The 57,036-nt window shown below is 71.7% G+C and carries 55 protein-coding genes (1 of these 55 only partly in view); 25 read left to right on the top strand and 30 right to left on the bottom strand.

The features are described from left to right. Positions 1-602: the 5' portion of an ABC transporter substrate-binding protein gene (locus QSK36_RS39625; RefSeq protein ID WP_285785951.1), read on the bottom strand. The gene continues 424 nt to the left of window position 1, outside the view; the window shows 602 of its 1,026 coding nt (coding positions 1-602); its start codon is at positions 600-602; the stop codon falls past the left edge of the window. A 98-nt stretch (positions 603-700) separates the two neighbouring features. On the opposite strand from QSK36_RS39625, the gene QSK36_RS39620 reads away from it, so the two are divergent. From QSK36_RS39620 to QSK36_RS39595, 6 genes are read left to right on the top strand one after another with little or no spacing between them, the layout of a single operon-like run. Continuing rightward, positions 701-1,777, top strand: coding sequence for a FecCD family ABC transporter permease (locus QSK36_RS39620; protein ID WP_285785950.1), 1,077 nt, complete (start codon positions 701-703; stop codon positions 1,775-1,777). After that, positions 1,774-2,814 (top strand): FecCD family ABC transporter permease, encoded by a 1,041-nt coding sequence (locus QSK36_RS39615; RefSeq protein ID WP_285785949.1) that lies wholly within the window; start codon positions 1,774-1,776, stop codon positions 2,812-2,814. The genes QSK36_RS39620 and QSK36_RS39615 overlap by 4 nt, the downstream gene beginning before the upstream one ends. A gap of 50 nt (positions 2,815-2,864) precedes the next feature. Next, complete coding sequence (locus QSK36_RS39610) at positions 2,865-3,680, top strand: ABC transporter ATP-binding protein (protein ID WP_285785963.1); 816 nt, start codon at positions 2,865-2,867, stop codon at positions 3,678-3,680. 25 nt (positions 3,681-3,705) lie between these two features. Continuing rightward, positions 3,706-5,997 (top strand): penicillin acylase family protein, encoded by a 2,292-nt coding sequence (locus QSK36_RS39605; RefSeq protein WP_285785948.1) that lies wholly within the window; start codon positions 3,706-3,708, stop codon positions 5,995-5,997. Beyond that, the gene (locus tag QSK36_RS39600; RefSeq protein ID WP_183538141.1) at positions 5,994-6,575 is read left to right on the top strand and encodes a GNAT family N-acetyltransferase; all 582 of its coding nucleotides are present in this window, start codon (positions 5,994-5,996) and stop codon (positions 6,573-6,575) included. The genes QSK36_RS39605 and QSK36_RS39600 overlap by 4 nt, the downstream gene beginning before the upstream one ends. A 15-nt stretch (positions 6,576-6,590) precedes the next feature. Then, entirely contained in the window at positions 6,591-7,298 is a 708-nt protein-coding gene (locus QSK36_RS39595) for a (2Fe-2S)-binding protein (RefSeq protein WP_183538143.1), read from the top strand. Positions 7,299-7,335: 37 nt separating this feature from the next. On the opposite strand, the gene QSK36_RS39590 is transcribed toward QSK36_RS39595, so the two are convergent. The 11 genes from QSK36_RS39590 to QSK36_RS39540 form a co-directional block, all read right to left on the bottom strand. Then, entirely contained in the window at positions 7,336-8,010 is a 675-nt protein-coding gene (locus tag QSK36_RS39590; RefSeq protein WP_225898233.1) for an RNA-guided endonuclease InsQ/TnpB family protein, read from the bottom strand. A 245-nt stretch (positions 8,011-8,255) separates the two neighbouring features. Then, entirely contained in the window at positions 8,256-9,176 is a 921-nt protein-coding gene (locus QSK36_RS39585) for an RNA polymerase sigma-70 factor (RefSeq protein WP_285785947.1), read from the bottom strand. Then, on the bottom strand, positions 9,176-10,384 hold the full coding sequence (locus QSK36_RS39580; RefSeq protein WP_285785946.1) for an NAD(P)/FAD-dependent oxidoreductase: 1,209 nt from the start codon (positions 10,382-10,384) through the stop codon (positions 9,176-9,178). The genes QSK36_RS39585 and QSK36_RS39580 overlap by 1 nt, the downstream gene beginning before the upstream one ends. A gap of 115 nt (positions 10,385-10,499) precedes the next feature. Beyond that, on the bottom strand, positions 10,500-11,021 hold the full coding sequence (locus QSK36_RS39575) for a P-loop nucleotide/nucleoside kinase family protein (protein ID WP_183538149.1): 522 nt from the start codon (positions 11,019-11,021) through the stop codon (positions 10,500-10,502). Next, the gene (locus tag QSK36_RS39570) at positions 11,018-11,218 is read right to left on the bottom strand and encodes a hypothetical protein (RefSeq protein ID WP_183538150.1); all 201 of its coding nucleotides are present in this window, start codon (positions 11,216-11,218) and stop codon (positions 11,018-11,020) included. Before QSK36_RS39570 ends, QSK36_RS39575 begins: the two co-directional genes overlap by 4 nt. A gap of 103 nt (positions 11,219-11,321) precedes the next feature. Beyond that, positions 11,322-11,990, bottom strand: a complete 669-nt coding sequence (locus QSK36_RS39565; RefSeq protein ID WP_139575401.1) for a response regulator — start codon at positions 11,988-11,990, stop codon at positions 11,322-11,324. Then, positions 11,987-14,605, bottom strand: a complete 2,619-nt coding sequence (locus tag QSK36_RS39560) for a DUF4118 domain-containing protein (protein WP_285785945.1) — start codon at positions 14,603-14,605, stop codon at positions 11,987-11,989. Before QSK36_RS39560 ends, QSK36_RS39565 begins: the two co-directional genes overlap by 4 nt. A 6-nt stretch (positions 14,606-14,611) precedes the next feature. Then, positions 14,612-15,475: a potassium-transporting ATPase subunit C gene (locus QSK36_RS39555; protein WP_183538669.1), complete on the bottom strand. Its 864-nt coding sequence runs from the start codon at positions 15,473-15,475 to the stop codon at positions 14,612-14,614. A 14-nt stretch (positions 15,476-15,489) separates the two neighbouring features. After that, positions 15,490-17,625: a potassium-transporting ATPase subunit KdpB gene (kdpB, locus tag QSK36_RS39550; RefSeq protein WP_285785943.1), complete on the bottom strand. Its 2,136-nt coding sequence runs from the start codon at positions 17,623-17,625 to the stop codon at positions 15,490-15,492. Positions 17,626-17,627: 2 nt separating this feature from the next. Beyond that, the gene (kdpA, locus tag QSK36_RS39545) at positions 17,628-19,289 is read right to left on the bottom strand and encodes a potassium-transporting ATPase subunit KdpA (protein ID WP_285785942.1); all 1,662 of its coding nucleotides are present in this window, start codon (positions 19,287-19,289) and stop codon (positions 17,628-17,630) included. Continuing rightward, complete coding sequence (locus tag QSK36_RS39540) at positions 19,289-19,378, bottom strand: potassium-transporting ATPase subunit F (RefSeq protein ID WP_183538155.1); 90 nt, start codon at positions 19,376-19,378, stop codon at positions 19,289-19,291. The genes kdpA and QSK36_RS39540 overlap by 1 nt, the downstream gene beginning before the upstream one ends. A gap of 323 nt (positions 19,379-19,701) precedes the next feature. Here QSK36_RS39540 and QSK36_RS39535 point away from each other — a divergent pair, with 323 nt between their 5' ends. Beyond that, positions 19,702-20,148: a DUF3147 family protein gene (locus tag QSK36_RS39535; protein ID WP_285785941.1), complete on the top strand. Its 447-nt coding sequence runs from the start codon at positions 19,702-19,704 to the stop codon at positions 20,146-20,148. Beyond that, complete coding sequence (locus QSK36_RS39530) at positions 20,145-20,588, top strand: DUF3147 family protein (RefSeq protein WP_139575406.1); 444 nt, start codon at positions 20,145-20,147, stop codon at positions 20,586-20,588. Before QSK36_RS39535 ends, QSK36_RS39530 begins: the two co-directional genes overlap by 4 nt. 36 nt (positions 20,589-20,624) lie before the next feature. Here QSK36_RS39530 and QSK36_RS39525 read toward each other — a convergent pair whose 3' ends face one another. Continuing rightward, positions 20,625-21,230 carry a dihydrofolate reductase family protein gene (locus QSK36_RS39525; protein ID WP_183538159.1) on the bottom strand — a complete coding sequence of 202 codons (606 nt, stop codon included), beginning with the start codon at positions 21,228-21,230 and terminating at the stop codon, positions 20,625-20,627. A gap of 310 nt (positions 21,231-21,540) precedes the next feature. Between QSK36_RS39525 and QSK36_RS39520 the strand changes: the two genes are divergently transcribed. After that, positions 21,541-22,674, top strand: a complete 1,134-nt coding sequence (locus QSK36_RS39520; RefSeq protein ID WP_285785940.1) for an RICIN domain-containing protein — start codon at positions 21,541-21,543, stop codon at positions 22,672-22,674. A gap of 52 nt (positions 22,675-22,726) precedes the next feature. Here QSK36_RS39520 and QSK36_RS39515 read toward each other — a convergent pair whose 3' ends face one another. Next, positions 22,727-23,371, bottom strand: coding sequence for an isochorismatase family protein (locus QSK36_RS39515; protein ID WP_285785939.1), 645 nt, complete (start codon positions 23,369-23,371; stop codon positions 22,727-22,729). Between the two features lie 94 nt (positions 23,372-23,465). Between QSK36_RS39515 and QSK36_RS39510 the strand changes: the two genes are divergently transcribed. The 6 genes from QSK36_RS39510 (at position 23,466) to QSK36_RS39485 (ending at position 28,884) form a co-directional block, all read left to right on the top strand. Beyond that, positions 23,466-24,098 (top strand): TetR/AcrR family transcriptional regulator, encoded by a 633-nt coding sequence (locus QSK36_RS39510; protein WP_285785938.1) that lies wholly within the window; start codon positions 23,466-23,468, stop codon positions 24,096-24,098. A gap of 147 nt (positions 24,099-24,245) precedes the next feature. Further along, on the top strand, positions 24,246-25,520 hold the full coding sequence (locus QSK36_RS39505; RefSeq protein ID WP_285785937.1) for a cytochrome ubiquinol oxidase subunit I: 1,275 nt from the start codon (positions 24,246-24,248) through the stop codon (positions 25,518-25,520). A gap of 13 nt (positions 25,521-25,533) precedes the next feature. Beyond that, positions 25,534-26,547, top strand: a complete 1,014-nt coding sequence (gene cydB / locus QSK36_RS39500; RefSeq protein ID WP_285785936.1) for a cytochrome d ubiquinol oxidase subunit II — start codon at positions 25,534-25,536, stop codon at positions 26,545-26,547. A gap of 103 nt (positions 26,548-26,650) precedes the next feature. Next, on the top strand, positions 26,651-27,520 hold the full coding sequence (locus QSK36_RS39495) for an MEDS and STAS domain-containing protein (protein WP_161628018.1): 870 nt from the start codon (positions 26,651-26,653) through the stop codon (positions 27,518-27,520). After that, positions 27,510-28,313 (top strand): STAS domain-containing protein, encoded by an 804-nt coding sequence (locus tag QSK36_RS39490; RefSeq protein WP_285785935.1) that lies wholly within the window; start codon positions 27,510-27,512, stop codon positions 28,311-28,313. Before QSK36_RS39495 ends, QSK36_RS39490 begins: the two co-directional genes overlap by 11 nt. Before the next feature lie 28 nt (positions 28,314-28,341). Continuing rightward, positions 28,342-28,884, top strand: a complete 543-nt coding sequence (locus tag QSK36_RS39485; protein ID WP_285785934.1) for a hypothetical protein — start codon at positions 28,342-28,344, stop codon at positions 28,882-28,884. A gap of 12 nt (positions 28,885-28,896) precedes the next feature. Here the strand turns inward: QSK36_RS39485 and QSK36_RS39480 are convergent, their stop codons facing one another. The 3 genes from QSK36_RS39480 to QSK36_RS39470 form a co-directional block, all read right to left on the bottom strand. Next, positions 28,897-29,943 carry a glucose 1-dehydrogenase gene (locus tag QSK36_RS39480; RefSeq protein WP_285785933.1) on the bottom strand — a complete coding sequence of 349 codons (1,047 nt, stop codon included), beginning with the start codon at positions 29,941-29,943 and terminating at the stop codon, positions 28,897-28,899. Further along, positions 29,943-31,760 carry a glycoside hydrolase family 15 protein gene (locus tag QSK36_RS39475; RefSeq protein ID WP_285785932.1) on the bottom strand — a complete coding sequence of 606 codons (1,818 nt, stop codon included), beginning with the start codon at positions 31,758-31,760 and terminating at the stop codon, positions 29,943-29,945. The genes QSK36_RS39480 and QSK36_RS39475 overlap by 1 nt, the downstream gene beginning before the upstream one ends. Before the next feature lie 217 nt (positions 31,761-31,977). Next, a complete protein-coding gene (locus tag QSK36_RS39470; RefSeq protein WP_285785931.1) occupies positions 31,978-32,373 on the bottom strand; it encodes a winged helix-turn-helix transcriptional regulator in 396 nt (131 codons plus the stop codon). 50 nt (positions 32,374-32,423) lie between these two features. Here QSK36_RS39470 and QSK36_RS39465 point away from each other — a divergent pair, with 50 nt between their 5' ends. Continuing rightward, a complete protein-coding gene (locus QSK36_RS39465; RefSeq protein WP_285785930.1) occupies positions 32,424-33,320 on the top strand; it encodes an NAD(P)-dependent oxidoreductase in 897 nt (298 codons plus the stop codon). A 20-nt stretch (positions 33,321-33,340) separates the two neighbouring features. Here QSK36_RS39465 and QSK36_RS39460 read toward each other — a convergent pair whose 3' ends face one another. After that, on the bottom strand, positions 33,341-34,021 hold the full coding sequence (locus QSK36_RS39460; protein WP_285785929.1) for a TetR/AcrR family transcriptional regulator: 681 nt from the start codon (positions 34,019-34,021) through the stop codon (positions 33,341-33,343). 54 nt (positions 34,022-34,075) lie between these two features. On the opposite strand from QSK36_RS39460, the gene QSK36_RS39455 reads away from it, so the two are divergent. After that, the gene (locus tag QSK36_RS39455) at positions 34,076-34,324 is read left to right on the top strand and encodes a hypothetical protein (RefSeq protein ID WP_285785928.1); all 249 of its coding nucleotides are present in this window, start codon (positions 34,076-34,078) and stop codon (positions 34,322-34,324) included. Between the two features lie 199 nt (positions 34,325-34,523). On the opposite strand, the gene argG is transcribed toward QSK36_RS39455, so the two are convergent. The 5 genes from argG to QSK36_RS39430 form a co-directional block, all read right to left on the bottom strand. Beyond that, on the bottom strand, positions 34,524-35,972 hold the full coding sequence (argG, locus tag QSK36_RS39450) for an argininosuccinate synthase (protein ID WP_183538185.1): 1,449 nt from the start codon (positions 35,970-35,972) through the stop codon (positions 34,524-34,526). Between the two features lie 90 nt (positions 35,973-36,062). After that, positions 36,063-37,148 (bottom strand): ROK family protein, encoded by a 1,086-nt coding sequence (locus tag QSK36_RS39445; protein WP_285785927.1) that lies wholly within the window; start codon positions 37,146-37,148, stop codon positions 36,063-36,065. Positions 37,149-37,466: 318 nt separating this feature from the next. After that, positions 37,467-38,120 (bottom strand): phosphatase PAP2 family protein, encoded by a 654-nt coding sequence (locus tag QSK36_RS39440; RefSeq protein ID WP_285785926.1) that lies wholly within the window; start codon positions 38,118-38,120, stop codon positions 37,467-37,469. 13 nt (positions 38,121-38,133) lie between these two features. Then, positions 38,134-39,189 (bottom strand): M56 family metallopeptidase, encoded by a 1,056-nt coding sequence (locus QSK36_RS39435; protein ID WP_285785925.1) that lies wholly within the window; start codon positions 39,187-39,189, stop codon positions 38,134-38,136. 1 nt (position 39,190) lies between these two features. After that, on the bottom strand, positions 39,191-39,565 hold the full coding sequence (locus QSK36_RS39430; protein ID WP_285785924.1) for a BlaI/MecI/CopY family transcriptional regulator: 375 nt from the start codon (positions 39,563-39,565) through the stop codon (positions 39,191-39,193). A 102-nt stretch (positions 39,566-39,667) separates the two neighbouring features. On the opposite strand from QSK36_RS39430, the gene QSK36_RS39425 reads away from it, so the two are divergent. Then, positions 39,668-40,120, top strand: a complete 453-nt coding sequence (locus QSK36_RS39425; RefSeq protein ID WP_285785923.1) for a hypothetical protein — start codon at positions 39,668-39,670, stop codon at positions 40,118-40,120. After that, a complete protein-coding gene (locus tag QSK36_RS39420; protein WP_285785922.1) occupies positions 40,117-41,304 on the top strand; it encodes a glycosyltransferase family 4 protein in 1,188 nt (395 codons plus the stop codon). The genes QSK36_RS39425 and QSK36_RS39420 overlap by 4 nt, the downstream gene beginning before the upstream one ends. Positions 41,305-41,312: 8 nt before the next feature. On the opposite strand, the gene QSK36_RS39415 is transcribed toward QSK36_RS39420, so the two are convergent. The 7 genes from QSK36_RS39415 to QSK36_RS39385 form a co-directional block, all read right to left on the bottom strand. Then, positions 41,313-41,609, bottom strand: a complete 297-nt coding sequence (locus tag QSK36_RS39415; RefSeq protein ID WP_285785921.1) for a FeoC-like transcriptional regulator — start codon at positions 41,607-41,609, stop codon at positions 41,313-41,315. After that, on the bottom strand, positions 41,606-43,858 hold the full coding sequence (feoB, locus tag QSK36_RS39410; protein ID WP_285785920.1) for a ferrous iron transport protein B: 2,253 nt from the start codon (positions 43,856-43,858) through the stop codon (positions 41,606-41,608). The genes QSK36_RS39415 and feoB overlap by 4 nt, the downstream gene beginning before the upstream one ends. Continuing rightward, entirely contained in the window at positions 43,851-44,078 is a 228-nt protein-coding gene (locus QSK36_RS39405) for a FeoA family protein (protein WP_182901830.1), read from the bottom strand. Before QSK36_RS39405 ends, feoB begins: the two co-directional genes overlap by 8 nt. Before the next feature lie 222 nt (positions 44,079-44,300). After that, positions 44,301-44,930, bottom strand: a complete 630-nt coding sequence (locus QSK36_RS39400; RefSeq protein WP_285785919.1) for a TetR/AcrR family transcriptional regulator — start codon at positions 44,928-44,930, stop codon at positions 44,301-44,303. 51 nt (positions 44,931-44,981) lie between these two features. Then, entirely contained in the window at positions 44,982-46,187 is a 1,206-nt protein-coding gene (locus QSK36_RS39395) for a cytochrome P450 (protein WP_285785918.1), read from the bottom strand. A gap of 153 nt (positions 46,188-46,340) precedes the next feature. Continuing rightward, a complete protein-coding gene (locus QSK36_RS39390) occupies positions 46,341-46,643 on the bottom strand; it encodes an STAS domain-containing protein (RefSeq protein WP_183538206.1) in 303 nt (100 codons plus the stop codon). Further along, positions 46,643-50,830 (bottom strand): SpoIIE family protein phosphatase, encoded by a 4,188-nt coding sequence (locus QSK36_RS39385; protein WP_285785917.1) that lies wholly within the window; start codon positions 50,828-50,830, stop codon positions 46,643-46,645. Before QSK36_RS39385 ends, QSK36_RS39390 begins: the two co-directional genes overlap by 1 nt. A gap of 423 nt (positions 50,831-51,253) precedes the next feature. On the opposite strand from QSK36_RS39385, the gene QSK36_RS39380 reads away from it, so the two are divergent. From QSK36_RS39380 to QSK36_RS39355, 6 genes are all read left to right on the top strand, one after another. Further along, positions 51,254-52,231 (top strand): L-threonylcarbamoyladenylate synthase, encoded by a 978-nt coding sequence (locus QSK36_RS39380; protein WP_285785916.1) that lies wholly within the window; start codon positions 51,254-51,256, stop codon positions 52,229-52,231. Between the two features lie 100 nt (positions 52,232-52,331). Further along, positions 52,332-52,961, top strand: coding sequence for an HD domain-containing protein (locus QSK36_RS39375; RefSeq protein WP_182901822.1), 630 nt, complete (start codon positions 52,332-52,334; stop codon positions 52,959-52,961). A gap of 264 nt (positions 52,962-53,225) precedes the next feature. After that, positions 53,226-54,140: an alpha/beta fold hydrolase gene (locus QSK36_RS39370; RefSeq protein ID WP_285785915.1), complete on the top strand. Its 915-nt coding sequence runs from the start codon at positions 53,226-53,228 to the stop codon at positions 54,138-54,140. Positions 54,141-54,307: 167 nt separating this feature from the next. Further along, positions 54,308-54,940 (top strand): LysE family translocator, encoded by a 633-nt coding sequence (locus QSK36_RS39365; protein WP_285785914.1) that lies wholly within the window; start codon positions 54,308-54,310, stop codon positions 54,938-54,940. 424 nt (positions 54,941-55,364) lie between these two features. Then, a complete protein-coding gene (locus tag QSK36_RS39360) occupies positions 55,365-56,294 on the top strand; it encodes a GlxA family transcriptional regulator (RefSeq protein ID WP_502883441.1) in 930 nt (309 codons plus the stop codon). Positions 56,295-56,455: 161 nt separating this feature from the next. After that, positions 56,456-56,818, top strand: coding sequence for a nuclear transport factor 2 family protein (locus QSK36_RS39355; protein ID WP_285785912.1), 363 nt, complete (start codon positions 56,456-56,458; stop codon positions 56,816-56,818). Positions 56,819-57,036: the final 218 nt, after the last annotated feature.

Genomic DNA, 57,036 nt, shown 5'->3' with positions numbered 1-57,036 from the left:
TCGAACCTGGCCTTGGCCTCGGCGACCTTCGGGGCCTTGAGGTCCGCGCCCAGCGACTCGGCGAGGGCGGCATAACGCTCGATCGGCTCGGTCATCGGGACACGGGCCGTGCTGACGGCAACGGTGGGAGCGAGCTTGACGATCTTGTCCTTGCTCTCGTCCGGGACGTACCACAGGGCCCCGGGGTCGTACATGTGCGTCACGAGAAGCTCGGGACGCAGCGCGGCGTACTTCTCGATGTTGAACTCGCCCCAGACGTTGCCGAGGATCGTGACCTTGTTCACGTCCAGGTCGCCGGCCTGCGGCTCGGGCGAGCCGTCGGCGCGCTTCGTCTCGCCGAAGACGCCGACGACCTTCTGCTGGAGGCCGTAGTCGGCGAGCACCGCCGCCGTCCCGGTGAACGCCACGACCCGCGAGGGGACGGCCCCGGCCGTGACCGTCTCCTTCCTGTCGTCGGCGAAGGACCACGATTTCGCGCTCTGACCTGCGGTGGAGGGCGCCGGATCGCTCGACCCGCAGGCGGCCAGCGCCAGGGTGAGTACGGCGGCTCCGCCCGCCGCGAAAAGGCCGCGACGGGACATGGGGGAGTTCAGGTTTCGCACGGTTCGTCTTTCTCTCACGGGACAGGTTCTGCCGACACCGGCCTTGGGGTTGATCGCTAGTTAGGTTACCCTTACCTAAGTTCTTGTCCAGAGGGGCGGTGGAAATCGCCCCCCGCCCCCCACCGGAGCCGGTCGTGGTCGTCATGGAGTCCTCGCAGATCAGCGGGCCTGCGGGGCCGCCGCGAAAACGCGCGGAAAACGGCCGGCGCGCCGCGGCGCTGCTGGGCTCGGCGATCGCCCTGGCCGCCCTCCTCGTGCTCAGCCTCGGGCTCGGCGCCCGGCAGCTCTCCCCGGCCGAGGTCTGGCACGGGCTCGTCGACGCCGACTCGGCCGCTTACACGGTCGTCCACCAGATGCGGCTGCCGCGCACCCTCCTCGGGCTGCTCGCCGGAGTCGCGCTGGGGGTCGCCGGCGGCGTCATGCAGGCGCTGACCCGCAACCCGCTGGCCGATCCCGGCCTGCTGGGGATCAACGCGGGCGCCTCGGCGGCGGTGGCCACGGCCGCCGGGCTTTTCGGGGTGGCGACGTTCCAGGGCTACGTCTGGTTCGCCCTGGCCGGCGCGGCGGCCGTGTCCGTGCTGGTGTACGCGGTGGGCGGCGGGCGCGCGGCCACCCCGGCCCGGCTGGCGCTCGCGGGAGCCGCCGTCAACGCCGCGCTCTACTCGTACGTGAACGGGACGATGCTGCTCGACGCGGCCTCGCTGGAGACCATGCGCTTCTGGACGGTCGGCTCGCTGGCGAGCGCGCAGGGCGAGACCGCGGCCAAGATGGCGCCGTTCGTCGCGGCGGGCCTGCTGCTGGCTCTGGCCCTGGCCAGGCCGCTCAACGCACTCGCTCTCGGCGACGACTCGGCGCGCACGCTCGGCGCGCATCCCGCCCGGGTCCGCGCGGGCGCCATCGTGGCGGTGACGCTGCTGTGCGGGGCGGCGACGGCGGCCTGCGGGCCCATCGTCTTCGTCGGTCTCATGGTGCCGCATCTCGTCCGGGCGCTGACCGGCCCCGACCAGCGCTGGATGCTCCCCTGCTGCGCGCTGCTCGCGCCCGTGCTGCTGCTCGGCGCCGACGTGCTCGGGCGGCTGGTGGCCCGGCCCGGCGAGTTGCAGGCGGGCATCGTCACGGCGGTGCTGGGCGGCCCGCTGTTCCTGTACTTCGTGCGAAGGAAGGTCCGCGCATGAGTGCCGTCAGGCCCATGCCCGTCCGAAGGATCGCCGGCGGTATGCCCCTGCGGTTCAGGGCCGTCGCCGTCGGAGCCGGCTGCCTGCTGCTCGCACTCGTCTTCGGCGTGCTCGCGGTCGGCGGCGGCGACTACCCGATGAGCCCCTCCGACGTCGTCCGCACCGTCCTGGGTGGCGGCAGCCCGGCCGAGGACTTCATCGTGCACGAGCTCCGGCTGCCCCGCGTGGTCACCGCGCTGCTCGTGGGCGCCGCCCTCGCGCTGGCCGGCGCGGTCTTCCAGTCGCTCGTACGCAACCCGCTGGGCAGCCCCGACCTGCTCGGGTTCACCCAGGGCTCGGCGGCCGGGGCGCTCCTCGTGGTCGTCACGGGAGGCGGCAGTGCGGCGCTCGCGGGCGGCGCGGTGCTCGGCGGGGTCGTCACCGGAGCGGTCATCTACGCGCTGGCCTGGCGCGGCGGCCTGCAGGGCCACCGCCTCGTGCTGGTGGGCATCGGCGCCACCGCGATCCTCACCGGCGTCAACGGCTACCTGCTGACCCGGGGACGGCTGATGGAGGCGGCGCGGGCCATGCTGTGGCTCACCGGCAGCCTGGACGGGCGCGGCTGGGAGGACGTCCTCCCGCTGCTCGTCGTGATGGCGGTGCTGGCGCCGGTGGTGCTGCTCGGCTGCGCGCGCCCGCTGGCGATCACTGAGATGGGCGACGACCTGGCGCGCGGCCTCGGCGTACGGGTCCAGGGCCTGCGGCTGGTCCTGCTGACGGCGGCCGTGCTGCTCACCTCCCTCGCGGCGGCGGCCGCCGGGCCCGTGTCGTTCGTCGCGCTCACCGCCCCGCACCTGGCCAGGCGGATGACCGGGGCGCCCGGGCCGAACCTGCTCGCCGCCACGTGCACGGGCGCGGCGCTGCTGACGGGCGCCGACCTGGCCGCGCAGCGGCTGTTCGCGGGCCACCAACTGCCCGTCGGGGTGGTGACGGGGGTGCTCGGCGGCGGCTACCTCGTCTGGCTGCTCGCCGCCCAGCGGAAGGCGGGACGGATTTGACCCAGACGATCGAGCACGGAACCAGCGGGCAGGGGAACGGAGTGGCGGGCATGCACGACGACGGGCCGCGCCTGAGCGGCAGCGCGCTGACTCTCTCCTACGACAAGAGGATCGTCGCCGAGGGCCTCGACGTCGCCATCCCCGACCGGTCCTTCACCGTGATCATCGGGCCCAACGCCTGTGGCAAGTCCACGTTGCTGCGGGCGCTGGCGCGCACGCTCCGGCCGGCCGCCGGGACCGTGCTGCTCGACGGGCGGGACATCACCTCCCTGCCCGCCAGGAAGGTCGCCAGGACCCTCGGCCTGCTGCCCCAGACGTCCGTCGCGCCGGACGGCATCACGGTCGCCGAACTGGTCGGCCGCGGGCGCTATCCCCACCAGCGGCTGCTGCGCCAGTGGTCGGCCGACGACGAGCGGGTGGTGCGCGAGTCGATGGAGGCCACCGGGGTCGCCGACCTGGCCGGGCGCCTGGTCGACGAGCTGTCCGGGGGGCAGCGCCAGCGCGTGTGGATCGCGATGGCGCTGGCGCAGGAGACGCCGCTGCTGCTCCTGGACGAGCCGACGACCTACCTGGACATCGCGCACCAGATCGAGGTCCTCGACCTGTGCGCCCGGCTGCACGAGGAGCGCGGACGCACGCTCGTGGCGGTGCTCCACGACCTGAACCACGCCGCCCGTTACGCCACCCATCTGATCGCGATGCGCGACGGCCGGGTCGTGGCCGCCGGGACGCCCGGAGAGGTCATGACCGCCGACCTGGTGGAGGAGGTCTTCCGGCTGCCCTGCCGGGTGATCGACGACCCCGAGACCGGCACTCCGCTGGTCGTTCCCGCCGCCCGCCGCCGTACCGAATCGGCTACGCGGTGATGAGAATGCCGCCGGGGGCGGCGTCGTGAACAGGGTGTATCGGGACGCCTGGGGCATCCCCCACCTGCGCGCGGGCGATCCGTACGAACTGGCCTTCGCCCAGGGGCGTGTCACGGCCCTCGACCGGGCCTGGCAGATCGAGGTCGAGCGGCGCCGGGCGACCGGCACGTCGGCGGCGATCCTCGGGCCGGACGCCGTCCCATGGGACCGCTTCGCTCGGAAGGCCCGGCTCGCGGACACCGCCGAGCGCTGCCTGCACGCCCTGGACGACGACACGGCACGCTGGTTGAGCGCCTACGTGGACGGGGTCAACGCCGGGCTCCCCGAAGGGGCGCGCCGGGCTCCGGAGTTCGGCGCGACGGAAGCGGCACGCCCCGAGGCGGTACGCACTGAAGCGACACGGCACGACGTGGCAGGGCTCGGCGCGGCAGGGCTCGGCGCGGCAGGGCCCGCGGCCGGGCTCGGCGCGGCGGGGATCGCGCCGGGCCGGTGGGAGCCGTGGACGCCGATGGCGATCTGGCTGTCCCACCACATCCTCTTCGCGCACTTCCCGGCCAAGCTGTGGCGCGAGGCGGTGGCCGAGCGGCTGGGTCCCGAGGCGGTCGCGCTGTTCGCGGCCGACGGGCCGGGCACCGGCGGGAGCAACGGCTGGCTGGTCCCCGCGGATCGCACCGCCACCGGCGCGGCCCTGATCGCGGGCGATCCCCACCGGTTCATCGAGGACCCCGGCTTCTATCAGCAGATCCGCCTGGCCTGTCCCGAGTTCGACGTGGTGGGACTGGCCGTGCCGGGCGTTCCCGGCATCGCCCACTTCGGGCACGCGGGCTCGGTCGCCTGGGCGATCACCAACGCCATGGCCGACTACCAGGACCTCTACCGCGAGCGGCTCCGGTGCGCGGACGGCCGCGTCGAGGCGCTGGGACCGGACGGCTGGCGTCCCTGCACCGCCCACGTCGAGGTCGTCGAGGTGGCGGGGGAGGCCACGGTCGAGGTCGAGGTGGTCGAGACCGAGCGCGGCCCGGTCGTCATGGCGGACGCCCGCGTCCTGGGGGAGATCGGCCACGGACGCGTGTGGGACGCGGTGAGCCTGCGATACCCGCCTCGGGTGCGCCGTGACCTGGGGTTCGCGGCGCTGCCGGCGCTGCTGCGGGCGAAGACCGCGGCCGACGTGGACCGGGCGCTCGACCGCTGGGCCGAGCCCGTCAACGTCGTGCTCGCCGCGGACACCGACGGCGGGCTGCTGCACCGGGTCGCCGGGACGGTGCCCGTCCGCCACCCGGACAACGCGTTGCGGGTCGTGCCCGCCTGGGAGCCCGGCCACGAGTGGGGCGACCGGCACGCGCCGATGCCACGCCGCGAGATCCGCGGCATCACGGTCATGGCCAACGAGCGGGGAATCGCCGCGCCGCTCGGCGTCGAGTTCGCTCCGCCATACCGCGCCGACCGGATCAGGCGCCTGCTCGACGGGTCGCCGCGATGGTCGGCCGGGGACATGGCGGCCGTCCACACCGACACCTTGCTGCCCAGCGCCGGCCCTCTCCTCGACCTGCTGGCCGGGACGGACGGGCTCGGCCCCGAGGCCGTACGCCTGCGGGACCGGCTGGCGGCCTGGGACCGGCGCATGGACGCCGGCAGCACCGACCCGGCGGCGTACGCGGCGGTCCGGGCCGAGGTGGTGCGTCGCCTGGCGGCCCATCCCGCCCTGGCATCCCTCGCCGGACTGGACGCGGGGGTTCCCGAGGTCTTCCGGCCGTGGCTCGCGCCGGCTCCCCGTGTCGCGTACGCCCTGGAGAGCCTGCTGACGACCGGCCTGCTGCCCGGGCTCGACCGGGCAGCCCTCACGGAACTGGCCCGGGCGGCGCTGGAGGATGTGGCGGCGCGCGGCGAAACGACCGGCGTCTCGTGGGGCGACCTGCACCGGCTCGCCCCCTGGCGGGCACTGCCGTCCCCTGCGATCTCAACCCCTGTGGACACCGCAGGCTCTGTGGACAACGCAGGCTCTGTGGACAACGCAGGCTCTGGGGACGGCGCGGCGCCGGCGGAGGCGGGCCTGCCGGGCGACCACGACTGTGTGCTGTCCACGTCGAGCGTGCCGGGCGTCACCCATCACTGCGCCCGGGGCCCGGCGGCGCGCTACGTGTGGGACCTCGCCCGGCGCGACGGGAGCCTGTGGATCGTCCCGTTCGGCGCGAGCGGCGTGCCCGGCGACCCCCATTGGCGTGACCAGCACCCACTGTGGCTGCGCGGCGAGCTCGTACCGGTGATCACGGACTGGAACCGACTGACGATGGACCCCGCGGACCGAGGAGCGACATGACCCCTGACGCACGGACCACGGCCCCCGCACGGCGCGAGGCCCTATGGGAGCAGGTGGTCGAGGGATTCGGCGCCTTCCGCGTCGTGCCGGTGGACCCGCCGGCCGACGCCGGCCTGATCCACTCCTGGGTCACCGAGGAGCGTGCCCGGTTCTGGGGCATGCTCGACGCGAGCCGGATGCGGGTTCTGGAGATCTACGACTACCTGGACGGCCTCGCCACCCACCACGCCTATCTCGTCCACCGCGACGACCGGCCGGTGGCGCTCTTCCAGACGTACGAGCCCGAGGCCGACCCGGTCGGGGAGTGCTATGACGTCCAGCCGGGCGACTTCGGCGTCCACCTGCTCCTCGGACCGGCGACGGGGGAGGGCGAGCGCGGCTTCACCTCTGCCCTGCTGTCCGTGCTCCTCGCGTACGTGTTCTCCGACCCGCGCCACACCCGGATCGTGGCCGAGCCGGACGCCCGCAACGACAAGGTGATCGACCGGATGCTGCGGACCGGCTTCACCCTCGGGCCCGAGATCGACCTGCCGGACAAGCGGGCCCGGCTGCTCTTCCTCACCAGAGACCACCGCTGACACAAGGAGTGCGGAGTGCTGCTCGACGCCCTTTCCGACCATCTGGAAGGCCTCGCGGCGGAGCGGGGCGGCGTGCTGGGGGTCCTGCCCAGGCTGGTCGCCGACGACTCCCCCGGCTGGATCCCCGCCGCCGCCCTCGTGCGGGAGCCGTACGAGGGTCTGCTCGCGCTGGTGGACGAGACGGCCGGACGCTGGGGCGCGCCGCGTCACGTGGCGGCGGCGCTGCTGTGGAAGACCTACGGCTACTGGCACACGATGCCGATGGCCCTGGGCTGGGGTCTCGGCCGCCGGGTGCCGCTGATGCGCCTGGAGGACACGCTGGTCAGGCCGTCCGCGGCCGGGGTGACGGTGGCGGCGTCGCGGGTGACGGTGGCCGTGCTCCCCGGCGACCCGCTGGCCGAGGCCGAGGGCACCGTCGTCGTCCCCGACCTCGCGGCGGCCATCGGGGAGGCGCTCCTGGAGAGCCAGTATCCGTTCGTCAGGGCACTCAGCACGCTGACCAAGGTGGGCGAGCGCACCCTGTGGGGCTCGACCGCGGAGGCGTTCGCCCACCCGCTGCTCACACTCGGGTCGTACGCCGAGGCGGCCCGGCTGCTGGACGAGATCGGGCCGCCGGTGGCCGGGCTGCTCGTGCCCGACGGTGACGGATACCGCCGCCGCACGTGCTGCCTGTGGGTCACGCTGCCGGACGCCGACCCCTGCTCCACCTGCTGCGTACGCTGAGCCGCCATGAGATCTTGACAGTCTCACCGCCGCTGTGTCAGCGTTCCGAGTGCGTGGCCCAGCCGTTGGTTTCACGGACCAGGGTGAGCGCGGCCTTGTGCGCGCCGTCCAGGCGCTGACGGCGGACCTTCGCGTGCAGCGCCGCCACCCTCACCACCGCCTTACCGCGCCGCTTGGACCCCCTCTTCTTGCGGGCGAGGGCCCGCTGGGCCGTCGCCAGACGTCCGGCGGACACGGCCAGGTGGCGCGGGTTGTCCACAGGATCCCCGTCGCTGGTGGTGACAAACGAGACGACGCCCATGTCGACACCGACCGCCGCACCGGTCGAGGCAAGCGGCCGCGCGGGCACCTCATCGCACGACAGGATCACATACCAGCGGGCGCCTTCCCGCTTCACACTGATCGTCTTCACCCGGCCCTGCACCGGGCGATGCTGGTGCACCCGAACGTGCCCGATGCCCTGAAGGCGGACGAACGTCGCCGTGGGATGCTCGGGCTGACAGTCCCACCGGCAGCCGTCCCCGTCCTTCGGCCACTCCACCGTGTCGAACCAGCCGCGCCCCTTAAACCTGGGGAACCCCGGCACGCGCACCTCGCGGACCCGCTTGAAGAACGCGGCGAACGCCTTGTCCAACCGCCGCAGCGTGGCCTGCTGAGAGGAAAACGACCACCGGCCCTGACCCTCGGCGTCACCGGCGCGGATGTCCTTCAACTCTGCGGACTGGTCACCGTAGCGAACGCTTACACCAGCCTTGCGGTAGGCCGTCCGCCCTGGAACGACGCCGCCCTGGTCAGCACCGATCCCTCGACGCTGACCGGGCCCCGGCGAGCCGACGGCTCCATCCCGCCCTCGGACTTCCTGCGGCCCCGCAACGGCGCCGACGTGGGCGCCCGCCTCTAGCTCCGAAAGGAACGGGCGCGGCGGCCGTCACCGCCGCGCCCGCCGGGGACCGGTGCTCATCGCGTCCCGAGGCTGCGGGTGGTGCCATCGGCGACCGCCTGGAGTTTGTCCGGGTTGGCGACGTTGTGGATGGTAGTGATCCGGCCGTCGGTGTCGAAATCGAAGGTGACAGTGGCGATCACGCGCCGCCCCGTCCCGCTGAAGACGATGCCGGGACCACCGTTGATCTCGACGAGCTCGGCGTTCATGTCGGCGGGCTCGACGCCCTGGTAGCTGACGGTGCCGATGGCCGCGAACCAGGCGGCTACGGTCGCCGCGCCCACGACCGGGCGCAGGGCCTGGCGGACCTTTCCGCCGCCGTCGGTCCACAAGGTGACGTCCGGGGACAGCAGCTCCATCAGGGCGTTCACGTCACCGCCGGTCGCGGCACTGAAGAACCGCTCGGTGACCTCACGCTGCCGCGACCGGTCCGTGCGGAAGCGCGGACGCCGGGCGCGCACATGCTCGCGAGCGCGGTGCGCGGCCTGCCGCACGGCTGCTTCGGAACGCTCGACCGCCTCCGCGATCTCGGCGTGGCTGAAGCCGAAGACATCCTTGAGCACGAACACCGCGCGCTCGAGCGGGCTCAGCGTCTCCAGCACCACGAGCATCGCCATCGACACCGACTCGGCGTCCGCGACGGCCTCGGCGGTGTCTGCGCTGGTCAGAATGGGCTCAGGAAGCCACGGCCCCACATAGGCCTCACGCTTGCGCTGGGTGGAGCGCAGCCGTTCCAGCGCCACGTTCGACACGATCCGCGTCAGGTACGCCTTCGGATCGGCCACCTGCGAGCGGTCGGCCGCCGACCAGTTGATCCAGGCGTCCTGGACCGCGTCCTCGGCATCGGCCGCGGTGCCGAGGATGCGGTAGGCCACCGAGAACAGCAGGTTCCGATGCCGCACGAACACCTGCTGGTCGAGGTCGGGAGGCTGAATCATCACGCCTCCCGCACCCGCGTGAAGCGGCCCCCGCGGGGCCAGAACGCGCCCGAGGCGGGCATCTTCTTCATGCGGCCCCATGTGGGCCAGGGCGAAGCGGTCACCGTCTCCTTGTATCGGACCGCGATGCGGCCGGTCAGGTGCAGTCGCCGGGGGCTGTCGTCGGGGTGGGTGAACTGCACGACCGCATCGTTCCTGCCCAGGCTGACCGGCGTGTGGTAGTAGCCGAAGCGGAACGGCTTGGGCCGCTTGCCCTGCAACTCCCGGACGATCGAGACCGCGGCGTGCACACCGGTCGGCATGCCGCCCTGGCAGGTGCCGTGCATGACGCCGTAGCCCTGGCGGATCGCGGCCGCGTCGCCCACGGCGTACACCTCGGGGTGGGACACCGACCGCAGCGTGGCGTCGGTCACGACGCGGCCGCGTTCGTCGACGGTGAGCCCGGCGGCGGCCGCCAGCGGCGACACCCGCGTTCCACTCGTCCACAGGACCGCGTCGGCCGCCACACTCTCCCCGCCGGCCAGCTCGACCGCGCCGGGCAGCACCTTCACCACCTCGACCCCGCTGCGGACCCGCACGCCCAGGCGCTCGAGCGCGGACCGCAGATACGCCCTGGCCTTGGGGTTCATGGCCGCGCCGGGTTCACCGCGGCCCAGCAGCACGACGGTCAGCTCCGGGTGCCGCTCGGCGATCTCCGCGGCCGACTCGACGCCGGTCAGCCCACTGCCGACGACCGCCACCGTGCCGCTGCCGAGCCGCGACAGCCGGTCGGCCAGCACCTCGGCGTCCTGGGCGCTGTTCAGGGTGTACGCGTGGTCCTCGACGCCCGGAACCGCCGCCGTGTCGGCCATGCCACCCAACGCGTACACCAGCGTGTCGTAGGGGAGGACGCGTTCGTCGTCGATCCGCACGGTCTTCGCGTCCGCGTCCACCGCCGTCACCCACCCGCGCTCGAAGTGCGCGCCCGTGCCCTCGAGCAGTTCGGGGATGCTCAGCTCGGCGAGCCGCTGCCCGGTCGCCGTCATGTGCAGCCGCAGCCGCTCGGTGAACCGCTCCTGCGCGTTCACCAGGGTCACCCGCACCTTCTCGCTCCGCTTGTCGACCCTTGACGCTAGCTGGATCGCCGCGGACAGGCCCGCGTACCCCGCTCCAAGGATCACCACTCGGTGGGTGGTGGTCGCCACGCCGGCTTCGTGCTGTGCGCCCATCGTTCCGCCTCCTCGCTTCACCGTTGACGACCAGCAGATGGAAGCGGGCCACCCGGACGTGACATGCGCCCGATGTGATCCACGCCACAGCGTCGTCGTCAGGGGAAGAGGCGGGTCAGGCCGGATCGGGTGTGACGGTGGCGGCGATGTGTGCCGCGACCTCTGCCGGGGGGATGCGCGTCGTGTCGACGACCTGTGCCTCGCGGCTGAGCCAGGGGAGAGCCTCCTGGTATGCCGTCAGGTGGTTCAGCCTCCATTGCGAGGGCGGCTGCGTGTCCCCCTCGATCCTGCGGATGAGCGTGCCCCGGTCGGCGTGGAGCACGAAGTGGTGCAGCGGGATGCCCGTCGTCTCCAGGCCCGCGCGGATCTCCTGCCAGTAGTCCTCGACCAGGACGGTCTGGGCCAGGACGAGGGCGCCGCCGAGCTGGCCGGCCAGTCGTGTGACGGTCTCCACGACGAGCGTCCGCCAGAGCGCCCAGTCCTGGAAGTCCCCGACCTTCGGCAGGCCCGTGGCATGCGTGAGCATGACGCCCACCTGCTCGGGGTCGAAGAAGTGCGCCCCCGGGATCAGTCGCACGAGTTCCGCCGCCGTGGTGGTCTTCCCCACGCCGAACGTCCCGTTCAGCCAGATGATCACAGGGATTCGTCTCGCCGCCGTACGGCGGCGGCCCGGGAGGCGAGCAGCGCGGACAGGGCCTCGCAGTCGTCCGGGGTGAGCGGCGCGAAGGGGAGCAGGTAGAGCATGCCTCCCGGGCCGTCGACGAGCTCGACCGGCAGGGGACGTGTGGGCACGTCTGTCGGCGCGGTGATGGCCGGCGCGGTGATGGTGGTCATGATGAAGGCGATTCTTCCGCACCCGACCGACAGTTTCGCGCCCGCGATGCCCGGCCTCAGGCGCCGCCGACTGCGTACCGGAGTGGTCGAAGAGCTCTGTGCCTCAGGGGGTGAAACGGTAGCCCATGCCCGGCTCGGTGATCAGGTGCACGGGGTGGGCGGGCTCCTTCTCCAGCTTGCGCCGGAGCTGGGCCATGTACTGCCGCAGGTAGTGCGTCTCCTTGACGTACTGCGCGCCCCACACCTCGCTCAGCAGCTGCCGCTGGCTGATCAGCTTGCCGGGATTGCGGACGAGGAGTTCGAGGATGTGCCACTCGGTCGGGGTCAGCCGTACGTCGCCGGAGACGGTCTTGTCGGCGAGGTCGATCACGTGCTCCCCGATCCGTACGCGGGCGGGCTCGCTCTCCCGGGGGCCGGTGCGCCGGGTCACCGCACGCACGCGGGCCAGCAGCTCGTCCACCCCGAAGGGCTTGGTCACGTAGTCGTCCGCCCCGGCGTCCAGTGCGTCGATCTTGTCCTGGTTGCCGGTGCGCCCCGACAGCACGATGATCGGAACGCTGCTCCAGCCGCGTACGCCGTGGATGACCTCGACTCCGTCCATGTCGGGCAGCCCGAGGTCCAGCACGATCAGGTCGGGACGCCGGTCCGCGGCCTCGCGCAACGCGGAGCCGCCGTCCGCCGCGACGGCGACCTCGTATCCGCGCGCGGCCAGGTTGATCCGCAGCGCGCGCAGGATCTGCGGCTCGTCGTCGACGACGAGGATCCTGCTCACGGCGCCGCACCGCCCATATCCAGAGAACCATCGAGATCCGGAGAACCGCCGAGCTCCACCGGGCTTTCGATCAGGTCGTGGGTGTGCACGGCGACGGGCAGGGCCAGGATCATGGTGAGCCCTCCCCCGGGCGTCTCGTCGGGCGACAACTCTCCTCCCATCGCCTCGGTCAGTCCGCGCGCCAGGGCCAGGCCCAGCCCTACCCCGCTGTGGTTGTCCCGGTCCCCCAGCCGCTGGAAGGGCAGGAAGATCCGGTCGTAGGCGTCGCGCGGCACACCGGGCCCACGGTCGATTATCCGGATCTCGGCCCGGTCGCCGTACCTGCTGGCGGTGACGAGCACGCTCTCCCCGGCGGGGGTGTATCGGACGGCGTTGGCGACGACGTTGGCGAGCACCCGCTCCAGCAGCGCCGGATCGGCGACGACCTCGGGCAGGTCGGGCGGGATATCGATCTTCACCTCGGCGGCGAGCGGCCCGAGGTCGTCGACCGCCCGGGGCACGATCTCCTCGACGGCGACCGGCTGAGCGGCCACGCCGAGCACCCCCGCCTGCAGGCGGCTCATGTCGAGCAGGTTCGCCACCAGACGGTCGAGCCTGGCCAGCGACTCGTCCGCGGTCTCCAGCAGCTCGGCGCGGTCCTCCGCGGACCACTCGACGTCGGTGGCGCGCAGGCTCTCCACGGCGGCCTTCGCGGCGGCCAGCGGGGTGCGGAGGTCGTGGCTGACCGCCGCGAGCAGCGCGGTGCGCATCCTGTCGGCCTCCGCGAGCGGCCTGGCCTGCTCGGCCTCCTCCTCCAGCCGTTCCTGCCGCAGGGCGACGGCCATCTGCGCGGCGAACGCCTCGATCACGCGCCGCTCGGAGGCGTCGAGCAGCCGCCCGCGCGCGGCGAGCACGAGGTCGCCGTCGATGTCCACGTCGGTGCCGGCGGCGTCCGGGCAGGTGCACGGCTCTCCCCCCGAGGTGGCGACGATCCGCCAGGAGGCGGGGTCGGACCGGTCGTCCGGTCCCTGCCCCGCCTCGGGCCGCCGTTCCAGCAGGGTGACCGAGACCAGGCCGAACGTCTCCCGCGTACGCGCGAGCAGGGAGTGCACGGCGGCCTCGCCGCGCAGCACGTGCCCGGCCAGCGCGGACAGGATCTCCGCGTCCGCCCCGGCGCGGGCCGCCTCCCTCGTACGGCGGGCGGCCACGTCCACGATCATGCTGACCGCCGCCGCGACGAACACGAAGACGACCAGGGCGAAGAGGTTCTCCGGGTTGGCGATCGTCAGGGTGTGCAGGGGAGGGGTGAAGAAGAAGTTGAGCAGCAGCGACCCGGCGACCGCCGCCGTGATCGCCGGCCACATGCCGCCGATCAGCGCCACGCCCACGACGGTGGTCAGGAACAGCAGGATGAAGCTCGGCAGCGCCAGCGTGCCCCGGAAGGGGAGCAGGACGGCGGTGAGCAGCGGCAGGCCGGTGAGCGCGACGGCCCACCCCGCGAGCCTGCGCCGCCGGGTGAGCGCCGCCCGCGACCGCTGCGGGCGCTCCCGCCCCTTCTTGACCTGCTCGTGCGTGATCATGTGAACGTCGATCGAGCCGGACCTGGCGGTCGTCTCTACGCCCACCCCTCTGCTGAAGATCTGGGCGACCCGGCCGCGCCGGGAGGCGCCGAGCACGAGCTGGGTGGCGTTGACGCCCCGGGCGAACTCCAGCAGCGCCCGCGGCACGTCGTCGCCCACCACCTGGTGGTAGGTGCCGCCCATGCTCTCCACGAGGGCGCGCTGTCGTGCCAGCAGCGCCGGGTCGCCTCCGGCGAGCCCGTCCGCCCGGGTGACGTGGACGGCGAGCAGGTCGGCGCCCTTGGTGCGGGCGGCGATGCGGGCCGCCCGCCGGACGAGGGTGTCGCCCTCCGGTCCCCCGGTCAGCGCGACGACGACCCGCTCGCGCGCCTCCCACGTGTCGGCGATTCCGTGCTCGGCGCGGTAGCGGTCGAGCTCCTCGTCCACCTCGTCGGCGAGCCACAGCAGGGCCAGCTCGCGCAGCGCGGTGAGGTTGCCGACGCGGAAGTAGTTGGCCAGGGCGGCGTCCACCTTCTCCGGCATGTACACGTTGCCGTGCGCGAGCCGCCGCCGCAGCGCCTCAGGGGTCATGTCGACCAGCTCGACCTGGTCGGCCCGCCGTACGACCTCGTCGGGCACGGTTTCGCGCTGCGGGATGCCGGTGATGTGCTGGACGACGTCGTTGACCGATTCCAGGTGCTGGATGTTCACCGTGGAGATCACGTCGATACCGGCGTCGAGGAGCTCGTCGATGTCCTGCCAGCGCTTGGCGTTGCGCGAGCCCGGCACGTTGGTGTGCGCCAGCTCGTCGACCAGGGCGACCCGCGGGCGCCGGGCGACGACCGCTTCGACGTCCAGCTCGTTGAAGGCCGCCCCCCGGTACGTCAGGGTCCTGCGGGGAACGATCTCCAGCCCCTCCAGTAGTTGCGCGGTGCGTACGCGGCCGTGGGTCTCCACCAGACCGACCACGACGTCCGTGCCGCGTTCCCTGCGGCGGTGCCCCTCGCAGAGCATGGCGTAGGTCTTGCCGACCCCGGGTGCCGCGCCGAGGTAGATCCGCAGCCGCCCGCGTGGCATGGCCGCTCACCTCTCCCTGTCGAGGGCCAGATTGAGCTCCAGGACGTTCACGCCGGACTCCCCCAGGAAGCCGAGGGCGCGGCCGGCCGTGTGCTCCCTGATCAGGGCCCGCACCCTGCGCACGTCCAGTCCCCGCTCCCTGGCCACCCGGGGGGCCTGCAGTTCGGCGTACGCGACGGAGACGTGCGGGTCGAGTCCGCTGCCGCTCGCCGTCACGGCGTCCGGCGGGACGACTGCGTGGGCGTTTCCCCGCACCGGCACCGTATGCCCTGACGAATAGTCCTCGCCGGGCCTGCCGCACTCGACCCTCACGCCCTGGTATGTGGTGACGAACGGCGCGGCCGGGCACGCCTGGTTGACGCTGACGACCCTCGTGGGTCTGCCGACGACGGGGAAGACCTTGAGCACCGCGCCCACCCCGTCCGCCGTGCAGTAGGGCCTGGCCCCGCTGACGCCCTCCAGCTCGCCGACCGCCTTGGAGCGCGCGCACACCTGGGTGAGCAGGGAGACCCTGCCCTTCCTCGCGGCCTGGCCGGCTCCCCGGGGGTCGGGCAGCCGGTCGACGACGTCCTGCGGGCCGAGGTTGCTCGCGCCCGAGGCCAGCGGGTCGTAGCCGCCCGCGGAGGGGCGGCTCTGGAAGTACCTGCGCACCGGGCGGCCGTTCCGGTCGGTGAAGCTCTGCCCGATGAGGGCGCTGCCCACGTCCCTGCCGTCCTCGCGCAGGATCGAGCCGCCGGCCCGGTGGGGGAGGAGGACCTGGGCGATACCGGTCACCAGCAGGGGATACAGCCCGCCCAGGATCACCGTGAGCACGGCGACGGCCCGGACCGCCGCGAGGTGCCGGCGGAGCGTGTTCGGCAGGCGTTCCATCACGTTCCCAGCCATCAGGACATCCCCGGAAGGAATTGAACGAACAGGTCGATGAGCTTGATGCCGATGAAGGGCGTGACGACACCGCCCAGGCCGTACAGGCAGAGGTTGCGGCCGAGCAGCTTCGACGCGCTGGAGGGCCGGTAACGCACCCCGCGCAGGGCCAGGGGGATCAACGCCACGATCACCAGGGCGTTGAAGATCACCGCGGACAGGATGGCCGACTGCGGGCTGTGCAGCCGCATCACGTTCAGCGCGTCCAGACCCGGATAGACGGCCGCGAACATGGCCGGGATGATCGCGAAATACTTCGCGATGTCGTTGGCGATCGAGAACGTGGTCAGCGCCCCCCGCGTGATCAGCAACTGCTTGCCGATCTCGACGATCTCGATGAGCTTGGTCGGGTTGGAGTCGAGATCGACCATGTTCCCGGCCTCCTTGGCCGCCGAGGTGCCGGTGTTCATCGCCACCCCCACGTCGGCCTGGGCCAGCGCCGGGGCGTCGTTGGTGCCGTCCCCGGTCATCGCGACCAGCCGCCCGCCCTCCTGCTCCTTGCGGATCAGCGCGAGCTTGTCCTCCGGAGTCGCCTCGGCCAGGAAGTCGTCCACTCCGGCCTCTCTGGCGATGGCCCTGGCGGTCATCGGGTTGTCCCCGGTGATCATCACGGTGCGGATGCCCATCCGGCGCATCTCGTCGAACCGCTCCCGCATGCCCTGCTTGACCACGTCCTTGAGGTGGATCACCCCGAGCACCCGGGCTTTGCCGGCGCTCACCTCGCCGACGACGAGGGGCGTGCCGCCGGAGGCGGAGATCCCGTCCACCAGGTGCCCGACGTGCCCGGTCGGATGGCCGCCGTTGTCGCGCACCCACTTCATCACCGAGGTCGCGGCGCCCTTGCGGACCTGCCGCCCGTCCACGTTCACCCCGGACATGCGGGTCTGGGCGGTGAAGGCGATCCACTCCGCGTGGGCCAGCTCGCCCGGCCGGCGTTCGCGCAGGTCGTAGGCGTGTTTGGCGTGAACGACGACCGAACGTCCCTCGGGGGTCTCGTCGGCGAGGCTCGCCAGCTGCGCCGCCTCGGCCAGGTCGAGCTCGGAGACGCCCTCGGCCGGCACGAACTGCGACGCCTGCCGGTTGCCCAGGGTGATCGTGCCGGTCTTGTCGAGGAGCAGGGTCGTGACGTCGCCCGCGGCCTCGACCGCCCGCCCGCTCATCGCCAGCACGTTGCGCTGCACCAGGCGGTCCATGCCCGCGATCCCGATGGCCGACAGCAGCGCCCCGATCGTGGTCGGGATCAGGCAGACCAGCAACGACACCAGCACCACCCCGCTCACCCCGTCGGCGCCGAGCGCGGGCGTGTCCGGTACGCCGGGGTTCTGGGCCTTGGAATAGACGGCCAGCGGCTGCATGGTGACGGTGGCGATCAGGAAGATCACCGTGAGCGCGGCCAGCAGGATGTTGAGGGCGATCTCGTTGGGCGTCTTCTGCCGGTCGGCGCCCTCGACCAGGGCGATCATCCGGTCGATGAAGCTCTCCCCCGGCTTCTGCGTGATCCGCACCACGATCCGGTCCGACAGCACCTTCGTGCCGCCCGTGACCGCCGACCTGTCCCCGCCCGACTCGCGGATCACCGGCGCGGACTCCCCGGTGATCGCCGACTCGTCCACGCTGGCGATGCCCTCGACCACATCGCCGTCGCCCGGGATGACCTCCCCGGCCTCGACGACGACATGGTCGCCCTGTCGCAGCTCCTGGGCGCCGACGACCTCCCACCGGGCGGGGTCGCGCGGGTCCGCCAGGCGCCGGGCCATGGTGTCGCGCTTGGCCGCCCGCAGCGTGGCGGCCTGGGCCTTGCCGCGCCCCTCGGCCACGGCCTCGGCCAGGGTGGCGAACAGCGCGGTCAGCCACAGCCAGACCGCGATCGCCCAGGCGAACGCCGAAGGGGTCGCGACCGCCAGGCCCGTGGTGAGGAACGCGCCGATCTCGACGACGAACATGACCGGGTTGCGCCACAGCGTCGCCGGGTTCAGCTTGCGTACGGCGTCGGGCAGCGACCTCACGAGTTGCCGGGGATCGAGCAGGCCGCCGCCGATCCTGCCGCCGCTTTTGCCGCCGCTTTTGCCGTTCGCGCGTCGTGGTGACGTCGACATGACTAGGAGAGTCCTTCCGCGAGCGGCGCGAGCGCGAGGGCCGGCAGGAACGTGAGGGCGACGAGGACGACCGTGACGCCGGCCACCATCCCGACGAACTGGGGGCGGTGGGTGGGCAGCGTCCCGGCGGAGGCCGGCACGGGCGCCTGCCGAGCCAGCGATCCGGCCAGGGCGAGGATGAAGACGATCGGCAGGAACCGCCCGAAGGCCATGCACAGGCCGAGCGCCACGCACCACCAGGGCGTGCCCGCCGAGATCCCGCCGAAGGCCGAGCCGTTGTTGTTGGCCGCGCTGGTGAACGCGTAGAGGATCTCCGAGAGCCCGTGCGGGCCGCCGTTCAGCATGGCCGCGAGACCCGCCCGGTTGCCCATCGCCGCGGCCGTGCCGGCGAGCACGAGGGCCGGGGTGACCAGGAAGTAGAGCGAGGCCAGCTTGATCTCGCGTGAGCCGATCTTCTTGCCCAGGTATTCCGGCGTACGGCCCACCATGAGACCGGCGACGAAGACGGTGATCACCGCCAGCACGAGGATGCCGTACAGGCCGGAACCGGCACCGCCGGGCGCGACCTCGCCGAGCATCATGTTCAGCATCGTCATCATGCCGCCCAGGGGCGTGAAGGAGTCGTGCGCGGAATCGGCGGCGCCGGTCGAGGTCAGCGTGGTGACGGTGGCGAACGTCGCGGAGCCGGGCACGCCGAAGCGGATCTCCTTGCCCTCCAGGGCCGCCCCGGCGGCCCGGGGGACCGTGGCGCCGCCGGAGACCTCGAAGACGTTCGTCAGCAGCACGCTCGCCAGGGCGATCACCGCCATGACGGCGATGATCGCGTGTCCCTGCCGCACCTGGCCGACCATGCGGCCGAAGGTGCGCGGCAGCGCGACCGGGATCGCCAGGAGCAGGACGATCTGCAGCCAGTTCGTCCACCCCGACGGATTCTCGAAGGGGTGGGCGGAGTTGGCGTTGTAGAAGCCGCCGCCGTTGGTGCCGAGCTCCTTGACGGCCTCCTGGCTCGCCACCGGACCCCCGGTGATCGCCTGGGTGCCGCCGGTCAGCGTCGTCACCTCGTGCGGCGACGCGAGGTTCTGCACCACGCCCCCGGCGACCAGGACCAGCGCGGCGACGAACGCGATCGGCAGCAGGACCCGGAACGTGCCGCGCACGAGGTCCACCCAGAAGTTGCCGATGGTGTCGGCCTGCCTGCGGGCGAAGCCCCGCACGAGCGCGACCGCCACGGCCATGCCGACCGCCGCCGACACGAAGTTCTGCACCGCCAGGGCGGTCATCTGCACCAGGTGACCCATGACGGTCTCGCCCGGGTACGACTGCCAGTTGGTGTTCGTCACGAAGCTGACGGCCGTGTTCCAGGCGACGTGGGCGGGGACCGGGGGCCGCCCTAGGCCGAGGACCAGCCTGTCCTGCAGGCGCTGCATGCCGTACACGACCAGCACGGAGACCGCGGAGAAGGCCAGCAGGGCGCGTGCGTAGACCGCCCAGGGCTGCTCGGCGTCCGGCCGCACGCCGACGAGACGGTAGACGAGGCGCTCGGCCGCGCTGTGGCGGGTGCCGGTGTAGACCCGGTACAGGTAGTCGCCCAGCAGCAGGTAGACGACGGCGAGCACCGCGACGACGGACAGCACGAGCACGGCCCCTGCCGCTGCCGCGCCCATCAGAAGCGCTCCGGGAACAACAGGGCCGCGATCATGAAGGCCAGCAGCGCCGCGGCCACGCCGAGACCGACGGCGTTGATCACGCTCACAGGCGCTCCACCGCCCTCACGACGAGCCCGAAAATCGTGAACACCGCGATCGTCAGAGCGACGAAGATGACGTCCGCCATCCCCACTCCTCGGTTGTGATTGCGTCCGCCGGACTACGGCGGTCTCAGCACAAGCAAAGTCCGAGATCGGTGGCATTTGGCCGCTCTTGACGGCTTCCATACGGGTTCGAACCGAGTATTGACGGGCTCTGTACGCGGCCCACGCCTGGGGTTTCGGGCAGACCCGTGCCGGAAATCAACGCGGTTCAACCGGCGAGCGGCGCCCCCCGAACATCCGTGTCGGCTTCGGGGAGGGGACGCGGCGTGGGCGAGGTGACCGACCAAACCGTGGAGGTCGTCCTGAAGGCGCTGGCCGGGGGCGTCTTCGTGCTGGCCTTCGCCGCGCTGGCCGAGATGCTGACGCCGAAACGACTCGCCGGGGTGTTCTGCGCCGGCCCTTCTGTGGCCCTGGCCAGCCTCATCGTCACCGCGGGCATCGCCGGCGTTCCCGACGTCCTCGCCTCGGCCCGGGGCATGCAGATCGGCGCGGTCGGTTTCACCTTCTACTGCCTGATCGCCGGTCCCCTGTTGCGCAGGTGGGGCGCCTGGCGGGGGGCGCTGGCCGCGCTCGCCGTCTGGGGCGTCGTCGCGGCCGCCGGGTACACACTGGCGCCGCAGGGCCTGCTCGGCGTGCGGATCCCTGCGGTCCCCGCTCCGCTTCCGCAGCCGGCGGCCCTGGAGCTCCCTCCGCCACCGGCGCGCCTGTCGTGAGCGCCCGTCGTGACGACGGCCCGGCTCCCGACGGCGGCCGGGTTCCCGACGACGGCCGGAAGGTGCGGCTGCGGCTCAGTGAGCTGAGGCGACCGCCCATGCGCGACTGGGCGGTCCGGTTCGCGTTCGGCGCCGGAGTGTCGGCGCTCGCCGGGATGGTGTCCGTGCTGGCCGGCCCGCGCGCGGGCGGGCTCTTCCTCGCGTTCCCGGCGATCCTGCTGGCGAGCGTCACCCTCGTCGCCAAGGAGGAGGGCGTACGCCAGGCCGGGCAGGACGTGGCGGGGGCGACCTTCGGCACCGTCGGACTGATCGGCTTCGCCGTCGTCGTGGCGCTCACGGTGACCGACTGGCCGCTGTGGCTGTCCCTCGCGATCGCCACCCTGACCTGGGCGGCCCTCTCCCTGGCTCTGTACGCCGCCGTGGCCCGGCTCCGCCTCTGAGCCCGATCGGCGGCGCCCGGTCACGACGGCACTCGATCACCCCCCGGCGTTCGCCTCGGCCGCCCGGCGTGCGGCGGCCGGATCGGCGAGGCCCTCGCCGGTCGGCTCGTAGGTGAGCAGGACCACGCCGGAGGAGAACGCCTGCGTGCCGGAGAGCCGCAGCGCGGCGGGGTCCGCGGAGTCGTCGTCGAACAGGCGGGCGCCGCGACCGGCGAGTACGGGGTAGACGGCCAGGCGCATCTCGTCGAGGAGGTTCTCCCTCAGCAGCCACCGCACCAGCGCCGCGCTGCCGAAGACGAGGATGTCGCCGTCCACCTCCTTCTTCAGGGCCTCGATCCGGGCCGCGGCGTCCGCGCCGATGATCGTGCTGTTGTTCCAGGTGGCCTCGGTCAGCGTGGTCGACACGACGTACTTCGGCAGGTTGTTCATCGCGTCGGCGTAACCCACCTCGTCGGTCATCGACGGCCAGGAGGCCGCGAAGCCCTCGTAGGTGACCCGTCCGAGGAGCAGTGCCCGCGCCGCGCGGATCTGGTCGAGGCCGGCCTGCATCGAGTCCTCGCCGACGAATCCGAAAGCCCACTCGTGCGGGTTCTCGATGACGCCGTCAAGGGTGGTGAAAACAGACAGAACTATGCGTCCCATGGTTCGTATCCCTCATGTCGAGTGAGATGCGGCGGCGGACGTGCGCCAGTCGCCCGCGGAGAATGCGTGCGCCGCCACCCGCTGCGGAGAAGGGCGTCACGTCCGCCGCCACGGCCCGCCCCCGCGACGCCGCCCCCGAGCACCTGGGTGCTCCGGCGCCGACGGGCCGTCGTGCAAAGCCACCGTGGCCCGGCACGCGGGCTCACGTCCACACATGGGCGGCGTCCCGGACACCTCCGGACGATCTCGGACACCCCGGAGCGTGCATAGGCTGCCGTGGAAGCGCAGGGATCAACCGGACGGAGACAGCGTGACCGACAGCCGGCCGCAGCCGCGGACCGCCACCACGCCCGCGGAGTTCGCCGCCCTGATGAGGCGCCTCCGGGCGTGGAGCGGGTGCAGTTACCGGCAGCTCGAACGCCGCGCCGAAGCCGTGGGCGACGTCCTGCCGCGTGCCACTCTGGCCGACGCGCTCAATCGTCGGGATCTGCCGCGCGAAGACCTGCTCGCCGCGTTCGTACGGGCCTGCGGGGCGGACGGCGACACCGTCGCCGAGTGGGTGGACGCCCGCCGCCGCCTGGCCGTCGCCCGCGAGAAGACCACCCCGCCGCCCGGCGACACGCCTGCCGCGCCCGGGGGCGAGACGCGTGTTGTGGCCTCCGGCGAGATGCCGGCGGCGCCGCCACCCGCGTCCGCCCCGCCGGCTTCCGGACGAGACGTCTCCCGGCCGGACGAGCCCCTGGCCGGCGACGCGGGCGGGAGCGGCACCGGCCGGGTCCCGGCCGCGTCTCCCGTGAGCGAGGTCTCCGGGCGGAAGGCTCCGGCCCGGAGACCGGTGGCGGGCGCCGCGGCCGCGGCCCTGCTCTGCCTGGTCGGAGCCTGGCAGTTCGACCGCTTGTCCACCGGCGAGGCGGCCTCCCCGCCCTCCTCGCCGATCTCGGCCACCCCGGCACCGTCGGGTTTGGCCGCCGGGGCGGGCGGACCGGAGCCGGCCCGCAGGTGGGTCCGCGTGCGGCCGGCCGCAGACCCCTCCCTGTGCCTGACGGCGGGGCGGGCCAGGGACGTCTCGTACGGTCCCGAGGTCGCGGTCCTGCGTCCCTGCGCAGCGGCGGTTCCGCCGCGGACCTTCCTCACCGCCGTGGGTGACGGACTGTTCCGCCTGCAATGGGATCACCCCGACCCGGCGAAGGGCGTCGGCTGCCTGACGGTGATCCCGGCGGGCCCCGCGGCGGGCATGCTGGAGCCCTGGAGCGACTGCACCGGTGCCCGGCCCAACCAGCGCTTCCGGCTCGAACCGACCGGTGGGCAGGGCTACCGCATCCGACCGGCGTCGAGCGGCCGGTGTCTCGCCGTCAACGGGGACGACGGCCGGCCGGGAGCGGAGGCCGTCGAACGGCCCTGCGCCTCCGCGGCCGGGCAGACCTTCCTCATCGAGCCCGAATAGCCCGCCGCGCCCCAGCCCCTACGTTCCAGGTCCCCACGTTCCAGGCCCCGCGTCAGGCCGTCGTGGGCGCGAGCCGCCCCTGGTGCACACCGGCGAAGAACGTGCGGCCCGCCATCGTCATGGCCGGCTGGAACTCGCTCATCAACCGGGTGCGGTAGGGCGCGTCGGCGAAGCGCGGATCCAGCTGGAACTCGGCGGCCAGCGACCACCAGGTGACCGGCACGACGCCGGACATCGCCATCCGCTGCACCGCCGCGTCGTGCGCCTCCCTGCTGAGGCTCGCCGTGGCGTCCACCACGACATACGCCTCGTAGCCCTCGCGCAACGCGCCCAGTGCGGTCTGCAGCACGCAGCCGTCGGTGGCGATGCCGCCGATGACCAGCCTGCGGCGGCCGGTGGCGCGCACCGCCTCGGCGAAGGCCGGGTCGAGGAAGGAGTTGAACGCCGTCGTGCGCTCGATCACCGGCCGGTCCCCGATGACCTCCAGCAGTTCCGGATAGAGCGGGCCCGAGGGCTTGGACGCCTCGCCGTTGGTCACCACGAGGCCGCTGCCGTACGACGTGGCGGTCTTGGCGAGGCCGACGACGTTGGCGAGGTGCTCGCGCAGGTCGTGCGAGCGCAGCAGGGTGGCGAAACCGACGGCGTAGTCGACCAGGACCACGGTGGTGTCGTCGGGGGAAAGCGGGGCGAGGTTCATCGCGATCACTCCTGGTGTGCGAGGTCTCTAATGACCATGTGGTCAGTAATGTACGCCCGCGTCGCCGATACTGTCCACGTGTACAGTAAGCGGCATGGTGTCTGACGCGTCACAGTCCAACGCCGCGGAGCCCACGCCCACGAAGAAGCGGGTGCGCGACCCCGAGGCACGACGAGCCGCCATCCTCGCCGCGGCGCGCTCGGTCTTCGCCGAGCGCGGGTACGCCAAGGCGACCATCAGGGAGATCGCGCAGCGGGCCGGGGTGACCCACGGGCTTGTGGTGATGCACTTCTCGTCCAAGGAGCAGCTCTTCCTCGCCGCCGTGCCGGGGACGCGGGACCTCGCCGACAGCGTCCAGGGAGACGCCGAGGGATTGGCCGGGCGAGTCGCGCACGCCTACGTCGCCCGCATGGAGTCGGCCGACAGCGCCGATCCCTTCATCGCCCTCGTACGCAGCGCCGCCGGTGACCAGGAAGCCGCCAAGGCACTGCTGCGAGCCATGCGTGAGGAGAGCATCTCCGCCTATCGCACCGTGCTCACCGGCCCGGACGTCGCGCTGCGGGTCGACCTGCTCGGCGCGCACCTCATCGGGGTCACGTTCAGCCGGTATGTCCTGGCCGACGGTCCGATCGCGGCCATGCCGGCCGACGAGCTGACCCGCTACCTCACCATGACGCTCGGCGGCATCCTGTTCGGCTCCACCGGAACGGCCCGCTCATCCTCCTGATCGGGCCGGCGTCCCCGATCACCTGCCGCGAGACATGGATGTGAGGATATGATCCGTCCACTCTTGCGGACTTTGCGAGGAAAGGGCTGATTTGTCGCTCCACCACACGCCCCCGGCTTCTCCTCGCAGGGTGACGGGCGTACGTCGATGACGGACGAGACGCTGGCGCGCCTGCAGTTCGCGACGACGGCCGGCTTCCACTGGCTGTTCGTGATGCTCACCCTCGGCCTCGCCCCGCTGATCGCGGTGATGCACACCTGGCACGCCCTCGGCGGCGCACCGCTCATGGAGCGCATGACCCGGTTCTGGGGCCAGATCTACGTCGTGAACTACGTGCTGGGCATCGTCACCGGCCTGGTCATGGAGTTCCAGTTCGGGCTCGCGTGGAGCGGGCTGGCCGAGTACGCCGGCAACGTCTTCGGCGCCCCGCTCGCACTCGAGACGATCGTCGCCTTCTTCGCCGAGTCCACCTTCCTGGGCATGTGGATCTTCGGCTGGGGGAAGCTGCCCAAGGCCGTGCACGTCACGCTGATCTGGCTGGTCACCCTCACCGCGTACGCCTCGGCGTACTGGGTCATGGTGGCCAACGGCTTCCTGCAGCACCCGGTGGGGCACGAGGTGCGCGGCGGCGTCGCCTACCTCACCGACTTCGGCGCCATGCTCACCAACCCCAACGCGATCAACGCGCTGGTGCACGCCGCCACCGCCGCGCTGATGACCGGTGGGGTGTTCGTGGCGGGGGTCAGCTCCTACCACTTCCTCAGGCGCACGGCGGAGCGGGAGTTCTTCCGCACGTCACTGCGGCTCGGCCTGTTCGTGGCCACGCCCGCGGCGTTCGTGGCGCTCTACTACGGGTTCGTGCAGATCCCGACGCTCGTGGACACCCAGCCGATGAAGGCGGCGACCCTGCGGGGCCACGTCGACGACGTCGGCTCCCTGCGGGTCGAGGACGTGCAGGCGCAACTGGCGCAGCGGTTCGGCGCGGGGGACTACCGGCCGCCCACCTGGATCGCCACCGCCTTCGACGTCATGCAGGGCGTCGGCTATCTGATCTTCCTGCTGGTCGTCGTGGCCCTCGTCCTGCTCTACCGGGACTGGTATCTCCGGTTCCGCCCGGCGGCGTACCTGATGCTGGTCGCGGTTCCCCTGCCCTTCGTCGCCGCGCTCGGCGGCTGGCTGCTGCGCGAGGTGGGACGCCAGCCGTGGGCGGTGTACGGCGAGCTCACGACGGCCGCCGCACGGTCGCCCGTCGGCTCGATGACGGCGTCCCTGGTCCTGTTCTGCGGGGTGTTCCTCGCGCTGGCGGTCGCCGACGTGGCGCTGATCGCCCGGTACGCCCGCCGCGGCCCGGCCGACACCGACCTGGGCGGATCACCCGGCGACGGGCAGGCGGAGCGGGCCACCGCGTCGCTCGCCCTGTGAAAGAGGAGCCCTCGTGACTCTCGAACTCGTGTGGCCGGCCCTGCTCGGGCTGCTGCTCGCCGGCTACTTCGTCCTGGCCGGTTTCGACTACGGCGTGCAGATGCTCACCCCCTGGCTCGGCCGTGACGACCGCGAGCGGCGGGCGCTGCTCAACGCCTTCGGCCCGTTCTTCCTCGGCAACGAGGTCTGGCTGGTGGCCGCGGCCGGGGTGCTGTTCGGCGCCTTCCCCTTCCTGGAAGGGCGGCTGCTGTCCGGGATGTACTTCCTGTTCGCGGCGATCCTGGCCGGGATCGTCGTCGGCAACACCGCCGTACAGTTGCGCAGCCGTCACCGGGGCGCCTCGGCACGCCGCCTCTGGGATGGGTTGATCTTCCTGGGCGGGCTGGTGCCCGCCGTGGGGTGGGGGCTCGTGGCCGGCCGCCTCCTCGCCGGGGTGCCGCTGGACGCCCGGAACACCTTCTCGCTCGGACCGGCCGACCTCCTCCACCCCTTCGTGCTGCTGTGCGGCGCCACGACCACCGCGGTGTTCCTCGCGCACGGGGCATCCTTCCTGGCGTGGCGGACCGACGGCGAGCCGAGCGCCCGGGCGGCGGGGGCCGGCCGTCGCGCCCTGCTCGTGGCGGCCGTGGCGGCGACCGGCGTCCTCGTCACCGGCTTCCTCTCCTCGGCACGGCACGCCCTCGTCAACCCGTGGCCCGCCCTCGTGGCCGGCGCGGCCTTGGTGATCGTGCTCCTCGCGGGGGCGGCTCTGCTGCGCTCGGGCCGCACGGGCCGTGCTTTCGCCGCGACCTCGTGCGCGGCCGCCCTGCCCGTCGTCGCCCTCGGCGCGGGCCTGCACCCCTTCGTACTGGTCTCCTCCAGCACCCCCGGCACCGGCCTGAGACTGGCGGAGGCGATGGCGGAGGCGGGCACCCTGCGGCTGCTGGCGGGCTTCGCCGCGGTCATGGTGCCGCTGATGCTCCTTTCCCAGGTCTGGAACTGGTGGATGTTCCGCGACCGGGCCGGCCGTACGCCGACGTACCTGTAGGCCCTCCCTCCATCCGAGACCGATTCTTGACGAATGCCGGTCACTAGGATGGGTACCCCGATGAAACGGTGGGCGGCCGGGACCGCCCGGGGGTGGTGGCGCGGTGACCGTCAGTGCTGAGGTGCAGATCACGGATTTGGCGATCAACGATCACGCCTGCCTGACCTTCGGTGAGCCGGAAGAACTGCTCGACCTCACCGCGGCGTTCGTACGGGACGGGCTGGCGGGAGGGCTGCGCGTCGTCTGGTTGTGCGAGGAGCCGCAGGGAGCGCTGGCCGAGCTGAACCGCCGCGGGATCGCCGTGCAGTCCGCCACCGCGAGCGGCCGGATGGACGTCGTCGCCTCTCAGGAGGGCCTGCTGTCCGGGCAGGTCTTCACGGTGGATCACGCGATGGGGTGGCTGAGTTCCCAGATGGAGCTGACCTCACACGAGGGCTACTCGGGGCTTCGGGTGGCCCTCGACATGGGCTGGGCGCTGCGGCCGGTCCACGGTGTGGAGCAGTTGCCCGCCTTCGAGGAGAAGATCGCGACGATCCTGTCGGACAGCAGCGTGTCAGTGTTGTGCCAGTACGACCGGGAACGCTTCGACCCGGTCACCCTCGCCTCGGTCTCCCCGTTTCACACGCGGGCGGTCGCCGCGGCCACCTATCACGACGACCCGTTGCTGCGGATCTGCCGCCAGTACGCGCCACCCGGCATCCGGATGGCGGGACAGATCGACCGGGCGGCCGAGGACGCCCTGGCCATGGCGCTGAGCGAGGCGATCAGGACGGACGGCCCCGTCACGATCAACATGGCCGAACTGTCCTTCATCGACCTCTCCTGCACCCGGACGATCATCGACGTGGCACGGAGCCTGGCCCCGGCCCGTACGGTCGTCCTGCGATGCAACCCCGCCATCGTGCCGCGGTTCGTGCTGCTCGGCGCTCAGGGCATTCCCGGGATCAGCCTGGTGACCGCGCATGAGCGATGACGGAACCAACCACGCCGCCCACGTCGCCTCGGACTCCGGCGGTGGGAAGCGGAACGCCGAAACGCCGGTGCTGATCCTCGACCACTCGTTCGACCGCGGGTCGCTCTACCCCCTGCGGGAGACGCTGCAGGCACACGCCGTCCACGCCGGGCTTCCCCACGGACGGTCCGTCGACCTGGTCCTCACCGTCCACGAGCTCGCCACCAACGCGGTCTTCCACGGCTCGGGAACCGGGCAGGCGAGGATCTGGCAGCTCGACGGCGTGCTGCGCTGCGAGGTCGGCGACCCCGGCTCGTCCGGGCACGACGCCGCCGGATGGCCGGTCAGGCACGGGCACGGGCTGTGGCTCGCCCGCTACCTGTCGGACCGGTTCACGATCGACTCCGGCCCTGACGGCACCCTCGCCACGGCCGACTTCGCCCTCCCCGGGCCCGCGTCGCGCCGGTCCGCCACTCCACGGCTGCGCCGTCTCGAGTCGCACACCGTTCTGGAGCTGGACGGTGCCCTCGACGAGCAGGCGGCCCCCGAGATCACCGCGGCGGTCGGGGAGCTCGTCTCCGGCACACCGGCGCCGGGGCTGGTGATCGACCTTTCCGCGGTGACCTACTGGGACAGCACCGGCATCACCGCCCTGATCGTGGCGCAGCAACGCGTGTCGGAGGCGGCGGCGGGGATGCTGGTCCTGACCGGTCTCGCGGCCGAGTTCGCCGAGCGCCTCGACGCGCTCAGCCCGGTTCCGTTCACGACCCGCGAGACACCCGCCAAGGCGGCCCCCCTGTTTCCGCCCTCCTGAAGCGGGGCGCATGTGCTGAAATATGCCGATGGATCGGGCGAGACAGTTGATGGGCGAGATGCTGATCTACTGTTACGTGCTCGTCCTGCTCACCGGTGGCTATTTGGCGTTTTCCTACGTGCCGAGCGGTGCGACGGTCGCCTACACCGGCATCTACGAGCCGCTGCGGGGCGTCCGGATGTCCGCCGCCTACCACTCGATCCTCGACATCAGCTTCGACGTACGCGGCGGCCTGCTCGCACGGCAATTGCACCACCGCCTCCAGATCCTGCTCGCCCTCGGGACCGTCGTCTGGGCCCTGCTCGGCCGGTACCGGTACGCGCTCCTGGTGCTGGGCCTGGCCGGGGTCGCCGCACTCGGCGGCTACGGGTCAGCCGACGACCTGCTGTCCGGGACCTTCCTGTCCAGGGTGCCGATCCCCGTCTGGTACGGCCTGCACCTCCTGGCCGCGCTCGCCGTGGGCGCCGTGCTGGTGATCTCCTCTCGCCGGGAGGCCGCCCGGCAGCCCAGGACGGCCGGCTTCGTGGCGCTGAGCCTCGGTCTCACCGCCGTGCTGCTCCTCTGGCCGTGAACCGGAGAGCCGTCACAGCTCGACGACGACCTTGACGTCCTCCGGCCCGGCGGTGAAGGCGTCGCGGAACGACTCCAGCGGCACCCTGCGGGTGATCAGCCGGTTCAGCCAGGCGAGATCGGCCTTGGCCAGGGCGTCGGCCGCGGCGGCGTAGTGGGCGAGGTTGGCGTTGACCGAGCCGATGAGCACGTCGTTCTCCAGCACGATGTCGCGGTTGAGGCTGCCCGCGTCGAGCGTGATCCGGCGCCCGGCCGAGGAGACGCCGGTGAGGCAGACGATGCCGTACGGCGCGGTGTTCGCGGCCACGGCGAAGATGACCGGTCCCGCGCCGGTCGCCTCGATGACCACGTCGGGGCGCACCTTCGCGGCGACCTCCCCGGCGTCTTCGCAGTGGTAGACCGCGCCGAGGTCCCGCACGAGGGCCGGTTTGGGGCCCTCCGTGACCCGGTCGAGGACGTGCACCTCCAGCCCGCGCTGCACGCCGAGCAACGCCGCGAGCAGGCCGATCGGCCCGGCGCCGGTGACCAGCGCGGTCTTCGGCGCGAACCAGGCCCGGGCGCCGACCTTCTCCACCTCGTCCCAGGCCTTGGCGACGACGCTGGTGGGTTCGAGGAGCATTCCGACGTCGGCCAGTCCGGGGTCGAGCCTGACGGCGTAGCCGGGCTCGACCACCCAGCTCTGGCTCGCGTACCCGTCCAACTCCTTGATGCCGCGCTCGGTGTAGCGGCCGTTGCGGCACATGTCGAACTGCCCGTGCGCGCAGGCGCCGCACGGCACCGGGTCGGGCCGCCGGACCACTCCGACCACCAGGTCCCCCGGGGCGAAGCCGCTGCCGGAAGGCGCCTGCCGCACCCTGCCCAGCGATTCGTGACCGATGACCAGGCGGTCGCGGCCGGGCGGGGCCCAGCCGTACTCCCCGGCGGCGATCTCCTTGTCGGTGCCGCACACGCCGACGGCGAGACCCTCGACGAGCAGGTCGCCCTCGCCCGGCTCGGGATCGGGGACCTCCGTGACGGCCAGGGAGTCCTTCTGCAGCGGAATGACGGTGAGAGCGCGCATCAGCGCTCACCTCCAACGTGTTCGCGGCCGTGCGCGACGTGCTCCGCCGGCCGGGTGCCGGACAGGTGGCGGGCGGCGTTCACGAGCCCGACGTGGCTGAACGCCTGGGGGGTGTTGCCGAGCTGCCGCCCGGTGACGGGGTCGTACTCCTCGCTCAGCAGGCCGAGGTCGTTACGGAGGCTCAGCAGCCGTTCGAACAGCTCGTACGCCTCCCGGTGGCGGCCGATGCCGTACAAGGCGTCGGTGAGCCAGAACGTGCAGGTGACGAACGCCCCCTCGGTGCCGGGAAGGCCGTCCACGTTGCCGTCGGCCTGCGGCTGGTAACGCAGCAGGAACCCGTCGGAGCACAGCTCGCGTCGCACTGCCTCGACGGTGCCGGCCACCCGCGGGTCGTCCCAGGGCAGGAACCCCACCCGGGGGATCAGCAGCAGGGCGGCGTCCAGCCCCTTGGAGCCGTAGAACTGGGTGAACGTACCCCGCTCGGGGTCGTAACCGCGGTCGCAGACCTCGGCGTGGATCTTGTCGCGGGTGGCGCGCCACCGGTCCACCGGCCCGTCCAGGCCGAAGCGTTCGACGGCCTGCACGGCGCGGTCCAGGCCCGCCCACGCCATGACCTTGGAATGCACGAAGTGGCGGCGGTCACCGCGCACCTCCCACAGCCCGTTGTCCGGGTCGTCCCAGTGGCCTTCCAGGAAGTCCAGCAACGCCCGTTGCAGGTCCCACGCCTGCTCGTCGGCGTGGATGCCGGCCGTCCTGGCCAGGTGCAGCCCGTCGAGGACCTCGCCCCACACGTCGAGCTGGAACTGCCCGGACGCCGCGTTGCCCACCCGCACCGGAGCCGAGCCCTCGTAGCCGCCCAGCCAGTCGAGCCTGTATTCCGGCAGGCGGCGGGTGCCGTCGATGCCGTACATGATCTGCAGGTCGGCCGGGTCTCCCGCCGCGGCCCGCAGCAGCCACTCGCGCCAGGCCCTGGCCTCGGCGACGAAGCCGGTGCCCAGCAGCGCCTGCAGCGTGAACGTCGCGTCGCGCAGCCAGCAGAACCGGTAGTCCCAGTTGCGCGGCCCGCCCGGCTGTTCCGGCAGCGAGGTGGTGACCGCGGCCACGATGCCGCCGGTCGGCGCGTAGGTCAGCGCCTTCAGCACGACCAGTGATCGGCGCACGGCCTCCTCCCACCGGCCCTCGTACCGGAAGCCGCGCATCCACGACGTCCAGACCGCCTCCGTGTCGGCGAGGGCCTTCTCCGCGTCCACCGGACGCGGCATGCGCTCGTGCGAGGGCCGATAGGTCAGCACGAACGGCACCCGCTGCCCGGCAACCACCTCGAATTCAGCGTAGGTGGTCATGTCCTCGCCGCGGAGCGGCACCGGTGTCTTCAGCCAGGCGGCGTCCGGTCCGGCGACCGCCGCGAGCCGTCCGTCCTGGTGCCGCACCCAGGGCACGATGTGCCCGTAGTCGAACCGCAGCCGCAGCGCCGACCGCATCGGCACCCGTCCGCTGACGCCTTCCACGACGCGCACCACGTCGGCCGCCTCACCGCGTGGCGGCATCGCGTCGATCACGCGTACGGATCCCTCGGGGGTGTCCCACTCCGTCTCCAGGACGAGGGAGTCGCCGCGGTAGCGGCGGCGCGTGCAGAGCCCACCGGCCGCGGGGGCGAGGCGCCAGAACCCCGCCCGCTCGTCGCCCAGCAGGGCGGCGAAACACGCGGGGGCGTCGAACCGGGGCAGGCACAACCAGTCGATCGACCCGTCGCGCCCCACCAACGCGGCCGTGTGCAGGTCGCCGAGCAGCCCGTAGTCCTCGATCCGCAATGCCACCGCGCCTCCCCCTCCGGTGGTCGATCTCGCGAACAAGGACCGCGCTACCCGAGCAAAGAGAACGTATGCACAGTGCAAAGAACCGTCGTCCGAGCTCCGCGGCCTACCCACCTTTTTGTGGGTACTTGTCGGCCGGGCCTGAGCGGCGTGAAGCTTGGTTCCGGGCGGCCGGAAGGCCGCCGGATTCCAGGCGGGAACGGGGGGTGACGGCGGTGTGTCAGGAGACCGAAAGTGGCCCTGCCTGCGCATCCCCGACCGGCGTCTCCCGGGCCGGCTTCTCCTGGGCCAGCTTCTCCAGGCGGCGATGTCCCCAGTCGGACAGCGGCGCCAGCGCCTCGGACAGCTCACGGCCGAAATCGGTCAGTGAGTACACGGTCTTCAACGGACGGCCGTCGTGCACCTCACGGCGCACCAGCCCGTCGGCCTCCATCTCCCGGAGCGTCTGAGTCAGCACCTTCTCGGTGAGGCCCGGCAGCCGCCGGACCAGCTCGCCGGGACGACGCGGAGCGGTTTCCAGGAGCCAGAGCAGGATCGTCTTCCACTTGCCGTCGATCACGGCGATCGCGGCGGTGACCCCGCAGACGTTCAGGTCCCTGGCACGGCTACGCGTCATTTTTCCATCCCGTTCAGCGCAATCGCTGTCATGCACGAAGGAGTTGAGACATGAGCGGGCACACCCAACAGTCTGCCGTCACGGTGCTCGGCCTGGGCCCGATGGGCCGGGCCCTGGCCGGTGCCTTCCTGGACGCCGGCGTCCGGACCACGGTCTGGAACCGGACACCGGGCAGAGATCGAGAGTTGGCCGAGCGGGGCGCGTACGGCGCCCCCACGCCGGAAGCGGCGGTCGCCGCGAGCGAGCTGACCGTGATCTGCGTGGTCAACTACGACGCGGCGGACGCCGTCGTGCGGCGCGACGCGGTCGCCGGCGCGCTCCGGGGACGCACGCTCGTGAACCTGACCGCCGACACGCCCGACCGCGCCCGGAGCACCGCGGCCTTGGCGGCCGAGCACGGCATCGGCTATCTCGACGGCGCCATCATGACACCGGCCGCCACCATCGGCACCCCCGCCGCGGTGTTCCTGCACAGCGGCCCGGAGGAGCTCTACCGGCGGCACCGGCCGGTGCTGGACGCCCTCGGCGGCACGCACACCCACCTCGGCGAGGAGATCGGCCGGGCGGCGGCCTACGACATCGCGTTGCTCGACGTCTTCTGGACCGCGATGGCGGGCTACGCGCACGCGCTGGCGGTGGCGCGGGCCGAGGGGGTGACCGCGCGGGAGCTGGCGCCGTTCGCCAAGGGCATCGGCGCGATCCTGCCGCCCATCTTCGAGGAGGCGGCGGCGGAAGTGGACAGCGGCGGATTCTCGGGCGAGGGCAACCCGATCACCTCGGCGGCCTCGTCCATGGCCCACATCGTCCACACCTCCGAGGCCCACGGCATCGACGCCAGTGTGATGCGCGCAGCCGAGGGCTGGGTTCGCCGCGTCATCGCACAGGGCCACGGCGCCGACGGGTTCATCCGGATCACCGAGCTCCTCACTCCCCGCACCCACGGTTGACCTGACGAGATCGCCGCCGGTCAGGCGTCCTTCGTGACACCGCAGTCCGCGAGATCGGCCTCGACCAGAGCGGTGAGCACGGCCGCGGTCGCAGCCGCCAGTTCGCCGAGCTCGGCATCGTGCGGTTCCGCGTCGCGCTCGAAGGCGCGTCTCACGGTGCGGGCGAGCAGGTCGGCTCGCTGCTCCCAGGCGTCGTCGGTGGCCCGGAGGAACCCCTCGAACGTGGCCTGGTAGGCGAAGGCGACCTCGTCGAGGTCGGTGTCGTCACGGAGCACGCCGTGCTCGGCCAGCAGCTCGAAGTACCTCCGGGCCATCGTGGCGTGCCGGTCGTCGAGGCCGGTGGTCAGCTTGCCCACCAGCTCCGCGTCCGCCAGCAGGAACCCGCGCAGCAGCGGGCGCCGGACGATCGCCAGGAGGTAGGCACGGGCGAAACGGTGGAGCAGGCACGTCCGCGGCTCCTCCTCAATAGCCTGCCGCAGCTCGTCGATGGCGAAGCAGACCTCGCGGGTGAAGACCGCGCCGAACAACTGCTCACGGGTCTTCCAGTGCAGGTAGACGGTGCCCTTGCCGATACCGGCCCCGGCGGCCACGTCGTCGATGGTCACCCGGCGGTAGCCGTGGCGCAGCAGCAGGCCGGCGGCCACGTCGAGGATGCGGGTGGCGCGTTCGGCCCGCTCACGAGGGTCACGGAGTCGTTCCATCCGGCGGCGCGGCGGTAGAGGTGGCCGAACGCATGGGCGTGATGAAGGCCCTGCGTGCCGCGGCGACCACCGCGACCCGCCGGCCTCGACGGAGGCTTTTCCCGCTACGAGGCCGCACACCGGGCACTGGTCGACCCCAAGCAGGCCAACGTGGCCGCGGCCGCCACGCTGATGGTTCCCGCCACACGCGCCGGCATCACCGCGCGGAACATGGCCTCCCGGCTGTGGCCGGCCGCCGCGGCGGCCGGCTGGGCGCGGAACCTGCTCGGCCCGCGTCAGGCCGGCGCGCGAGCAGTCGCCTGACCCGGCTTCCTGCCGTCACGTGACCCGGCCGTCACGCCGTACCGCCCTGAGCATGACGCGGAAGGCGGAGTCCCGGCCCACGCGTGCCCTCCCGACTGCGATCGGCACTCGGAAAGCGCCGTCCTGCTGTCGTGGTCGGGAGGTGTGTCTGCTGCGCGTGCCGGGGCGCCCGGCACAGCGGGCGCTCCGGTCGCGGTTGTCAGTCGGTGCCGAGCTCCATGGCGGCCTGGTCGAGGAGCTCCTCCTCGGTGGAGACCTCGCCGCGAGAGGCGATCGCCTCGGCCCCACCCTCGGGCATCGCGCCGATCAGCCCGGTCGAGGCCGCCTGGGCGGCTCCGATCAGCGCCGGCTGCTGGCTGCCGACCATGCCGAGCCTGGCGTACTGCTCCAGCTTGGCGCGAGAGTCGGCGATGTCGAGGTTGCGCATCGTCAGCTGCCCGATGCGGTCCACCGGGCCGAAGGCGGAGTCCTCGGTGCGCTCCATGGAGAGCTTGTCCGGGTGGTAGCTGAAAGCCGGTCCGGACGTGTCCAGCACGGAGTAGTCCTCACCGCGCCGCAACCGCAGGGTCACCTGCCCGGTCACCGCCATGCCGACCCAGCGCTGCAGCGACTCGCGCAGCATCAGCGCCTGCGGGTCCAGCCAGCGGCCCTCGTAGAGCAGCCGGCCCAGCCGCCGCCCCTCGATGTGGTAGCTGGCGAGGGTGTCCTCGTTGTGGATCGCGTTGACCAGCCGCTCGTAGGCCGCGTGCAGCAGCGCCATGCCCGGCGCCTCGTAGATGCCCCGACTCTTGGCCTCGATGATCCGGTTCTCGATCTGGTCGGACATGCCCAGGCCGTGCCGGCCGCCGATGGCGTTGGCCTCCAGCACCAGATCGACGGCGGAGGGGAACTCCTTGCCGTTGATCGTCACCGGACGTCCCTGCTCGAAGCCGATCGTGACGTCCTCGGTGGCGATCTCGACGGCGGGGTCCCAGAAACGCACGCCCATGATGGGATCGACGATCTCGATGCCCGTGTCGAGGTGCTCAAGAGACTTGGCCTCGTGCGTCGCGCCCCAGATGTTCGCGTCGGTGGAGTAGGCCTTCTCCACGCTGTCCCGATAGGGCAGCCCGTGGGCGAGCAGCCACTCGGACATCTCCTTGCGCCCGCCGAGCTCGTTGACGAAGTCGGCGTCCAGCCACGGCTTGTAGATCCGCAGGGAGGGGTTGGCGAGCAGACCGTAGCGGTAGAACCGCTCGATGTCGTTGCCCTTGAAGGTGGAGCCGTCTCCCCAGATCTGCACGCCGTCCTCGAGCATCGCGCGCACCAGCAGGGTGCCGGTGACGGCTCGCCCGAGCGGGGTGGTGTTGAAGTATGTGCGACCGCCGGACCTGATGTGGAACGCCCCGCAGGCGAGAGCCGCGAGCCCCTCCTCGACCAGGGCCGCCCGGCAGTCGACCAGACGGGAGATCTCCGCGCCGTACGCGGTGGCACGCCCCGGCACCGAGGCGATGTCAGGTTCGTCGTACTGGCCGATTTCGGCGGTGTAGGTGCACGGCACTGCACCCTTCTCCCGCATCCACGCGACCGCTACCGAAGTGTCGAGGCCACCGGAGAAGGCGATCCCGACACGCTCGCCGACAGGCAGAGAAGTGAGCACCTTGGACACGAGTAGAATATATACACCGGAATGCATGATCATGCAATCCCGTGTGGCACGAATGTCGTCATCGGCGAACCGGCCGGGCGCGAGCGCCGATCACCGGGGGAAGCCGTAGACCTCCTCACTCACGAGCCTGGCCGCGCCGATGACGCCGGCCTGCGGGCCGAGGTCGCTCATCGTGATCGGCAGATTCCTGGTGGCGAGGGGCAGTGAGCGGCGGTAGATCGCGCCGCGGATCTCGGCGAGCAGGACGTGACCCAGCAGCGTGAGCCCACCGCCCAGCACGATGAGGCTCGGGTTGAAGAACGACACCAGGCCCGCGAGCACCTCGCCCACGCGCCGTCCGCCGTCGCGCACCATCTGGACGGACGTCGCGTCACCCGCGGCGACCGCCTCGCCCACCTGCGCGGCGGTCAGCGTGCCGTCGCGTGCGAGGAGTTCCCCGAGCAGGGGCGAGCGCCCGGCTCGGGCCGCGGCGAGCGCGTCGCGAGCCAGCGCGTCGCCGCCGAAGGACGCCTCCAGGCATCCCGTGTTGCCGCAGGCGCAGATCTCGCCGGAATCGGCGACCGGTATGTGCCCGATATCTCCCGCGCACCCGTCCATGCCGCGATAGAGCTCACCTCTGGCCACGATTCCGCAGCCGATGCCCGTGCCGACCTTGACGAACAGGAAGTTCTCGGCGGTGCCGGCCGCACCGGCGTGTTGTTCGCCCAGGGCCATTACATTGACATCGTTGTCCAGTACGACCGGACAATCGAACTGCCTGCCGAAGACATCGCGGACCGGATAACCGTCCCACCCCGGCATGATCGGCGGCGAGACCGGGATACCGCGTGAGAAGTCCACCGGGCCGGGCATGCCGACGCCGGCTCCCATCGGCCGGTCCACTCCCGATTTCAGGAGCAGCCGGCGGCTCTGTTCCATGGCGAGTTCGAGCACGGGCTCGGGACCCTGGCGTACGTCGCATTCGGTGCGTTCGAATGCGAGGACGCGCAGCCTGCCGTCGGTGACCGCGGCGGACACCGAGGTCGCGCCGATCGCGACGCCGACGAACCTGACCCGGCCGGCGAGGTCGATGACGGTCGACCGGCGCCCTCCACGAGACGCGGCCGGCCCGATTTCCTCGACGAGTTGAAGCGCCGTAAGCCGGCCGAGTTCCGCCCCGATCGTCGTACGTGACACTTCGAAGTGTTCCGACAGCTGAATGCGAGATAGCGGACCGGCGTCACGCAATCGCGTAAGTATTTTGGCCTGGAGCCGTGTTTCGGCTCGCCCTGGCACCGAAGTCTCCACCGCCCAAGTTTCTCACCGGGTGGTGCCTCATCCGTCATCCGCGCGTAGTCCGGCGTCGGCCGGAATTTCGCCGCGCCCACTCATCGGAGAAGGATTTGTGAGGAAGTCCGGTCGGGTCCGGAGATCTCCCGGCAATGAAACTTTCATTGACAACTCGGCCGAACTCCGCGGCCTGCGGAAGACAGGGAAGGGCTGTGCCGGGTGCGTCTACGAACCGGCCTCACCGCGTCCGGAGAGGACGGGGAAACGGTCGATGACGCTGCCGATAGGGCTCCGCAGAGCGATGACGGCCGAGGTGCCCGCGGTGGTCGCCAGCACGGAGCCGACCACGTCGGTGGGGTAGTGGACCCCGAGGTACATGCGGGCGAACGCCTGCGCCAGGACCAGAACGCCGCCGGCGCACACCACGAGCGCGAACCAGCGCGTACGGGCCGCGAGGAGGGCGACGGCGACCGCCAGTGACAGCGTCAGCGCGACATGCCCGCTGGGAAAGCTGTCGTGGCCGGTCTCGAACAGAAGCTGGTCCGCGACCGGTGGCCGGGGCCGGGCGACGATCTGCTTGAAGATCGCGCTGGTGGTCCAGCCGGCCGCGACCACCAAGGTCGCCATCACGGCCGCGCGCACGCGTCCCGTAAGCGCGAGCACGGCCGCGAGAAGCGCGATGATCAAGACACCCACGACCGGTCCGAAGACGACGTTGAGGATGTCGGCGACCCGGGTCAGGTCGGGCGCGCGCAGCGCCTTCACCGCCAGGTCGGCGTTCAGGTCCGCGCCCGTCACCGTGGCGGTCCTCGCGGCGGCTCCCAGCACGCCGGTGGCGACGACGAGCAGGGCGGACAGGCGAAGGCGCCTGAGAATCACGGAACTCCTTCGATCAGCGGAACGCACGGACGTCCGGCCCCGGCTTCGACCCCGGCCGGGCATCCCGTCCAGGCGGCGCACCGCGCAGAGCCGGCACCTCCACAGCGCCCGCATGGTGCGCCCCGGCGACCACGTGCACGACCGGCGGAGAAGTCTCCGCCTCTTCGAACAAGGACTCCGTGTCGGCGCGGGACTCGTTGGTCGCGACGAGGCAGGCGGCCACGGCCACGATCAGCACGGCCGCCGTCAAGGGACGGCGGCGCGGCGGCGCGGTCAGCAGGTGGTTCACCCGGGGGAGCACGTCGCCGTGGCCGAAGGCGAGGGCGTCGAGGCCCGCCCGCCGCTGACGCTCCCCGCCGGCCAGCGCCGCCTTGACGATGGCGCGGGCCGCGACCCTCCGATCGCCCACTTCCTCGGCCGCCCGCTCGTCGGCCCAGCGCTCGGTGGTGTACTCCACCGCCCTCGGCAGGGACGCCAGCAGCGGGTTCAGCGCGGCGACCACCGCGGCCGCCGTCCGGTAGAGGTGATGGCGGTGGCGGAGATGAGCGCGCTCGTGGGCGAGCAGGACCCTTCGCTCCTCCGCACCGAGGGCACGCAGAATCCCGGTCGTCACCACGACACGGCCGGGAGCGCCGAAGCCTCCTGGCACCGCGTACGCGTGCGGAACCGGATCGTCGACGACCACCAGGCCGCCGGATGCGGCGGACGCGCGGCGGCAGGTCCGCGACGCGCGCCGCAACGCGAGAGCCTGCCGCGCCGCGGTCCTGACCGCCAGAGCCCCCACGACCGCGAGCGCCAGCAGCGCGAGCTGGGCGGCCGGCCGCGGCACCGGGTCGAGCGCCTCGAACAGCCCCACGGACCAGTCGCCGAAGGACGCGACCAGCGGCACCTGACCCAGGTAGGTGCTGGCCAGGAAGACGAGTGCGAGGACCGAGCTGGCCGCGCACGCCGCGCCGGCCGCGACCAGGAGCCGGGTGGCGGTGGCCGGCGCGAGCCGGCGCCCGAATCGCGGAATCGCGAAACCCAGCAGCGCCGACACGACGAACGGCAGGTAGACGATGATCCGCATGTCAGTCGTCCATCTCCCGGAGCAACCGCTGCAGGACCTGCTCGTCGTCCGCGCTGAGCCGTGACACGAACTGGGCGAGCACCGCCGCTCTGTCGCTTCTGCGGGCGAGCAGCTCGTTCATCGCCTCTGCGGTGTGCGACGCCTCGTCCACCGCGGGGGCGTAGACGAACCCTCGGCCCGAGCGCTGCCGGGTGGCCAGGCCCTTGCGCTCCAGGCGCGCGAGCGTGGTCATGATCGTGGTGTACGCCAGGGAGCCGCCGAGCTCGGCCTGCACCTCCGCCGGGCCCACGGGCGCCGTCTTCGACCACAACACCGCGAGCACCTCGTCTTCCAGCATGCCCGCCGGACGTCTGTCGCCATGTCCCGTGTCGGTCAACCCGACCTCCCTGAGCACGAATTACTATCACGGTAGTAGTTACTATCAAGCTAGTAGGTCGAGGCTACCCCGCGACAGCGGAACGCACAGGAAGCAGGGCCGATGACATCAAGGCACGCCGAGGTGGAGCAGGTCTGGCCGCGAGACGGGAGAGTCCTGGTGATCGGCCGCATCGTCGGCACGGCTCCCACTCCGCCGGCGCGGACGACCGCGATCCTCACCCTCACCAACCGGGACCGCCCCGATCTCGTGCTGAGCTGCCCGGCGACGGTGGACGGCGGCCGTTTCCAGGCGGCCTTCGCTGTCGAACTGGTCGTCTCGACCATGGCATCCCGCCGGATCGACGGCCGTCAGGTCTGGGACCTCCATCTCCGGCTGCCCGGCGATCCGGAGCCGCTTCGGCTGGGGCGCCACCTGGACGACATCCCCGGCAAGAAGACGGTCATGACCTTCCCAGCGCAGACGGGCGAGGCCCGGACGGGCGCCGTCAGCGTCAAGCCGTACTACACGGTGATGCAGAACCTGTCGCTGATCTCCAGGCCGGTCCAGGCATGAAGCTCCGCTACCTCATCATGAACGCCTACGGGGTCGGCGGCACCATCCGCACCGTGATCAACCAGGCCAACGTCATGGCCGCCGCCGACCACGACGTGGAACTGGTCAGCGTCTTCCAGACCAGGGACCGGCCCAGGTTCTCCCTCGATCCCCGGGTCCGCCTGCGCTCCCTGGCGGACCTGCGGGGCCCGGGCCGGCGGCATCCCGTCCGCGAGTGGCTCCGGCGCCGGCCGAGCCTGCTGGTGCCTCCTTCCGAGGTGCGCTACGCCGCCTTCAACCGGCTGAGCGACCAGAAGATCGTGAGATATCTGCGGTCGCTCGACGGCGGCGTTCTGGTCACCACCCGCCCAGCGCTCAACCTGCTCTCCGCCCGCTACACCCCCCGGAATGTCGTACGGGTTGCCCAGGAACACATGTATCTGCGCTCCCACAAGCCCGAACTCGTCGCCGAGATCGCCCGCTGGTACCCGCGGCTGGACGCCGTGGTCAGCCTCACCGACGCCGACCTGGCCGAGTACGCGGCGCTGCTCGACGGCGCGCGGACCCGACTTGCGACCATCCCCAACGGCCTGACGCCCGCCGAACGGGCTCCCGCCGCGCTCGACGGCGGGATCATCGTGGCCGCGGGGCGGCTCACCCGCCAGAAGGGGTTCGACCTGCTGATCAAGGCGTTCGCCGAGGTCGTCGCCGAACACCCCGACTGGCGACTGCGCATCCACGGCGACGGCAGGGAGCACGGCAGCCTACGGCGTCTGATCCACCGCCTGCATCTCTACAACCACGCCTTCCTGATGGGCGGCACGACCACGCTCGAACAGGAACTGGCCAAGGGGGCGATGTTCGTCCTCAGCTCGCGATACGAGGGCTTCGGCATGGTGCTCATCGAGGCGATGGCCCACGGGCTGCCCGTCGTGAGCTTCGACTGCCCCCACGGGCCCGCGGACATCGTCACCCACGGCCGGGACGGGCTGCTGGTTCCTCCCGAAGACGCCGGCGCGCTCGCCGCCGCCATGAAGGCGCTGATCGGCGACCCGTCGCTACGGCACGCGCTGGGCGACGCGGCCAGGACGTCGGTCATGCGGTACGACATGGACGGGATACGTCTGGCGTGGGAACGGTTGTTCGCCGAGCTGCACCACCCACCGGGCCGGGCGACCGGCACAGGAGCGGCCAGAGCCGGGTAGGCGCCGGCTCAGGAGTCCTCCCGGCGATCCTCTCGGCGGCGTACTGTGATCGCGAGCAGCACCGGGCCGTCACGCCGCGTGCCGCAGCCCGGCTTCCCGTCGTCGCCCAGCGCGCAGGTGCCGCAGCCGCCGCTCGGGCAGGCGGCCGCGATGTCGTCGGACGACAGGCGCCCTTTGCGGACCCAGTACTCGACCATCGCGTCGACCTCGTCGCGGCCGAGGCCCAGCCGCCGGGCGATGTCGTCCAGGCTGACCCCGCCGCGGGCCGCGGTGATCTCTTCGAGCACCCTGCGCAGCGCGCTCAAAGGAACAGGCTCCCCACCTGGAAGACCGCCACCGCGAGCAGCCAGGCCAGCGTGAGCTGCATCCCTACGCCGAGCAGGGTCAGCCGCCCGCCGATCTCCACGCGCTGGGCGGCCACGGTCGTCATGCACGGCGTGTAGGCGAGCAGGAACACCAGGAACGCCAGCACCGCCGGCACCGGGTGGCCGTGCGAGGTCTGCTCGATCGTGGCCCGCAGGGCGCCGCCGAGTCCGCCCGGCTGGTGCCCGTCGGCCGGCTCGCCCATGCTGTACGTCTGGGCCATCGTGGAGACGACGGCCTCCTTCGCCACGAATCCGGTGATCAGGGCGGCCGAGGCATGCCAGTCGCCGAACCCGGACGGGGCGAAGGCGGGGGCGACGGCGTGCGAGGCGGCGCCGAAGACGCTGTGCTCGATCGGAGTGCGGCCGAACGACCCCTGGCCGCCGAACGGGATCGACGACAGCAGCCACACGAGCGTGACCGTGGCCACGATGATCCCGCTCGCCGTCTTCAGGAACGCCTGCAGCTTCACCCACGACTGCGCCCCGATCACCCGTACGGCGGGCAGCCGGTAGGGCGGGAGGTCGAGGACGAGCGGCTCCTCCGCCATGCCGCGGAACAGGGTGCCGCGCAGCAGCAGGCCCATCCCGATGACCAGGGCGATCGACAGCACGTACATCGCGAAGACGACCGTGCCCGCGGCGCTGCCGAAGAACGCGGTCGCCACGAGCACGTACACCGTGAGCCGGGCACTGCAGGTCACGAACGGGATCAGCAGTCCGGTCAGCAGGCGGTGCCGCCGGTCGGACAGGATGCGGGTGCCGGCCAGGGCGGGCACGTTGCAGCCGAAACCGACGATCAACGGCAGGAACGCGCGGCCGGGCAGGCCGATGACCCGCATGAGCCGGTCGACGACGAACGCCGCCCGCGCCAGATAGCCGGAGTCCTCGAGCACGGACAGCAGCACGAACATGATGGCCATCAGCGGGACGAACGAGAGCACCTGCCCGACGCCCGCGATGAGGCCGTTGAGCACCAGGCCGTGGATCGCGCCGCCCGCCCCCAGCGCGTCGAGCAGGCGGCCCGCGCCGGTGGAGACCGGGCCGTCCACGAGTCCCTGGAAACCGGCCATGAGCGGCGCGGCGGCCTTCGTGGTCAGCGCGAACACTGCCCACATGACCGCGAGGAAGATCGGTGGCCCGAACCACCGGGAGGTCAGCACCCGGTCGACGCGGTCCGACCAGGTGGCCCGCCCGGCCCCGCGGCGGGTCACGACCTCCGCGATCACCTCGTGCACCCACGCGTACCGCTGCTCGGCGACCAGCAGCTCCGGGTCGTCCGGGTCGCCGCCGGTCGGCTCGCCGCCGGACAGCGCGGCGCCGGCGGCCCGTGCCGCGGCCGTGGTCTCCTCCGGTACGCCGGGCACGTCCTCCCCGGTGAGCAGCGCGATCGACAGCCAGCGCGCCGGGTAGCGTACGGCGGTCTCGGCGGGCACCTCGGCGGTGATCGACGCCAGCGCGGCCTCCATGTCCTCGCCCAGGACGGGCAGGGCCGGTCTGCGGGGAGCGGCCAGCGCCCGCGCGACGACACGGTCGAACTCGGCCACGCCCTCGCCCCGGCGCGGCACGAGGGGTACGACGGGGGCGCCGATCAGCTCGGACAGCCGCCCGGCGTCGACGTGGATGCCCCGGCTCTCGGCGATGTCGACCATGGTGAGTGCGACGACCAGCGGCACGCCCGTCTCCATGACCTGGGCGAGCAGGTAGAGGTTGCGCGCGAGGTTCGCGGCGTCGACGGTGATGACCACGAGGTCGGGGCGGCCCCCCATGCCCCGGTCGACGAGCAGGTCCCTGGTCAGCGCCTCGTCGGGCGAGCCCGGCACCAGGCTGTAGGTGCCCGGCAGGTCGATGAGGGTGATCTCGCCGTTGGGTGAGCGCCAGGTGCCCTGCGCCACGCTCACCGTCTTGCCGGGCCAGTTGCCGATCCGCTGCCGCGCCCCGGTCAGCATGTTGAACAGCGTGGACTTGCCCACGTTGGGATTGCCGACGAGGGCGACCCGCGGATCGCCGGCGTTGACGCCGCCCGGGACGTCGTCGTCGCAGCAGGGCTTGGTGAGGAGGGCCTTGGCGACCGGTCCCTTGGCGGCGGGTGCCTTGGTGACGGGTGCCTTGGTGACGGGTGCCTTGGTGACGGGTGCCTTGGTGACGGGTGCCTTGGTGACGGGTGCCTTGGTGATCGGCCGCTCACCCATCGGCCGGCTCCACCACCAGCGTCGCCGCCGTCAGGGCGTCGACGGCCACCCGGCCGTCGCCGAGGGCCAGGACGAGGCCGCCGTGCATGCCCCGTCCCAGCACCGAGAGCGACGCGCCCGGCACGAACCCCAGCTCGGCCAGCCGTCTGCGATGCCGCCGGTCGCCGGTCACCCGGCGCAGCCGCATAACGGCGCCTCTCGCGAAGTCACCCGGTCTCATAGGCACCTCCCGACTCAGCGTACCTAAGGTTAGGTTTACCTAAGTCCTGCGGGGCGCGCCAGTGCCGCCGCTGCCTTCGTCCGGGCGGCGCCGGGCCGCTCGTCCTGCGGCGTCACAGCCTGACGGCCGGCGGGACGGACGGCCAGGTCGTCATCGCCTACCAGGCCGAGCCCGGACCGCCCTCGGCCGCCGCCCTCGCCGGGCTCACCGCCCCCGCGCGCGTCACACGGGCCAGCCGCCCCGCTTGCGCGGCGACCTGAGCGGCACGGCGGCCGACAGCGGGGAGGCCGCGCCGGGAGACAGGGCGTCGAGGACGAGCGCGAGGTAGCGCCGCCAGCCGTCGCTGCCGGGATCCATCGTCCACAGCACACCCATCAGCATGACCATGATCCTGGGCAGGTCGTCGGGGACGAGGTCGGCACGGATGAGACCGGCCTGCTGCCCGCGCCGGGCCAGCAGGGTCAGCGACTCGATGAACGGACTGCTGGCCTCCGCGGTGATGGCGCCGGAGTTCCGGGCGGCGGCCAGGGTGTTGAGTTCACGGGCCGCCGTGGACATCGCCGCCTCGAGCACGGCTGTCAGACCGCGCCGGGGATCGTCGTCGCCGAGCGCCCGTTCGATGGCGGGGGCGATGTCCTCGGCGAAGCTCTGGTCGAGGGCCGCCCGGACCAGGCCCGCCTTGTCCGGGAAGTGGCGATAGAGCGTCGCGATGCCGACCCCGGCGCGGCGGGCGATGTCTTCGAGCAGCGCGTCGGGGCCCTGCTCGGCCCAGACCTCCCGGGCCGCGCGCAGAATCCTGCCGGAGTTGCGTGCGGCGTCGGCGCGCAGCCGCCGTGAGGTCTCGGTGGTCACCTCCACAGGATAACCAAGTGATAGGCGACTATCGGTTAGTTCCGACACTCGTCAGGGCTCATCCCAGGTGACAAGCATGTGCTCGGGCCCTCGGGTGGACAACCCCGTCTTCCACGCGACGTCGTCCTCGGGGCCGGCGAAGCGGAGTCCCGGCAGCCGTGTGAGCAGCGTACGCAGGGCGACCTGCAGCTCCATCCGGGCGAGCGGGGCGCCGAGGCAGTGGTGCGCCCCGTGCCCGAACCCCACGTGCGAGGCCTGCTGACGGTCGAACGCGAGTTCGTCGGGGTTCGTGTAGACCGACTCGTCGCGGTTGGCCGAGACCAGGCTCACGACCACCGGCTCTCCGGCGCGCACCGTGACGCCGCCGAGCTCGACGTCCTCCAGCGCGTAGCGGGCGATGGAAGCGCCACCCCCGAGCGGGACGAAGCGCATCAGCTCTTCGACCGCCCTGGGTATCAGGTCGAGGTCCGCGCACAGCGCCGCGAGCTGCTCGGGGTGGGTGAGCAGCACGTAGACGAAGTTCGGGATCTGCGTGGCCGTGGTCTCGTGACCGGCGACCAGCAGCGCCTCGGCCAGCGACAGCATCTCCTCCTCCGACAGCCGCTCCTCGTTGTCGCGGGCCGCGACGAGCGCGCTGAGCAGGTCGTCCTTCGGGGTCTGCCGGCGCTCGGCGATCAGACCGGCCATGTACTCCCGTAGCAGGCCCATGCAGCGCACCACCTGCTCGGGGGTGAACCGCGTGGTGGACAGGAGCGCGTCCGACCAGGTCCGGAAGTCGACCCGGTCCTCGACGGGAACGCCCAGCAACTCGCAGATGACCGTGATCGGCAGCGGCAGCCCGAAGTCCTCGACGAGGTCGGCCGGGGCGCCCTTGGCCAGCATCGCGCCGACGAGATCGTCGGCGATCTCCTGGGTCCGTGGCCGCAGCAGCTCGATCCGCCGTACGGTGAACGCCTTCGACACCAGCCTGCGCAGCCTGCTGTGCTCGGGCGGGTCGAAACTGAGGATGCTGCCGGGGCGGGACTGGTGAGGCCGCATCCGCGGCTCGTCGCGGCCGATCGCCGCGGCCCGGCTGAACCGCGCGTCGCCGAGCACGACCTTGACGTCCTCATAGCGGGTCGCGAGCCACGCGGGTTCACCGTAGGGCAGCCGGACCCGGCACAGCGGTTCCTCCTGCCGCAGCCGGGAGAAAAGGGGATCCACCTCCAGCCGGTCCAGCTGGCCGAAGGGGAAGGTCCGGGGTTCGACAGTGGTCATGATGCCTCCAGAGCGGATCGTCGTTCACCACGAGCCGTCGAGTCGCCACTTGATAGTCAACTATCACATGACTCGTGTAAAGAGATCAACGCAAGCGAGAGCAAAATCTCACTTGAGGCGATATGACCGCAGGAGGAGGCCGAAATTCCCGCCCTATCGGGCGGCGGGGTCGCTGTCGTGGACGGTGGCGATGTCCGCCAGCCCGGAGATGGTCAGGACGGGAGTGAGCAGCGGGTTGGCGATGAGGGTGATGTGGTCGGCGTGGGCGAACAGGACGCTCAGGCCCGCGCTGTCGAGGTATTCGACGGAGGTCAGGTCGAGGACGACGGGCCCCGGGGTGCTCTCGAGAGCGGCTTCGAGGGCATCGGTGTTGCTCATGTCGATCTCACCGGCCGCGGTCAGGAGAGCGGCGCCGTCCGGGCGAACCCCAGGAGTGAGAGTCAGGGGCGTGGTCATCAGGCGATCCTCATCTGCATGTCGACGGTGGTCCCGTACGGGCCGGGGGTGATGGTGACCTGCTGCATCATGGCGCGCATGAGCGCGACGCCGCGGCCGCGGTGGGCGTTGGCCTCGGGCTCGGGGGACTTCCAGCGGCCGGTGTCGGCGACGGTGAGGCGCAGATTGTCGACCGATGCCTCGGCCCGCAGGCGGACGATGTCGCCGGGGGTGTGCCGGTGGCCGTGTTCGATGGCGTTCGCGCACGCCTCACCGGCTGCGACCAGGATGTTCTGGACGATCTGGGTCGGTAGGTCGCACTGGCCGAGCCAGCTCCGCAGCGCCTTACGGACAGGCGCCAGCTGGGACGACTCGGCGGGGAAGGTCATCTCCAGCGGGGCCGGGTGCCGGTAGAGCAGCAGAGCGACGTCGTCGTCGTAGCCGTCCGCGGGCGCCAGGCGGATCATCACCTGGGTGGCGAGGTCGTCGACGGCGACGTTCCTGCCGTCCTGTACGGCCTGGCTGGCCTGGTCGATGCCCGAATACAGCGGACGGCGGCGGCGTTCGACCAGGCCGTCCGTGTACAGCATGAGCGTGGCGCGCGCGGGGATGATCGTCTCGCTCTCCGGACGGGTCGCGCCCGGGCGTACGGCCAGGGGAACGGAACGTCCACCGTCGAGCAGGCCCGTGCTGCCGTCGGGGAGGGCGAGGATTCCCGGCGGATGTCCGGCGCTGGAGTAGGACAGGCGCCCGGTTTCCGGGTCGAGGACGGCGCAGAAGACGGTGGTGCACCTGGCGCCGGGAACGCCGGCCGCGAACTGGTCCAGGGCCATGAGCACGCGGGCCGGGCTGTCGTCCTGCAGCAGCAGCGCGCGGCAGGCGCTGCGCAGCTGTCCCATGACGGCGGCGGCCTGCACCCCGCGCCCGACACAGTCGCCGACCACGATGCCGATGCGTCCGCCGGGCAGTGCGATGGTGTCGTACCAGTCGCCGCCGACCTCCAGGGGCCTGGTGGCGGGCTCGTAGCGTACGGCGAACCCTTCGGGAAGCCGGGCGGGGCCGAGGATGGCTCGCTGCAGCGCGATGGCGGTCTCGCGTTGCTGGTCGATCTGGTGGGCGCGCACCAGCCCCTGGGCGAGACGCCCGGCCAGCAGCGACAGCAGCACCTGGTCCTCGCCGGTGAAAGGCCGGCGGTCGCCCAGGTCGACCCACAGGGCCAGCTGGCCCTCGGGGTGCTCAAGCAGGATGCCGACCCCGTCGCGGTCGGCGACCGGGGTGAGCAGCGGCCGCCGCAGCAGATCGGTGAGCGCCCGGCGGCGATCGCCCGGCAGCCCATGCCAGTCCACCGACTCGCCGGCGGCGGTCAGGGTCGGTTCCTCGCCGTGGTCGAAGACGGCGGCCAGAACCGACTGGGCGCGCCACAGACTCCGCAGTTCCCGCAGGGCGCCGGTCAGCGCGTCGGAGAGGCTCCCGGCCTGGGACAGGCTGGTGCTCAGCGAGGCGAGGGCGCTCTCGCGCTGGATGGCGTAGTGCTCGGCGGTGACGTCGCGGAAGGTGCCGACGACGACATGCCGCCCGGTGTCGGGATCCTGCGCCTGGTTGAAGGTGACGCTGACCCACAGCCGGTGCCCGTCGCTGTGGGTGACCGGGATGGTGTAGCTGCCCTGGCCCGGGCCGAGAAGGCCGCTGAAGGCGTCGGCGACCTGCTGGTGGGCCTCGGGATCGGTGGTGGCGTCCGGCCACCACGGGTGGATCGGCGTGTAGGGCAGGTGCTCGGGGCCGTAGCCGAGGATGTCGGTGAAGGCGCTGTTGATCTCGACGACGGCGCCCTGCTCGTCGCAGACGAAGAACGCCTCCTGCAGCGAGTCCACCAGCGCGCTGCGCCAGCGCGCCTGGTGCTGGCGCAGCCGCGCCATGTCCATGTTCGCCCTCACCCGCGCGAGCAGCTCCGCGGCGGCGAAGGGCTTGACGAGGTAGTCGTCGGCTCCGGCCTGCAGGCCCTCGATGGACGCCTCCTGGCCCGCCCGGGCCGACAGCAGCACCACGGGCACGGCGGCGGTGCGTGGGTCGGACCGCAGCGCCGAGACCAGGGACAGGCCGTCAAGGCGGGGCATCATCACGTCGCTGACCACGAGGTCGGGGGCGTCCGCGCGGACGGCGTCCAGCGCCTCCATCCCGTCGCTCGCGGTGCTGACGACGTAGCCGGCGCCCTTGAGGAGACGGACGAGATACTCGCGCATGTCGGCGTTGTCGTCGGCGACCAGCACACGCGCCGGGGCGGCCGAGCCTCCGGAACGGGCGGCGGAGCCGTCGTGGGACGGCATCCGCATCGTGTCCCGGGTGGGCTCGCCGGTGGCGTCCACGGGCAGCCAGCGCAGCGCCTCTTCGACGTACGGATCCGCAGTGGTGGCGCCGGCGCCGGTGCCGGCCGTCGTGATCGCCTCGGCGGGCAGGTGCGCGGAGCCGTACGGCAGGCGGATGGTGAAGCGGGTGCCCGCGCCCTCGGCGCTGTCGGCGCTGATGGTGCCGCCGTGCAGGCCGACCAGCTCCTGCACGAGGGCCAGCCCGATGCCGCTTCCCTCGTTGGACCTCGATCGCGCGTTCTCGATGCGGTGGAACCGCTCGAACAGCCGCGGCACCTCCTCGGCCGGGACGCCGATGCCCGTGTCGGTGACGGTCACCACCGCGTGGTCGTCCTCCCTGCGCACGGTGACGCCGATCGAGCCCTCGAAGGTGAACTTCAGCGCGTTGCTGAGCAGGTTGAGCATCACCTTCTCCCACATGCCGCGGTCGACGTAGACCGGCTCGTCCATGGGAGGGCAGTCGACCCGGAAGTCCAGACCCGCCTTGTCGATGGCGGAGCGGAAGAGGCTGGCCAGCTCGGCGGTGACCGCGGCCAGGTCGACCGGCTCGTAGCTGGCCTGCATCCGGCCGGCCTCGATGCGGGAGAAGTCCAGCAGGGTGTTGACCAGCTTGCCCAGCCGCAACCCGTTGCGGCGGATGACCTCCAGCTCCTCGCGCACCTGCGCGTCGGCTCCCCGCAGGCGGCCGCGCAGTTCCTCCACCGGCCCCATGATCAGGGTCAGCGGTGTGCGGAACTCGTGACTGATGTTGGAGAAGAAGACGGTCTTCGCGCGGTCGAGCTCGGCCAGCTCCTCCGCCCGCCGCTGCTGGGCCTGGTAGCTGCGGGCGCTCGCGACGCCTGCCGCGACGTGCCCCGCGGCCAGGTCGATGAACCCGCGGTACGCCTCGTCCAGGGGGCGGTACCGGTTGAGCGCGGCCACCAGGAACCCGTACGGCGCACTGCCCTGCTGGAGCAGCGGCACCACCAGCGCGTGCGTGGGCGGCTCCGGCCAGTCTCCGGCCGGGAGGCCGGCGAACGGGGCAGGGTCGAGCGGGGCAGGGTCGAGCGGCACGATCACCGACTCTCCCCGGGCCAGCGCCGTCGCGGGCCACACCGCGTCCGGGGCGTCGGCCGGCAGCGTGAGAGGGGCGGCCGGGTGCCCGGCGGAAATCCCGGTCACCCCTGCCAGGCGTGCCCCGCCGCCGTCCTCGAACAGGTAGGTCAACGTGAACGGAAGGTCGTGCAGGTTGCGGCCGAGCTGCCGGCAGGCGAAAGCCAGCATCTCCTGCTCGGTGCGGACCACGCTGGGATCGGAGCCGAGATCCCGCAGGGTCGCCATGCGCCGCTCGCCGATGACCCGCTCGGTCTCCTCGCTTACGACGCACAACATGCCGACCACGGTGCCGGAGTCGTCCCGGAGGGGGCTGTAGGAGAACGTGTGGTAGCTCTCCTCCGGATAGCCGGCCCGCTCCAGGAACAGCAGCAGCGCCTCGTCCCAGGTCGCCTTCCCCGTGGCCAGGACGGTGTCGATCCGCGGGCCGATGTCGTCCCAGATCTCCGCCCAGACCTCGCTGGCGGGCCGTCCCAGCGCCCACGGGTATTTCCGGCCCAGGGTGTCACGGCGGTAGGCGGCGTTGCAGAAGAAGGTCAGCTCCGGCCCCCACGCCATCCACATGGAGAACCGGGACGACAGCAGGATGCTCACCGCCGTCTGCAGGCTCTGCGGCCACTCCTCCGGCGGCCCGAGCGGGGTCGCCCGCCAGTCCACCAACGCCAGATCCCGGCCGACCTCGTCTTCGGCGGCGAACACCCCGGCTCCGGCCGCTGTCGGCGGCCCCTGCTCAGCGTCCTCACAGCGCGTCACTTGACACCCTTTCGTTCACGCCGAGCCCAGCCCACCCACGCCGGACTCCGTACCGTGCCGTTGCCACCCGGCGGGCCCCGCACAGGTGTGTGGGGGAGGTCGGTGACACGTGCGCAGCAGGATACTCCGGCAGGCAAAACCGGATGAATCGTACGGAGTGCGTGTCCGGGCCTATTCGTGTGACCTTGCGTCGGATGGCGCGAGCACCTCGGTGAAAGACGCCACCGCCTGGAGGTGACCGGCGAGATGGGGTGCGGCCTGCGGGTTCTACGCTGAGGCGGGGGCCGTCCTGGCGGTGTTCCCCCGTGCCGCTGTGACGGATTTCGTCCGTCCGGGCTCACGCGGTGCTGTCGGCCGCGGTTCGTCACCATGCGCCACGAGACCCCGGCGTGTGGAGAGCGGAACAGTGAAAGGATTGCGAGGGTGACGGCAACAACCAGTGACATCGAGAAGGCGGCCGGCGTGCTGCGCGCCGGAGGCCTGGTGGCCTTCCCGACCGAAACCGTCTACGGTCTGGGCGCCAACGCCGAGGACCCCGCCGCCGTCGCGCGCGTCTTCCAGGTCAAGGGGCGCCCGCCCTCCCACCCGCTGATCGTCCACATCGGCGGCGCGGAGCACCTGGGCGACTGGGTCGAGGACGTGCCCGCGGCGGCGCGCCTGTTGGCCGAACGCTTCTGGCCGGGGCCACTCACTCTGGTCCTGCGGCGTGGTCGCCGGGTGTCCCTCGAGGCGACCGGTGGCCTGGAGACGGTGGCCGTTCGCGTGCCCGATCACCCCGTCGCACTCGCGCTTCTGTCGGCCTTCGGCGGAGGTGTCGCGGCCCCGTCCGCCAACCGCTTCGGCTCGGTCAGCCCCACGACGGCGGACCACGTCCGTGCGGAGCTTGGTGATGCCGTCGACTTCGTGCTGGACGGCGGCTCCTGCGAGGTCGGCGTCGAGTCCACCATCGTCGACGCCACGGGCGACACTCCGAGCGTCCTTCGGCCCGGCGGGGTGACGCGCGAGGACCTCGAGGCGGTGCTGGGGCGCCCGCTCGCGGTTCACTCCACGAGCCGCGTCCGGGTGCCGGGCCAGCACCCGTCACACTACGCGCCGCGTGCGCGGGTCGTCCTCGTCGAGCCCGAGAAGGTCGTCGCCGAAGCGGAGCTCGCGCAGGAGCTAGGGCACCAGGTGGGCGTCTTTCTTCCCCCCTCCTTCGCGGGCGCCCAGGTGAAGGCGCACGCCGTGGTGGCGGTCCCCGATTCGATGGCCGCCTACGCGCGCGGGCTGTACGGGTTCCTGCGCGAGCTCGACCAGCGGGGGTGCGACCTCATCGTCGCGTCCTTGCCGGTGGAGGAGGGGCTGGGACTCGCGATCGCCAACCGGCTCCGCCGCGCCGCGGGGCCCCGGCCCTCCGAGTGACCGGCGACTCTCCTCACTGATCACAGTCCCCCACCGCCGGAGCCAAGCCTCCCGACAGCGTTCACAACGGCGTATGGCACAGCCGGAGGGGAGAAGAACCATGACGATCGACCGGACCGTACCCGATACCAGGTTGACGGCGGAGGCCACCGAGTTCGTACGCGAGGTCAGCAGCGACCTGATCTACCACCATTCACGCCGTGTCTACTTCTTCGGCAGCCTGATGGGGCGGAGACGGGACCTGAGCTTCGACCCGGAGTTGCTCTACATCGGCGCCATGTTCCACGACCTGGGGCTCAACGAGGAGTATCGCGGCAGCGGGCGGCGCTTCGAGGTGGACGGCGCCGATGCCGCCCGCCGCTTCCTGCAGGAACGCGGTGTGCCGGAGGACAGCGTCCGCCGGGTGTGGACGGCGATCGCCCTGCACACCACCCCCGGCATCCCCGAGTTCATGGAACCGGAGGTTGCGCTGGTCACGGCGGGTGTGGAGTACGACGTGCTCGGCATCGGCTATCACGATCTCGACGACGCCCAGCGGGCCGAGATCACCGCCCTGCATCCCCGGCCGGGTTTCAAGGAGGCGATCCTGCGGGCGTTCACCGAGGGCGTCGCACCCAAGCCGGGGACCACGTTCGGCAACGTCAAGGCCGACGTTCTCGAGCGGTACGTGCCCGGCTACCGACGGGGGAACTTCGTCGACACGATCCTCGGCTCCCCCTGGCCGGAGTAGGTCACCGTGAGTCGTTGTCGAGGACGATGCGGATGAGCTCCAGACGGGAGCCGATGCCGAGCCTGCCAAGGCATGCCACACGTGTGTGCTGACGGCAGACCGCACGTGTCCCCCGCACGAGCTACCGGCGAATGTCCACCGTGAGGTGACGATCCCGGGCCGCCGGATCCGTAGCGTTACGACGCAGCCACGGCGCTCCGTCCGCTTTCCCGCTACACCGCCGTGCGCATCACCCCGGCGTCGACTCCCTCATCGGAGGACCTCATGCTCCCCAAGATCAAGACATCCGTTGTGGCCGCGCTGTGCTGCACCGTGCTCGGCGCGGGGGTCGCCGGCTGCGACGGCGAACCGCTGGAGAACTGGGATCCCCTCACCCCCGCCACGCGGACAGCCGACGCCGCCCCGATCTCCGGGATCAAGAAGATCGATGTCGCGGGCCGGTCGGTGAACGTGTCCTGTTCGGGAGACCCGGAGAAAGGCAGGCCGGTCATCATCCTGATGCACGGGGGAGGCGATGGGCTGGACAAACTGGCCGCCATCCAGAAGACGCTGAGCAAGCAGAACCGGGTCTGTTCCTACGACCGGCTCGGCGCGGGCGCGAGCGACAAGCCGGACGGCCCGCAGAGCTTCTCCAGCACCGGGAAGATCCTGACCGGGGTGCTCGACCGCGTCGCCGGTGACGGCCCGGTCGTCCTGGCCGGGCACTCGCTGGGCGGACTGATCGCCGCCAGGTACGCCCCCGACCACCAGGACAGGGTCAAGGGGCTGGTTCTGATGGACGCCACCCCACCCACCATGGCGGACGACATCACGAAGGCGATCCCCAAGTCGGCCACCGGCCCGGCGGCCGAGTTGCGCGCACAGAACCTCGCGATGTTCCAGGGCGAGAACCCGGAGAAGCTCGTCATCGCCGACGGCAAGGTCCGTTCCGCCGGGAACATCCCGGTCGAGGTGATCCAGCACGGGAAGCAGTACCTCGCGGCCGTCCCCACGTATGGGCCGCGCCTGGAGCAGGCGTGGGCCGCGGGCCAGCGCGAGTGGCTCGCGCTGTCCAGCGGCAGCAAGCTGAGCACGGCCAGGAACAGCGGCCACTACATCTACGTCGACCAGCCCGATGTCGCCGTCCAGGCCATCGAACGCGTCACCGCTCAGGCCACACGTCACGCTCATGGTGAGTGACCAAGGTCCAGGATCGGTGGCCACTGCGTCTGGGCGAGTTGGTCGGCGAAGTGCTCGCGGTGGTGGCATCAAGCCCCGGCTGTGATCACGGCGGTGTCGCCCAAGAGCCGCGGCGTCAGGGGCAGCACCCTCGAGGAGCTCATGGAGCCGAACTCTAGGGTGGGCCTATGGTCATCGATCCCCACGTCGTCGTCACGTTCTGCCTGGCAGCCCTCGTCGTCTCCATCGTGCCCGGCCCCGACATGCTGTTTATCGCCGCCACCGGCCTGGCATCGGGGCCCCGGGCGGGCGTACTCGCGGCGGTCGGCATGTCCACGGGACTGGCCGTGCACACGACGCTGGCGGCGCTGGGCCTGGGAGCGCTGCTGAGCGCCTTTCCCACGGTCTTCGACGTCATCCGCGTCGCCGGAGCCGCATACCTGGTCTACCTGGCCGTCACGTCGTTCCTCGCCGCCCGCCACGACCAGGACGTCCCCGCGCAGGAGCTCGGGGCGCCGCTGGGACGCGTGTACGGCAAGGCCGTGCTGACGAACCTCGCCAACCCCAAGGTGATCGCCTTCTACCTCGCGTTCTTCCCGCAGTTCGTTGACCCGGCCCGGGGCAGCGTGACCGCGCAGTTCTTCTTCCTCGGCGCGCTGTTCATCGTCGTGGGCCTGTCGGTCGACGCCTCCGCCGGATTGCTGGCCGGCCGCCTGGGCGACCTCGTCCGCGGGCGCCCGGCCGTCCAGAGGTGGCTCCACCGGATCTCCGGCACCGTCTTCGCCGCGCTCGCGGTGCGCCTGGCCACGGACAGCCGATAACCCGCATACACGACATGTCCTCCGGGGGCCGCCCTCAGCTTCCTCGAAAGCCGGCTGACGTCGGCGAGGAGCATTCCCGGGACGAGCGGAAACACCGGCTGCCGAGGTCCGCTGCGAAGCGAATGGCAGCCGGCGTTCACCTGCGCCCGATGTCCTGACCGGCCGCGATTCCGCCGGGAGCGCCGCTCACAGCCGGAAGCTCACCCCGTCGCGCCCGGACGATCGCCGGCTCATCCCGCCGAACCCGTGTAGCTGTACGTCGCGTTGCCGTGAACGGTGATGCGCGACCACGGCTTCAGGCTGGCATAGCATCCGTACTTCGCCACGCAGTACTCCCCAGATGGCGTTGCAGGTGCGACCATGCCGATGTTGTCCCGACCCCGCCTGCTTGGTTGACCTGCAGCTCTCGCATGTAAACAATGCTCTGAGCATCGCTCAGGTAGTCGTAGCGATTCTGCCAGGAGGTCACCCGAGAGCCGTCGCGGCAGTAGACGACGCGGTGATGCCATACGTATATGGTCGACCCGAGCAGGCTCCGCTTGCGGAACCAGACGTCCGCGTACGCACCGCAAATGGCGTGCGTGCTCGCGTCGTCATTCGTGGATGTACTGGACTCGTCGGGTTTCGTGGGGTCCGGGACCTGCGCGGCGATCTCCGGATCGGATTTGAGCACGTCCGCCGCCTGGCCCGGGAGAGTCGCCGCGTCGCCTCGGTGTGCACGGGCGCCGCGGTGCTGGCCGCCGCCGGCCTGCTCGACGGGCGTCGGGCCACCACCCACTGGAAGTACGGGTACGTACTCGCCACCCGTCACCCGGAAATCACCGTCGACGCCGAGCCGATCTTCATCCGCGACGGCAACGTCGCCACGGCCGCCGGGGTCACGAGCGCCCTCGACCTCACCCTCGCCTTCATCGAAGAGGATCACGGGGCCCCGCTCGCCCGGGAGGTGGCCCGCTACCTGGTGGCCTACCTGCAGCGACCCGGCAACCAGGCGCAGATGAGCATGTCCACAGAAAGCCCGCCGCCAAGCGACAGCCTGGTCAAGCGCGTCGTCGACCACATCACGGGCCACCTGGACGGCGACCTGACCACGGCCTCCCTGGCGGCCGACGCAGGCGTGAGCGAGCGGCATCTCACCCGCCTCTTCCTCAGGCACCTGGGCCAGAGCCCGGGCCGCTTCGTACGCCGGGCCCGCACCGAGGCCGCCGCCCATCTCCTCGTCTCCACATCCCTGCCCATTGCCGCCATCGCGTCCCGTTGCGGCTTCGGCACGACTGAAGGCCCCCGTCAGAACTTCCTCGATCGGTACGGCATCCCGCCCTCGCGCTACCGCCAGACCAAGACCATCCGGTAGCCGCGAAGGGCGGTCTACGCCTACCGCCGCGGCCTGGCGACCTGAGACAGGTCTCCGACCCGGACTCGGAGACGAAATCCCCACCCTTGCGCTAGTTGTACGCCATCCTTCGCCCCGTATCGTCCCCATCAGTGATCCCATCTGTGTGAGAAGGGACCGGCATGTCCGACGATGCGGTGCGACGCGTTTTCCGATCAGTCGATTCGTTCGATCCTGAGGAGTTCGGGCGACTGCTGGCCGAGGATGCCACGCTGGTGTTCGGCAATGCCGAGCCGCTTGCGGGACGTGCGGCCATCGTCGCCGGGCTCCGGGACTTCTACTCCACCATCGGCGGCCTGCAGCACCGGGTCGTCCGGAACTGGCGGTTGGATGCCGACATCATCGCCGAGACCGAGGTGACCTACCGGAGGCTCGATGGCAAGGATGCGAGCGCCGTAGCCGTATCGATCTGGCGCACCCGCGACGACGGCCTGATCTCGGACTACCGCATATTCGTCGATCTCGCCCCCGTCTACGCGGTCTAGCACTCGCGTGCTTCCGGACGACCGTGATGGCAAATCGATGGCAAACGCTCAAAAGGCCAGGTCCCGATATCTTGGGAACTGGCCTCTGAACTGGTACTTCGTGGTGGGGCTACCAGGACTTGAACCTGGGACCTCTTCCTTATCAGCCTTGCCTCGGCGTTCAACCCTTCGTGGTCTTCTAGTGACTCTCGGCTTATAATCCCAGGTAGAAGCCATGA

This window comes from Microbispora sp. NBRC 16548 (genome assembly GCF_030268985.1).
GTDB lineage: Bacteria > Actinomycetota > Actinomycetes > Streptosporangiales > Streptosporangiaceae > Microbispora > Microbispora catharanthi.
The sequence above is the reverse complement of the archived record's forward strand: the minus strand, read 5'-3'. Positions and strand labels throughout refer to the sequence as shown.

Coding starts and splice junctions, on each gene's coding strand:
- QSK36_RS39510 (WP_285785938.1), top strand. CDS start 23,466: ATGGTGTCTGACGCGTCACAGTCCAACGCCGCGGAGCCCACGCCCACG.
- QSK36_RS39390 (WP_183538206.1), bottom strand. CDS start 46,643: ATGACCACGCCCCTGACTCTCACTCCTGGGGTTCGCCCGGACGGCGCC.
- QSK36_RS39375 (WP_182901822.1), top strand. CDS start 52,332: ATGACGATCGACCGGACCGTACCCGATACCAGGTTGACGGCGGAGGCC.
- QSK36_RS39420 (WP_285785922.1), top strand. CDS start 40,117: ATGAAGCTCCGCTACCTCATCATGAACGCCTACGGGGTCGGCGGCACC.
- QSK36_RS39555 (WP_183538669.1), bottom strand. CDS start 15,475: ATGGAACGCCTGCCGAACACGCTCCGCCGGCACCTCGCGGCGGTCCGG.
- QSK36_RS39490 (WP_285785935.1), top strand. CDS start 27,510: ATGAGCGATGACGGAACCAACCACGCCGCCCACGTCGCCTCGGACTCC.
- QSK36_RS39395 (WP_285785918.1), bottom strand. CDS start 46,187: ATGACCACTGTCGAACCCCGGACCTTCCCCTTCGGCCAGCTGGACCGG.
- QSK36_RS39615 (WP_285785949.1), top strand. CDS start 1,774: ATGAGTGCCGTCAGGCCCATGCCCGTCCGAAGGATCGCCGGCGGTATG.
- QSK36_RS39525 (WP_183538159.1), bottom strand. CDS start 21,230: ATGGGACGCATAGTTCTGTCTGTTTTCACCACCCTTGACGGCGTCATC.
- kdpB (WP_285785943.1), bottom strand. CDS start 17,625: ATGTCGACGTCACCACGACGCGCGAACGGCAAAAGCGGCGGCAAAAGC.
- QSK36_RS39365 (WP_285785914.1), top strand. CDS start 54,308: ATGGTCATCGATCCCCACGTCGTCGTCACGTTCTGCCTGGCAGCCCTC.
- QSK36_RS39560 (WP_285785945.1), bottom strand. CDS start 14,605: ATGCCACGCGGGCGGCTGCGGATCTACCTCGGCGCGGCACCCGGGGTC.
- QSK36_RS39425 (WP_285785923.1), top strand. CDS start 39,668: ATGACATCAAGGCACGCCGAGGTGGAGCAGGTCTGGCCGCGAGACGGG.
- QSK36_RS39470 (WP_285785931.1), bottom strand. CDS start 32,373: ATGACGCGTAGCCGTGCCAGGGACCTGAACGTCTGCGGGGTCACCGCC.
- QSK36_RS39405 (WP_182901830.1), bottom strand. CDS start 44,078: ATGAGACCGGGTGACTTCGCGAGAGGCGCCGTTATGCGGCTGCGCCGG.
- QSK36_RS39600 (WP_183538141.1), top strand. CDS start 5,994: ATGACCCCTGACGCACGGACCACGGCCCCCGCACGGCGCGAGGCCCTA.
- QSK36_RS39505 (WP_285785937.1), top strand. CDS start 24,246: ATGACGGACGAGACGCTGGCGCGCCTGCAGTTCGCGACGACGGCCGGC.
- QSK36_RS39465 (WP_285785930.1), top strand. CDS start 32,424: ATGAGCGGGCACACCCAACAGTCTGCCGTCACGGTGCTCGGCCTGGGC.
- QSK36_RS39515 (WP_285785939.1), bottom strand. CDS start 23,371: ATGAACCTCGCCCCGCTTTCCCCCGACGACACCACCGTGGTCCTGGTC.
- QSK36_RS39480 (WP_285785933.1), bottom strand. CDS start 29,943: ATGCGCGCTCTCACCGTCATTCCGCTGCAGAAGGACTCCCTGGCCGTC.
- kdpA (WP_285785942.1), bottom strand. CDS start 19,289: ATGGGCGCGGCAGCGGCAGGGGCCGTGCTCGTGCTGTCCGTCGTCGCG.
- QSK36_RS39370 (WP_285785915.1), top strand. CDS start 53,226: ATGCTCCCCAAGATCAAGACATCCGTTGTGGCCGCGCTGTGCTGCACC.
- QSK36_RS39570 (WP_183538150.1), bottom strand. CDS start 11,218: ATGACCACCATCACCGCGCCGGCCATCACCGCGCCGACAGACGTGCCC.
- QSK36_RS39610 (WP_285785963.1), top strand. CDS start 2,865: ATGCACGACGACGGGCCGCGCCTGAGCGGCAGCGCGCTGACTCTCTCC.
- QSK36_RS39460 (WP_285785929.1), bottom strand. CDS start 34,021: ATGGAACGACTCCGTGACCCTCGTGAGCGGGCCGAACGCGCCACCCGC.
- feoB (WP_285785920.1), bottom strand. CDS start 43,858: ATGGGTGAGCGGCCGATCACCAAGGCACCCGTCACCAAGGCACCCGTC.
- QSK36_RS39355 (WP_285785912.1), top strand. CDS start 56,456: ATGTCCGACGATGCGGTGCGACGCGTTTTCCGATCAGTCGATTCGTTC.
- QSK36_RS39485 (WP_285785934.1), top strand. CDS start 28,342: ATGGATCGGGCGAGACAGTTGATGGGCGAGATGCTGATCTACTGTTAC.
- QSK36_RS39580 (WP_285785946.1), bottom strand. CDS start 10,384: ATGGGCGCACAGCACGAAGCCGGCGTGGCGACCACCACCCACCGAGTG.
- QSK36_RS39585 (WP_285785947.1), bottom strand. CDS start 9,176: ATGATTCAGCCTCCCGACCTCGACCAGCAGGTGTTCGTGCGGCATCGG.
- QSK36_RS39435 (WP_285785925.1), bottom strand. CDS start 39,189: ATGCGGATCATCGTCTACCTGCCGTTCGTCGTGTCGGCGCTGCTGGGT.